The sequence below is a fragment of the Altererythrobacter sp. B11 genome (genome assembly GCF_003569745.1).
Classification (GTDB): domain Bacteria; phylum Pseudomonadota; class Alphaproteobacteria; order Sphingomonadales; family Sphingomonadaceae; genus Croceibacterium_C.
Genome location: NZ_AP018498.1, coordinates 2566980 through 2623697 on the forward strand (window position 1 = coordinate 2566980; position 56718 = coordinate 2623697).

The 56718-nt window shown below is 60.2% G+C and carries 56 protein-coding genes, 2 tRNA genes and 1 pseudogene (2 of these 59 running past the window's edge); 27 read left to right on the forward strand and 32 right to left on the reverse strand.

The features are described from left to right. The 3 genes and pseudogenes from AEB_RS12320 to AEB_RS12330 all read left to right on the forward strand — a co-directional run. Nucleotides 1-127, forward strand: the final stretch of a protein-coding gene (locus AEB_RS12320; protein WP_119083423.1) for a carbohydrate porin. It extends 1265 nt beyond the left edge of the window; the window shows 127 of its 1392 coding nt (coding positions 1266-1392); its start codon lies off the left edge, out of view; its stop codon occupies nt 125-127. Between the two features lie 52 nt (nt 128-179). Then, entirely contained in the window at nt 180-962 is a 783-nt protein-coding gene (locus AEB_RS12325) for a (S)-acetoin forming diacetyl reductase (RefSeq protein ID WP_119083424.1), read from the forward strand. Nucleotides 963-1235: 273 nt separating this feature from the next. Continuing rightward, nucleotides 1236-1385 (forward strand): annotated as a pseudogene (locus tag AEB_RS12330) (transposase); the annotation flags it as partial. Nucleotides 1386-1747: 362 nt separating this feature from the next. Here the strand turns inward: AEB_RS12330 and AEB_RS12335 are convergent. From AEB_RS12335 to AEB_RS12360, 6 genes are all read right to left on the reverse strand, one after another. Continuing rightward, on the reverse strand, nt 1748-2398 hold the full coding sequence (locus AEB_RS12335; protein ID WP_119083425.1) for a TetR/AcrR family transcriptional regulator: 651 nt from the start codon (nt 2396-2398) through the stop codon (nt 1748-1750). A gap of 185 nt (nt 2399-2583) precedes the next feature. Continuing rightward, a complete protein-coding gene (locus AEB_RS12340) occupies nt 2584-3387 on the reverse strand; it encodes an IclR family transcriptional regulator (protein ID WP_119083426.1) in 804 nt (267 codons plus the stop codon). A 26-nt stretch (nt 3388-3413) separates the two neighbouring features. Further along, nucleotides 3414-4943, reverse strand: a complete 1530-nt coding sequence (locus AEB_RS12345) for an MFS transporter (protein ID WP_145985303.1) — start codon at nt 4941-4943, stop codon at nt 3414-3416. After that, nucleotides 4936-6033, reverse strand: coding sequence for an HlyD family secretion protein (locus tag AEB_RS12350; RefSeq protein WP_119083428.1), 1098 nt, complete (start codon nt 6031-6033; stop codon nt 4936-4938). The genes AEB_RS12345 and AEB_RS12350 overlap by 8 nt, the downstream gene beginning before the upstream one ends. Before the next feature lie 17 nt (nt 6034-6050). After that, nucleotides 6051-7505 carry an efflux transporter outer membrane subunit gene (locus tag AEB_RS12355; RefSeq protein ID WP_197714423.1) on the reverse strand — a complete coding sequence of 485 codons (1455 nt, stop codon included), beginning with the start codon at nt 7503-7505 and terminating at the stop codon, nt 6051-6053. Then, nucleotides 7505-9058 carry an aldehyde dehydrogenase gene (locus AEB_RS12360; protein WP_442858036.1) on the reverse strand — a complete coding sequence of 518 codons (1554 nt, stop codon included), beginning with the start codon at nt 9056-9058 and terminating at the stop codon, nt 7505-7507. Before AEB_RS12360 ends, AEB_RS12355 begins: the two co-directional genes overlap by 1 nt. 109 nt (nt 9059-9167) lie before the next feature. On the opposite strand from AEB_RS12360, the gene AEB_RS12365 reads away from it, so the two are divergent. From AEB_RS12365 to AEB_RS12400, 8 genes are all read left to right on the forward strand, one after another. Then, on the forward strand, nt 9168-10301 hold the full coding sequence (locus AEB_RS12365) for an NAD(P)-dependent alcohol dehydrogenase (RefSeq protein WP_119083430.1): 1134 nt from the start codon (nt 9168-9170) through the stop codon (nt 10299-10301). Between the two features lie 100 nt (nt 10302-10401). Next, nucleotides 10402-10968 carry an NADPH-dependent FMN reductase gene (locus AEB_RS12370; RefSeq protein ID WP_119083431.1) on the forward strand — a complete coding sequence of 189 codons (567 nt, stop codon included), beginning with the start codon at nt 10402-10404 and terminating at the stop codon, nt 10966-10968. Nucleotides 10969-10998: 30 nt separating this feature from the next. Next, nucleotides 10999-12441 (forward strand): glycoside hydrolase family 1 protein, encoded by a 1443-nt coding sequence (locus AEB_RS12375; protein ID WP_119083432.1) that lies wholly within the window; start codon nt 10999-11001, stop codon nt 12439-12441. 532 nt (nt 12442-12973) lie between these two features. Continuing rightward, nucleotides 12974-13765 (forward strand): DODA-type extradiol aromatic ring-opening family dioxygenase, encoded by a 792-nt coding sequence (locus AEB_RS12380; RefSeq protein WP_119083433.1) that lies wholly within the window; start codon nt 12974-12976, stop codon nt 13763-13765. Then, on the forward strand, nt 13762-14358 hold the full coding sequence (locus AEB_RS12385; RefSeq protein WP_119083434.1) for a hydrolase: 597 nt from the start codon (nt 13762-13764) through the stop codon (nt 14356-14358). Before AEB_RS12380 ends, AEB_RS12385 begins: the two co-directional genes overlap by 4 nt. Nucleotides 14359-14379: 21 nt before the next feature. Further along, the gene (locus AEB_RS12390; RefSeq protein WP_119083435.1) at nt 14380-14778 is read left to right on the forward strand and encodes a DoxX family protein; all 399 of its coding nucleotides are present in this window, start codon (nt 14380-14382) and stop codon (nt 14776-14778) included. A 6-nt stretch (nt 14779-14784) separates the two neighbouring features. Then, nucleotides 14785-15675 carry a LysR family transcriptional regulator gene (locus AEB_RS12395; protein WP_119083436.1) on the forward strand — a complete coding sequence of 297 codons (891 nt, stop codon included), beginning with the start codon at nt 14785-14787 and terminating at the stop codon, nt 15673-15675. Between the two features lie 15 nt (nt 15676-15690). Further along, nucleotides 15691-16347, forward strand: a complete 657-nt coding sequence (locus AEB_RS12400) for a LysR substrate-binding domain-containing protein (RefSeq protein ID WP_145985304.1) — start codon at nt 15691-15693, stop codon at nt 16345-16347. A gap of 69 nt (nt 16348-16416) precedes the next feature. Here AEB_RS12400 and AEB_RS18610 read toward each other — a convergent pair whose 3' ends face one another. Further along, the gene (locus AEB_RS18610; protein WP_442858063.1) at nt 16417-16929 is read right to left on the reverse strand and encodes a LysR substrate-binding domain-containing protein; all 513 of its coding nucleotides are present in this window, start codon (nt 16927-16929) and stop codon (nt 16417-16419) included. 111 nt (nt 16930-17040) lie between these two features. On the opposite strand from AEB_RS18610, the gene AEB_RS18300 reads away from it, so the two are divergent. Further along, a complete protein-coding gene (locus AEB_RS18300; protein WP_197714426.1) occupies nt 17041-17223 on the forward strand; it encodes a hypothetical protein in 183 nt (60 codons plus the stop codon). Nucleotides 17224-17324: 101 nt separating this feature from the next. Here AEB_RS18300 and AEB_RS12415 read toward each other — a convergent pair whose 3' ends face one another. Next, nucleotides 17325-18233: a LysR family transcriptional regulator gene (locus tag AEB_RS12415; protein ID WP_119083438.1), complete on the reverse strand. Its 909-nt coding sequence runs from the start codon at nt 18231-18233 to the stop codon at nt 17325-17327. Between the two features lie 126 nt (nt 18234-18359). On the opposite strand from AEB_RS12415, the gene AEB_RS12420 reads away from it, so the two are divergent. The 8 genes from AEB_RS12420 (at nt 18360) to AEB_RS18435 (ending at nt 24429) form a co-directional block, all read left to right on the forward strand. Continuing rightward, entirely contained in the window at nt 18360-18563 is a 204-nt protein-coding gene (locus AEB_RS12420; RefSeq protein ID WP_119083439.1) for a tautomerase family protein, read from the forward strand. Nucleotides 18564-18565: 2 nt separating this feature from the next. After that, nucleotides 18566-19576, forward strand: a complete 1011-nt coding sequence (locus AEB_RS12425) for an alpha/beta fold hydrolase (RefSeq protein ID WP_119083440.1) — start codon at nt 18566-18568, stop codon at nt 19574-19576. A gap of 89 nt (nt 19577-19665) precedes the next feature. Continuing rightward, nucleotides 19666-20292 carry a hypothetical protein gene (locus tag AEB_RS12430; RefSeq protein WP_197714427.1) on the forward strand — a complete coding sequence of 209 codons (627 nt, stop codon included), beginning with the start codon at nt 19666-19668 and terminating at the stop codon, nt 20290-20292. Nucleotides 20293-20346: 54 nt separating this feature from the next. Next, nucleotides 20347-20700: a putative quinol monooxygenase gene (locus AEB_RS12435; RefSeq protein WP_119083442.1), complete on the forward strand. Its 354-nt coding sequence runs from the start codon at nt 20347-20349 to the stop codon at nt 20698-20700. A gap of 324 nt (nt 20701-21024) precedes the next feature. After that, nucleotides 21025-22166, forward strand: a protein-coding gene (locus AEB_RS12440) for an IS3 family transposase (RefSeq protein WP_119083443.1) whose coding sequence is annotated in 2 segments (ribosomal slippage) — nt 21025-21265 and nt 21265-22166 — 1143 coding nt in all. Because the reading frame shifts where the segments join, the coding sequence is not laid out codon by codon here. 213 nt (nt 22167-22379) lie between these two features. Beyond that, entirely contained in the window at nt 22380-22967 is a 588-nt protein-coding gene (locus tag AEB_RS12445; RefSeq protein ID WP_119083444.1) for a TetR/AcrR family transcriptional regulator, read from the forward strand. 148 nt (nt 22968-23115) lie between these two features. Continuing rightward, nucleotides 23116-23868 (forward strand): MipA/OmpV family protein, encoded by a 753-nt coding sequence (locus tag AEB_RS12450; RefSeq protein WP_093084902.1) that lies wholly within the window; start codon nt 23116-23118, stop codon nt 23866-23868. Nucleotides 23869-24282: 414 nt separating this feature from the next. After that, nucleotides 24283-24429 carry a helix-turn-helix transcriptional regulator gene (locus AEB_RS18435; RefSeq protein ID WP_231958988.1) on the forward strand — a complete coding sequence of 49 codons (147 nt, stop codon included), beginning with the start codon at nt 24283-24285 and terminating at the stop codon, nt 24427-24429. On the opposite strand, the gene AEB_RS12460 is transcribed toward AEB_RS18435, so the two are convergent. After that, a complete protein-coding gene (locus AEB_RS12460; protein WP_119083446.1) occupies nt 24389-25720 on the reverse strand; it encodes a tyrosine-type recombinase/integrase in 1332 nt (443 codons plus the stop codon). The two genes, AEB_RS18435 and AEB_RS12460, sit on opposite strands and share 41 nt — an antisense overlap. Before the next feature lie 677 nt (nt 25721-26397). Continuing rightward, nucleotides 26398-27527 (reverse strand): IS3 family transposase gene (locus AEB_RS12465; protein WP_119083447.1). Its coding sequence is split into 2 segments (ribosomal slippage): nt 26398-27275 and nt 27275-27527, totalling 1131 coding nucleotides; the frame shifts between segments, so codons are not numbered across the junction. 252 nt (nt 27528-27779) lie between these two features. Between AEB_RS12465 and AEB_RS12470 the strand changes: the two genes are divergently transcribed. Then, the gene (locus tag AEB_RS12470) at nt 27780-29570 is read left to right on the forward strand and encodes a recombinase family protein (RefSeq protein ID WP_119084620.1); all 1791 of its coding nucleotides are present in this window, start codon (nt 27780-27782) and stop codon (nt 29568-29570) included. 17 nt (nt 29571-29587) lie between these two features. Here the strand turns inward: AEB_RS12470 and AEB_RS12475 are convergent, their stop codons facing one another. Continuing rightward, on the reverse strand, nt 29588-30913 hold the full coding sequence (locus tag AEB_RS12475; RefSeq protein WP_119083448.1) for a tyrosine-type recombinase/integrase: 1326 nt from the start codon (nt 30911-30913) through the stop codon (nt 29588-29590). A gap of 181 nt (nt 30914-31094) precedes the next feature. On the opposite strand from AEB_RS12475, the gene AEB_RS12480 reads away from it, so the two are divergent. Together AEB_RS12480 and AEB_RS12485 are read left to right on the forward strand one after the other, a co-directional pair. After that, nucleotides 31095-31167, forward strand: a tRNA-Lys gene (locus AEB_RS12480). A gap of 171 nt (nt 31168-31338) precedes the next feature. Further along, nucleotides 31339-31821, forward strand: coding sequence for a hypothetical protein (locus AEB_RS12485; protein ID WP_145985305.1), 483 nt, complete (start codon nt 31339-31341; stop codon nt 31819-31821). Between the two features lie 122 nt (nt 31822-31943). On the opposite strand, the gene AEB_RS12490 is transcribed toward AEB_RS12485, so the two are convergent. From AEB_RS12490 to AEB_RS12560, 15 genes are all read right to left on the reverse strand, one after another. Next, nucleotides 31944-33005 (reverse strand): phage portal protein, encoded by a 1062-nt coding sequence (locus tag AEB_RS12490; RefSeq protein ID WP_119083450.1) that lies wholly within the window; start codon nt 33003-33005, stop codon nt 31944-31946. Nucleotides 33006-33007: 2 nt separating this feature from the next. Then, entirely contained in the window at nt 33008-33547 is a 540-nt protein-coding gene (locus tag AEB_RS12495) for a hypothetical protein (protein WP_119083451.1), read from the reverse strand. Beyond that, entirely contained in the window at nt 33544-34143 is a 600-nt protein-coding gene (locus tag AEB_RS12500; RefSeq protein WP_119083452.1) for an HK97 family phage prohead protease, read from the reverse strand. Before AEB_RS12500 ends, AEB_RS12495 begins: the two co-directional genes overlap by 4 nt. Further along, nucleotides 34143-35414: a phage major capsid protein gene (locus AEB_RS12505; protein ID WP_119083453.1), complete on the reverse strand. Its 1272-nt coding sequence runs from the start codon at nt 35412-35414 to the stop codon at nt 34143-34145. The genes AEB_RS12500 and AEB_RS12505 overlap by 1 nt, the downstream gene beginning before the upstream one ends. 1 nt (nt 35415) lies before the next feature. Then, nucleotides 35416-35757, reverse strand: coding sequence for an HNH endonuclease (locus AEB_RS12510; protein ID WP_197714428.1), 342 nt, complete (start codon nt 35755-35757; stop codon nt 35416-35418). Continuing rightward, nucleotides 35754-37214, reverse strand: coding sequence for a terminase large subunit domain-containing protein (locus AEB_RS12515; RefSeq protein ID WP_197714429.1), 1461 nt, complete (start codon nt 37212-37214; stop codon nt 35754-35756). The genes AEB_RS12510 and AEB_RS12515 overlap by 4 nt, the downstream gene beginning before the upstream one ends. 167 nt (nt 37215-37381) lie before the next feature. Then, nucleotides 37382-37747 (reverse strand): hypothetical protein, encoded by a 366-nt coding sequence (locus tag AEB_RS12520; RefSeq protein ID WP_119083456.1) that lies wholly within the window; start codon nt 37745-37747, stop codon nt 37382-37384. Nucleotides 37748-37918: 171 nt separating this feature from the next. Beyond that, the gene (locus tag AEB_RS12525) at nt 37919-38620 is read right to left on the reverse strand and encodes an AAA family ATPase (protein WP_119083457.1); all 702 of its coding nucleotides are present in this window, start codon (nt 38618-38620) and stop codon (nt 37919-37921) included. A gap of 195 nt (nt 38621-38815) precedes the next feature. Beyond that, nucleotides 38816-40165 (reverse strand): IS1380 family transposase, encoded by a 1350-nt coding sequence (locus AEB_RS12530; protein WP_172592942.1) that lies wholly within the window; start codon nt 40163-40165, stop codon nt 38816-38818. 78 nt (nt 40166-40243) lie between these two features. Beyond that, entirely contained in the window at nt 40244-40771 is a 528-nt protein-coding gene (locus AEB_RS12535) for an AAA family ATPase (protein WP_172593084.1), read from the reverse strand. Beyond that, nucleotides 40764-41369 carry a hypothetical protein gene (locus AEB_RS12540; protein ID WP_145985307.1) on the reverse strand — a complete coding sequence of 202 codons (606 nt, stop codon included), beginning with the start codon at nt 41367-41369 and terminating at the stop codon, nt 40764-40766. The genes AEB_RS12535 and AEB_RS12540 overlap by 8 nt, the downstream gene beginning before the upstream one ends. After that, nucleotides 41366-41572: a hypothetical protein gene (locus tag AEB_RS12545; RefSeq protein WP_119083460.1), complete on the reverse strand. Its 207-nt coding sequence runs from the start codon at nt 41570-41572 to the stop codon at nt 41366-41368. The genes AEB_RS12540 and AEB_RS12545 overlap by 4 nt, the downstream gene beginning before the upstream one ends. Next, on the reverse strand, nt 41569-41697 hold the full coding sequence (locus AEB_RS12550; RefSeq protein WP_197714430.1) for a helix-turn-helix transcriptional regulator: 129 nt from the start codon (nt 41695-41697) through the stop codon (nt 41569-41571). Before AEB_RS12550 ends, AEB_RS12545 begins: the two co-directional genes overlap by 4 nt. A gap of 139 nt (nt 41698-41836) precedes the next feature. Beyond that, complete coding sequence (locus AEB_RS12555; protein ID WP_119083462.1) at nt 41837-42193, reverse strand: hypothetical protein; 357 nt, start codon at nt 42191-42193, stop codon at nt 41837-41839. Beyond that, a complete protein-coding gene (locus tag AEB_RS12560; protein WP_119083463.1) occupies nt 42193-43449 on the reverse strand; it encodes a tyrosine-type recombinase/integrase in 1257 nt (418 codons plus the stop codon). Before AEB_RS12560 ends, AEB_RS12555 begins: the two co-directional genes overlap by 1 nt. 120 nt (nt 43450-43569) lie before the next feature. On the opposite strand from AEB_RS12560, the gene AEB_RS18195 reads away from it, so the two are divergent. Then, nucleotides 43570-43657 (forward strand) — tRNA-OTHER (locus AEB_RS18195). A 267-nt stretch (nt 43658-43924) separates the two neighbouring features. On the opposite strand, the gene AEB_RS12565 is transcribed toward AEB_RS18195, so the two are convergent. The 5 genes from AEB_RS12565 to AEB_RS12585 form a co-directional block, all read right to left on the reverse strand. Then, on the reverse strand, nt 43925-45217 hold the full coding sequence (locus AEB_RS12565) for a hypothetical protein (RefSeq protein ID WP_145985308.1): 1293 nt from the start codon (nt 45215-45217) through the stop codon (nt 43925-43927). A gap of 46 nt (nt 45218-45263) precedes the next feature. Beyond that, entirely contained in the window at nt 45264-46175 is a 912-nt protein-coding gene (locus AEB_RS12570) for a LysR family transcriptional regulator (protein WP_119083465.1), read from the reverse strand. 28 nt (nt 46176-46203) lie between these two features. Continuing rightward, nucleotides 46204-47274 (reverse strand): hypothetical protein, encoded by a 1071-nt coding sequence (locus AEB_RS12575; protein ID WP_119083466.1) that lies wholly within the window; start codon nt 47272-47274, stop codon nt 46204-46206. Between the two features lie 31 nt (nt 47275-47305). Further along, entirely contained in the window at nt 47306-48772 is a 1467-nt protein-coding gene (locus AEB_RS12580) for an FAD-dependent oxidoreductase (RefSeq protein ID WP_119083467.1), read from the reverse strand. Nucleotides 48773-48863: 91 nt separating this feature from the next. Next, complete coding sequence (locus AEB_RS12585) at nt 48864-51752, reverse strand: TonB-dependent receptor plug domain-containing protein (protein WP_172593085.1); 2889 nt, start codon at nt 51750-51752, stop codon at nt 48864-48866. A gap of 719 nt (nt 51753-52471) precedes the next feature. Here AEB_RS12585 and AEB_RS12590 point away from each other — a divergent pair. From AEB_RS12590 to AEB_RS12600, 3 genes are all read left to right on the forward strand, one after another. Next, entirely contained in the window at nt 52472-54112 is a 1641-nt protein-coding gene (locus AEB_RS12590; protein WP_119083469.1) for a sulfatase family protein, read from the forward strand. A 208-nt stretch (nt 54113-54320) separates the two neighbouring features. Continuing rightward, nucleotides 54321-55187: a formylglycine-generating enzyme family protein gene (locus AEB_RS12595; RefSeq protein WP_119083470.1), complete on the forward strand. Its 867-nt coding sequence runs from the start codon at nt 54321-54323 to the stop codon at nt 55185-55187. Nucleotides 55188-55337: 150 nt separating this feature from the next. Continuing rightward, nucleotides 55338-56273, forward strand: coding sequence for a LysR family transcriptional regulator (locus tag AEB_RS12600; RefSeq protein ID WP_119083471.1), 936 nt, complete (start codon nt 55338-55340; stop codon nt 56271-56273). A 132-nt stretch (nt 56274-56405) separates the two neighbouring features. Here AEB_RS12600 and AEB_RS12605 read toward each other — a convergent pair whose 3' ends face one another. After that, nucleotides 56406-56718, reverse strand: partial view of a TonB-dependent receptor plug domain-containing protein gene (locus AEB_RS12605; protein ID WP_119083472.1) — the final stretch only. It continues 2843 nt past the right edge of the window; only the last 313 of its 3156 coding nucleotides appear in the window; its start codon lies beyond the right edge, outside the window; it ends in the stop codon at nt 56406-56408.

Consider the following 56718-nt stretch of genomic DNA (forward strand, 5'->3'; position numbering starts at 1 on the left):
TTATCGCTTCGTCCCGACAGCAGGCGTGCGCATCACACCCAACATTCAATGGGGCATCAATCCGGGCGGAATTTCGCAGAATCGCGATGTCGTCGCCCTGGGCCTCAAGACATCGGTGTCGTTCTGACCAAGGCGGCCTTTCACGCAGTTTCTTTCAACCAAGCAGAAGGATTAGGATCATGACCAAGGTTTCGGGGAAAGTTGCCTTCATCACAGGCGCAGGACAGGGCATTGGCGAGGCGATCGCATTGCGCCTGTCGCAGGATGGATTTGCCGTCGCCTGCGCCGACATCAACCTGGCGTCCGCAACGGCCGTGGCCGAAAAGCTGAACGCAGCGGGCGGCACGGCCTGCGCCGTCAGTGTCAATGTCCGCGATCGGGATTCGGTGTTCGCCGCCGTCCAAGAGGCAATCGACAAGCTTGGCGGCCTGGATGTGCTGATCAACAATGCGGGCGTCGCGCCGATTACGCCGATCGAGGATATTACGCCCGAAATCTACCGCGCCTGTTTCGACGTCAATGTTGGCGGCGTGCTTTGGGGTACACAGGCGGCGGTCAAGGCGTTCAAATCACTCGGCCATGGTGGCAAGATCATCAACGCCTGTTCGCAGGCGGGTCAGGTCGGCAATCCCGATCTCGCGGTCTACAGCGGGACCAAATTTGCGGTTCGCGGGATCACGCAGACCACTGCGCGCGATCTGGCGCCCCTGGGCATCACCGTCAACGCCTATTGCCCCGGCATCGTCAACACCCCGATGATGCAGAAGGTCGCTCAGGATCTGGCCGATAACAACAACGAAACCTTCGAATGGGGCATGGAACAGTTCGCCAAGAATATCACCTTGAAGCGGGTTTCGGAACCAAGCGATGTAGCTTCTTGCGTATCGTTCCTGGCGGGGCCTGACTCTGACTATATGACGGGGCAGGCAGTCATAATCGATGGCGGTATGGTTTTCAACTAATCCGGAATATCGCTGATCCGGGCCGTGCCGCACATAACTGCGGCGCGGCCAACGCCTTGCATTCTGCGCCGGATGTGAGCTCCGGTGGCCCTCGGGTGTCTCCTCCTGTTGCGTGGCGGCGCGTCGATAAGCAGTCGGACATAGAGTTCAATGATCGTTGAATCTTTGTTTGAGGAAGCCCAGTTCGGAGTAGTAACGGCCGGCGATCTGGACTTGTAACGGTTTTGTGCCGGTCACTTGAGAGTTTGAGGCTCGTTCAAGGAGACCGACGATATGATCAAGCATAGTGAAGAGTTCAAACAGGAGGCTGTACGCATTGCGCTGACCAGCGGGCTACCGCGCGAACGGGTCGCGTCGGATTTGGGGGTCGGCAAGTCGACGCTGAACAAATGGGTTTCGCATTATCGTCCGTCTGACCTGGTGCCACCAACCTTGGTATCCGACAGGGTCAGGTCCGATCGCCCTTCCGTCTTCGTGGCATCGGGCTGATTGGATATGTATTTGACGGCGCCGCCCATCGAGACCGATCTCCGGAGGGCGTTCATGAGAATGTTGCCCCAAGCGCGTGCGTGCCGGGCTGAACATCTGGTCCGCAAAATGATACTGTCAAAAGATCGGTTCCCCACTACCCGTTCGACCACATCCCGTGTCGATGCCGCGCAGAAGGTGAATGAAGCTTCCGTCGAGCCCGAACGTGGACAGACAGGCAAGTCAACCTTCCGCTTTCCAGGTGGACGACCAGAGGCTGGTGACGCCGCCACGGCAAACGGATGTGGCAGGCCTCCTCAGCAAGGGGCACCGGGATCGCAATCGCGAGGTGGCCAAGTAGCCATGGTCAGATCGACGATCCGTAAGAGCGTACCCCTATCGACATTGCATGCCGCCTGCACGATTAATCCCTGCATGACCGCGAAGAGCCAGCTGGAAATTGACTGGGCATCGCACGCAGCCGGCAGGTCCCCTTCCTGCTTCGCCTTTTCAAGCCGTGCTGCCAGCGCCCTGCGCGCAGCGGCATTACGATCGATAACATTGGCGCGGACGGAAATGTCCTGTGGTCCGCCGGCAACGCAGCCGATGAGTTCCAGACAGCCGCGAGCGATACCATCCGGCACTCCGATGGCACCGCGAAGCATATGGGCAGCGACGTCGCGCGCGCAGATCTGCTCCAGTGCGAGACGCATGAAGGCAAAATTCTCGGCAGCGATCTCATCGACCACCTTGTCGAACAGCCCCTCCTTGCTGCCGAATGCAGCGTAGAGGCTAGGGCGGCTGATCCCCATTGCGGCGGATAGCTCCTCTATGGACGCGCCCTCATATCCCTTGATCCAGAATATCCTACGAGCGGCTGAGACGACTGCCTCCGGATCGAACTGCCTGGGACGGCCACGCCGACGCCGCGGCACCGCACCGTCGTCTTCGATTTCAACAGGTAGCATATGGTTATGGCCTCTACTTCAAGCTCTCCGGCCGGAGTATCCAACGCTGAACCTCCCCGGGCGCCGGAGGATCTCGATAGACACGGCCGTGCGTGAAGGACGGTCGCGACCGCTGCGGCCGCAGCTGGCCGCACAGTGATGGAGACGCCCGGAATGCATTAATATCGGAGCTGCGCTTGCGTGCATCAGCCCTCCCCCAGGGCCGGTCGGTGGCGTTCTTCGAGCCAGCCCAATTCCGCGCTTATCTGAGTGCACAGCACACCGAGGTGTTCGACATCCCGCGCGATCTGCTCATTCCAGCTGTCGGCGAGACCCAGCACCGTGGCCACCAGAATGGCCCGGCCTTGCAGATCGAAGATCGGGAAGGCCGTGGCGCGCAGACCCGGTATCACCGAACCAGTCTCCACCGATCGGCCGTCACGACGAATACTGGCTCGCAAGTCATCGAGCGTCGCCCGGTCCATGCCATTACCGCCTTCATTCGCTATAGCTGCGGCAGTCTCAGCAGGCGGTGCGAAGGCGAGGAAAACCCGCCCAGTGGCTGAAGCTGTGAGGGGCAACACAACACCGACCTGTAAGGTCGTCAACAGCGCAGGACGCCCTTGATAGATGCGCACGATGGTTGGTCCGGTCGGACCGAGTGCGGCAATCTGCACAGTCTGGCCGGAAGTCTCCACATATGATTCGACCACCCGGTCAACGATCCTGAATGCGTCGGTGCGGGCGAGCGCCGCAAGGCCAATACGCAGGACCCCAGGCCCCAGGTCATAGTAGCCCGTGGCAGGATCCTGCCTTGCGGTTCCAGCGGTGATGAGACTATGCAAATAGCGATGCACCTGCGGAGCCGCCATATCGGTGATCTGCGCAATGGTACTGAGCGGCAACGGCCCCTCACTGGCCGCAAGGGCATCGACGATGCGCATCCCGATTTCGATCGACTGGATACCCCGCCGACGTCCCGAGCTTTCAGCTTCATCCTTATCCGTCAAAACGCTTCTCCTTGCGCACCGCCTTATTAGGGACGAGGCAGTTTGACGAGCGGGTGTGAGGGCGTCCGCCGCAGAAACATCGCGAGCAGCATCGCGAGCGCTGCTACCCAAAAGCAGAAGGTCCACGCGTCCGCATAGGAAAGGACGGTCGCCTCCCGTCGAACGACAGATCCCATTCCACCAATATGGAAGTCGAGCGCGCTCCCCCGCACCCGCTCGACATTGCTGCCCACAAGGACCGAGGCAACAGCCTCACGCTTGCGCAGCAAAGTGGTGAGTATCGCGAGTCCCAGCTCTGGTCCCAGGACGCGGGGTATCTGAATGTAGGCAACGATGGAGATAAGCTCTTCGCGCGCTGCATTCGCGACGGTCATCGCGATCATCGTCAGCAGAACGGCGGCATTGCCTATTCCGATCAGCACGCTCATCGTGACGAAGTCGCCCGCCCGCCAGTCATGTGCGATACCGCTTCCAAGCCAGCACCCCAACATCACGAGGAATAGCCCCCCGGCGAGGGTGAGACGCGGATCTGCCCGTCGGATCGACCAGATCGCCACAGGCAATGCAACGAGCTGTACAAGATCGACGCCCCAAAGCGCTGCTCCGGACTGCTCGGGCTTGAGATGACCGACGACCGCCAGGAAGTTCGGGATCAGCACCGAGGTCGCACCACTGGTGACGCCGAACAGCGTCACGATTATCAGTGGCATGTGGATGTTGCGACGAAGGAGCGCTGCAGGATGGGCGAACGGAACGGGTGAGAAGAATTGCCACGCTATCGCAGCCAGGACGAGAAGCATTCCGCCAGTCAGGCACGCAACGACCGTTCCGGACGCGAGCCAATCGAGGCGGTTGCCTTGGTCCAGTCCTACATAAACGAGTGTGAGCCCGACACAGAACATCGCCACCTCGCCCTTGTTCGTCCGTGAAAACAAGCTCCATCCGATCTCGCGCTGTGGGAAGCTTACAAGCGCCAGGAGGAGGAAGGCGATGCCGAATAATGTCGCCTGCCAATATATCGCCTGCCAACCCAGATCCTCTACGAACCAGCCGCTGAGCGAGACGCCTGTATGCAATGCCAGCGTCAACCGCAGACTATAGAGGGCAAGCGCGAAGAGCCAGTAACGGGGGGATAGGTTCGCAAAAACGATCGCCAGCGTCGCCGGTACGAAGCAGCCCAGAAGGAACCCGATCGTGGTATGCAGGACGAATATGGCGATCATTCCCGACGCCATCGGTGCCAGCGCCGTTACCAGGATGAACGCTGATGCCGACCAGCCAAGGATTCGTCGTGGTCCAAACATGACTACGCACAAGGGCACAGCGGGCGCAGAGAGGAGTTGGGCAGCGTTGGTGACGGTGCTGAGCCATGCGCCTTCGTCGACGCTCAGTCCATATGCCCCACGGATATCAGCCAGCGAAACGCCGAAATCACGGGTGAACAGGCTGGTGGTCAATGTCCCAAGCAACACGGCAACCACAGAGCCGATACGACGTGTGAGCATTCCGTCCGGCAGCCAATGACGGCTGCGCAGAGCAGTCGCGACATCACCCACGCGTTTCGATCCTCGTCGTTACGGACATGCCGGCGCGCAGCCGCTTGATGATCGCCTGTCCCGGCGCAAGATCGATCCTGAGCGGCACCCGCTGCGTCACCTTCGTAAAATTGCCGGTCGCATTGTCCGCTGGAAGCGCCGAAAAGGTCGCACCGCTTGCGGGGGCAAGCCTAGAGACATGCCCGACGAGCCGTTCGCCGGGAAAGCTGTCGACGAGGATGTCGACGCATTGCCCCGGGGCGATACGCGCCAGTTGCGTCTCCTTGTAGTTGGCGACCACATAGGGCGGCGTGCTGGCAACGAAGTTTACGACGGCTGACCCCGGACTGAGCAGGCTGCCAAGCTGGACGAGCCGCTGACCCACGATGCCATCTGTGGGAGCCACGATCCGGGTATAGGAAAGCGTGATCCGCGCACTCTCGAGTGCAGCCTGCGCCGCCAGCACATCGGCCTCGCGCTGAGCCCTCTGCCCCCGCAGCACGTCCAGCTGCCGGTTTTGAAGATCGAGCGCAGCAACGCTGCCAGCCTGAGCGGCTTCAAGCACGGTCGCGTTCGCGCCGGCGCTGTCATTCTCCTGACCGGTTACTGCGCCGGATTCCGCCAGCGCGGAGAAGCGACGCTGATCTGCCCGAGCGAGACGCAGCTTGCTCGCATTTCCAGTCACAGCCGCTCTCGCCTGGGCAATGATCGCCTGCTGCGCATCAAGCTCGTGATCGAGATTGGCCAGAACAGCCTTTGACTTGGCCAACACAGCCTCGGCATGCAGCACAGCAGCCCGCGCCTCACGATCGTCGAGTTGGACCAGGAGGTCGCCAGCCTTCACCCGTTGGAAGTCGGTGAAGTTCACGGTCCGAACGTACCCCGAGACCTTGGCATCGACCACGGCTGAATCCGCTTGAATAGTTGCATTGTCGGTCGTTTGGACCGATCGGTTCGCCTCGAACCGGTTCCAGTTGGCCGTCGCCAGGATCACTCCCACAACTACAAGGACCAATATCATCCATGGCACGAAACGGACCCATTGGCGTTCGCTCTCCTCTGATTCAACGGTGAGGGGCGGATTTGTGGAGGATGCAGCGGCGTCGGTCATAATAGGCTCCAGACGGATCAGGCGCCTCCGCCGAGCGCGCGCACAAGCGCAACGTCGAGCGTGAACCGGCGGGTCTCGAGTTGAGACACCGCACGTTTCGAGGCGATAAGCGTGTTTTCGGCGGACAACACAGCGATGTAGTTGAGCAGCCCGCCACGGTAGCGTTCGGTCGCAGCGCGATATGCCACCTGCGCTGCGTCGCGCGCCTTCTGTGCGTGATCAAGCTGCTCAGCCAGCGCTCGCTCGCTCGTCGCGACCTGTGCCACATCCTGCAAGGCGCGCAAAAGCGTATCGTTGTAGCTCGCTACGGCCTCGTCATAGTCGGCACGCGCGCCGCGCAGGTTGGCCGACAGCGCACCACCGCGGAAGATCGGCAGGCTGATGGCCGGACCGATATTTCCCGCGATGGATCCCGCATCGAAGAACCTGCCAAGTCCGAGCACCTGGGGACCGATGAATGCGGAGAGGTTGACGCTCGGATAGAAGCCAGCCTTTGCGACGCCCACCTGCGAGGCACGGACCTCCACCCGGAAACGTGCCGCCCGAACATCGGGTCGGCGGCCGATCAGATCTGCGGGTAGATTTGACGGGAGGCCGAATGTCGGCACTTGCGGGTCGGTCGGTCGGGAAATGGCCAATGCACGGTCCGGACCGTCGCCGACCAGCGCTGCGATCCGCAGCCGAGTGAGATCCGCCGCCTCTACGGTGGCACGCGACATCTGGCGGGCCGTCTCGAGCGCGCTTTCGGCCTGCCCTTCAGACGCGAGCGTCTCCAGTCCCTGCACCCGCCTGCGACGGACCAGATCAGCGGTTCTTTCACGCACTTCGACCGTGTCTTCCGCGAGATCTGCCTCGCGCATCTGACCAAGCAGGTCGGCATAGGCGGCGGCGACGGAAGTCGTGAGCAACAGCCGTGCCTGGGCGGCCTCTGCCCGTGCGGCCTCGGCCGACGAGAGCGCTGCACCGATGGCTGCCCGGTTGCGCCCGAAGAAGTCGAGGTTCCAATCCAGGCTGGCGCGAACGGACGCAGCGTCGTTCACACCCTTTGGTACGCCTGCGTAGGGCGCGCCATTCCAGTAGCTTGCCTTCGCCTCGGCGAAACTGCCGTTGACGCTGAGTTGCGGAAGATCGCTTGCCCGACTCTGGTCGACAAGCGCTTCGGCGCGACGCACCCGCGCGGTGGCGATCTCAAGCGTCGGCGATGACGTCAGTGCCGCGTCAATGAGGGCTTCGAGTTGCGGATCGCTATAGCGACGCCACCACTCGTCCTGCGGCCAGTCGATCGCAGGCGCCTCCAAAGATCGCGCACTTCGCGGCGCGTCGGCCGCGAGCATCTGGGGACCATCAACGATATGCGGCATGGAGGCGCACCCAGCGAGGGCGAAGCCATTCAGGAGGATGAGTGAGGAGGTGCGCATCATCTTTTTGCTCTGGAAGAGGCGCAGCCCTGTGCCAGGCTGCGCCTGTCCCATCAGAACGGGTAAGCCTGGCCGGATGGTTCGACGGTGACCCACTTGAGTTCGGTGAACTCGTCGATGACGGCCCGCCCGTCAAAGCGACCGTAGCCGCTCTGCTTCATGCCCCCATAAGGCGCCTGCGCCTCGTTCTGCACCGTCGCACCATTGATGTGAACACAGCCAGCTTCGATCTGCTCGGCAACCACCAGCGCGCGGCTGACATCTCGACCAAACACCGCTGAAGACAGGCCGTAGGCCGTGTCGTTCGCGATCCGGACGGCTTCGTCGACACCCGACACGCGTACAACGGTGGTGATCGGACCGAAGGTCTCCTCATCATATATCGCCATGCCAGGCTTTACATGATCGACGATCGTCGCGGGCATCACCGCGCCTTCGGCCTTTCCGCCAGTCGCTATCACCGCCCCCTTCTCGAGGGCATCCTCGATCAGACCGTTGATGCGCGCGCCCGAGCGTGCATCAACGACTGGTCCAACCACGACCGAAGGATCCGCGACGGGATCACCTGCCGCAAGCGTCGCCACCTTCGCTACGAACTTCTCGACGAATGCGTCAGCGACCGACTCGTCCACGACGAACCGCTCCGTCGACATGCATATCTGCCCCTGGTAGAGAAATGCGCCAAACGCCGCTGCGTTTACCGCACCATCCAGATCGGCATCATCCAGCACCACGAAGGGCGCCTTTCCGCCCAGCTCCAGCAGACAGCGCTTCAGCTGCGTGGCGCACTTCTCCGCGATGATCCGACCAACGCGGGTCGATCCCGTGAAGTTAACGCGCCGCACCGCCGGATGGGCGATCAGCGCGTCGATGACCTCGGGGGCGTCATCGGGCGCATTCACGACAAAGTTGAGCACTCCTGCCGGCAGACCAGCCTCATAGAAAGCTTCGGCGATCAGGGCGTGGGTCCGCGGACTGGTCTCGGACCCGCGGAATATGACGGTGTTGCCGAAGGCGATCGGATAGGCAATCGCACGGGCGGCCAGCAGGATCGGTCCGTTCCATGGCACGATGCTGAGCACCACGCCAACGGGCTGGCGCAATGTCATCGAAAGCGTTCCGGGTTTGTCCGTCGGAATCGTCTCGCCCTGAACTTGCGTCACCAGCCCCGCCGCCTCGCGAAGAAGCGCTGCTGAACCCATCACGTTGAACGCGGACCAAAGCGCTGACGCACCTATCTCGGCCGCCATTGCGGCGATGAAATCGTCCTTTTTGGCTTCGAGACGATCCGCGGCAGCGAGAAGCAGCCCGCGTCGTTCGCTAGGGCCGGTTTTTGACCAGCTCTTGAACGCTTTGTTGGCGGACTCGGCAGCCCGAACCGAGTCGTTCTTGTCGCCTGCTGCAGCGCGGGTGACCACCTCGCCCGAGATGGGATTGCGGCGCTCGAACCAGCGGCCAGAACCAGCCTCCACCTCATCGTTATCGATCACCAGACGTACGTCCATCTTCATTCTCCACAAAATGAGCGGCGGCACCGCCGACCTAATGACTGGCGCGTCGGCTTCGGGAGTCGGCAGCGTCATTCGATGCCCGACCAGATAGGACACAATTACGCTTTGTCAAATTGATTACGCATTGAATAATTTTGATCGAGCGCTTAGGTGGCGTTTGTGAGGACGCCGCGGCGTGCGGTCGTCGATATTCAGGAGACATGACATGGCGGAGTTGGACCACGCCCATCCGATGAACGCAGCGGTGGTGCGCGAGAAGGGCGGTCAGTTCTTGCTCGAGAAGGTCAGGCTTGAAGCGCCGCGACCGACCGAGGTGCTCGTACGTGTCGTAGCGAGCGGCGTCTGTCACACCGACATGGTGGTGCGGAACCAGGACTTCACCGCTCCGCTTCCCATAATCCTGGGTCATGAAGGCTCCGGGGTCGTCGAGGCGGTCGGTTCTGATGTCACCACAATCTCGCCGGGTGACCATGTCGTTATGACCTATATGTCGTGCGGCCTCTGCGACACTTGTGAGTCGGGCCACCCGGCGCATTGCGAGCATATGGGACCGCTCAACTTCGGCGGTGGACGACTCGATGGAACAAGCTCCGCCACAGATGAACACGACCATCCCGTTCACGATCACTTTTTCGGGCAATCCGCCTTTGCAGAATACGCCCTCGCCAACGAACGCAACGTCGTATGCGTGCCGAAGGACGTGCCGCTGGAACTCCTTGGTCCACTAGGCTGCGGCATTCAGACCGGCGCCGGCTCAGTACTCAACGCCCTCAAGGTACGTGCCGGGTCGAGCTTCGTCGCTTTCGGCACAGGCGCTGTGGGACTTGCGGCGATCATGGCTGCCAAGGTTGCCGGTGCAACGACCGTAATCGCGGTTGACGTGAACCCGGCTCGTCTCGAACTGGCCAGAGAGCTTGGGGCCACACATACGGTCAACAGTCGCGAGGTTGACGCCACCCAGACGGTGCGCGAAATCACAGGCGGGGGTGCCGACTTTGCGCTGGAGGCGAGCGGTCGACCAGAAGTCCTGCGCCAGGCGATCGACTCCCTTGGTATCTTCGGTACCTGCGGCATCGTCGGCGCGACAAAGGAAGGCACGGAGGTGGCCTTCAACGTCAACGAGGTTATGATCCCAGGCCGCCGCATCATGGGCATTGTCCAGGGAGACGTGGTTGCCAAGACGTTCATTCCGGTCATGATCGACCTATTCAAGCAGGGGCGCTTCCCGTTCGACCGTCTGGTGCGATTCTACGATTTCGCGGACATCAACCAAGCGATCGAGGATTCCGAGCGCGGCGTTACCATCAAGCCGATCCTGCGGATCCAGCCAGTCGCCTGACAGGCGGTATACGCATCGGTTAACCTTGGCCGTTGCGCCGGCTCGACGAGAGATCGCGCTCGATACCGCCCGTTAGGGCATTTTTGACACGGAGACTGATATGGCAGAACTACTTAACATCGGCATTCTGGTCGGCAGCTTGCAACGTGACGGCCTCAGCAGAAGGCTTGCAAACGCCGTGATTGCACTTGGCGATGATCGCGTGAAGATGCAGATCGTCGAAATCGGCGACCTGCCGTTGTACAATCCCGAACTCGAAGATGCAGGTATGGCGGCGTGGCAGAGATTCCGCAGCGAAATCGCACCTTTAGACGGCATCCTGTTCGTGACACCGGAGTACAACCGCTCGGTCCCGGCCCCGCTCAAGAACGCCATTGATGTTGGATCCCGCCCCTATGGGCAAAGCGTATGGGCGGGCAAGCCAGCGGGCATCCTCTCGCAGTCGCCAGGCGCGCTCGGGGCGTTCGGTGCGAACCACCATCTGCGTCAGAGCCTCGTGTTCCTCGACATGCCAGCGATGCAGCAGCCGGAGGCCTATCTCGGCCATTCGGCCAACCTCTTCGCGGCAGACGGAAGCCTGGTCGACGGTTCCGCAAAGGACTTCATATCTTCGTTCATCAACGCCTTCGCCAGCTGGGTGAAGCGTCACACCGCCGGGACAGCCTAAGCCATGAGGCGACCCCTCCTGCTCGCGGCGATGACCGCATCCCTGTCCAGTGGCGTCTCGGCAAAGCCCGCGCCGGAGGCCTTCCGCTGGGGTGCCGCGTCGGCGGCCTACCAGGTGGAGGGAGCGTTCGCTGCTGATGGCAAGGGGCGATCGGTCTGGGACCATTATCTCGACGATCTGGACCTCGCAGGCCCCGGCATGTCGGGCGCCGTTGCCATCAATTTCTACGACAGGACGCAGTATCTGAAGGATATCGCGCTCATGAAGCAGATAGGCCTGACGAGCTATCGGTTCTCGATTTCCTGGCCTCGCATCATCCCCGATGGGGTTGGCCCTGCGAACCCGGCAGCGATAGCACACTACCGGCAATTCATCGCTGATCTGAAGGCCGCCGGCATCCAGCCAATGCTGACGCTGTACCACTGGGACATGCCGCTATCATTGGCACGGGCCGGCGGATGGGAAAATCGCGCTTCTATCGAGTGGTTCCGTCACTATGCGGACGTGATCTTCTACAACTTTCACGACCAGGTCGATCTATATGTTCTGGTCAACGAGCCGCTGGTGGAGCGGGCGATGAAGCAGCTAGCCGAGCAGCGGATGGCCGGCGGCAAAGCCACGTTCGCGATCGTGCCGCCGGCAAGCGAGCTGCCGGGCGCTTTGCGGACCTTCAATCACCTCCTGCTCGCATCTGCGGCTGCCAAGAAGAGTTTCGATGCGAAGGGATATCCAGGCCGGCTGGGTGTCGCCCTCCCCCTCTTCCCCACGCTAACTGCCCAGAGAGCATCCCCCGCGGACCGTAAAGCTGCGCAACTTGCAGACGGTGTAATGAACCGCTGGTTCCTGGATGCCATGTACAAGGGTAGCTATCCAGCCGACGTACTCGACGCCGTTGCATCCTTGGGAGGCGACATCGACGTGCAGCCGGGCGACGCCGCCGCCATCCATGCTGCGGATTTCGACTATCTCGGCATCAACTTCTATTCGCCTCTCTTCATTCGTCGCCCTGCGGGTGCGGCAGCGAACGGATATGCTGCGGAGATGTTCATTCCCGAGGGAGTCTATGCGGCCTATAACGGCGCGGTGCGCCCGGACCAGTTTACCGCCCTTTTGGACCGCATTCGCGTCGAATATGGAAATCCACCGGTTTTCATCACCGAGAACGGCGCAGGTTTCCCGGGTGACGACGAAATGATCGATGGCGCGGTGAACGACCGGAAACGCTGTAGATATCTTGTCGACCATATCGGCGCCATGAAGAGCGCCATGGCGAAGGGTGCTGACGTGCGCGGTTATCATGTCTGGTCCAGCCACGACAATCTCGAATGGCTGTTTGGATATGGTAGTCGCTTCGGCATGATCCATGTCGACTTCAATACGCAGAAGCGTACGCCGAAACTAAGCGCTGGGATATATTCACAGATCATCAGAGGCAAAGCCGTCTCGGCTGCCTCCTGCGAGAGGCCCTCCTGAACGCTCGCTGCACTCTTGCCCAGTTTCTAGCCTTGAAGCTCGCGCCAGTTTGCCGGTCTCGCCCATGGGCCTACCCGATCGAGTTCGCGGACGATGCGTTCCTCTCCCGCATCTACCCCAAGCGATCCGACAAGATCATCGTCCATGGGAAGCGGTCGCAGCGCGCATCAAGCCAGTGATGACGCGAAAGACCGACGCCTAATCGGTAGCCCTGCTCCACGAGCAGAATTGCGTTGCCGACATAGAATCCGGACGATTGTCGCGGGTGCTGCCGAATTTGCATACGCTAGATGGCCTCCGGCACATGATCTTCGCCATGCGTCAGGGCATGCCTGCCGCACAGCGTGCCTTCATCGATCATTATGCTTGCCAGAGCTTCTTCCCAGAAGCCGTCGGTTGATCACCAAAGAGCGCCGCTCCAGGGGACCAGAAATTTCTATATGCATAAACGGATATCGAATAACCATAAATAGTGGATTTCTCAGCAATTTCGGATGCGCCATAAGCATGGACAGTAAATCGCGAGGTAGTCATGCTTCCTTCTCTTTTCGTATCCCATGGGGCACCAACATTCCCCCTCACCGATGCCCCGGCGCGCACCTTCCTCGAAGGCTATGCCGCGCGACTTCCTGAACAGCCCAGAGCGATTCTGGTTGTATCTGCTCATTGGGAAGCAGCGAAGCCGACGATCAACGCGCCGGCGATCAATTCTACGATACTCGACTTCCACGGGTTTCCAGCCCAACTATATAGCATCCGCTACCCTGCTGCCGGTTCGGTCTGGCTTGCAGACCGGGTCACTGAACTGCTCGCGACCGATGGAAGCATTGTTGAGCGGGATGCGCAGCGTGGGCTCGATCACGGCGCCTGGGTACCTCTCAGCCTCATGTTCCCCGATGCGGACATCCCTGTGGCCCAGCTTTCGGTCGAGACATCAAAAGGTGCGGCTTATCACTACCGACTTGGCCAGCGTCTTGCTCCATTACGCGAGGAAGGCGTGCTAATCATCGGATCCGGCAGCTTCACCCACGACCTGTCAAGCTTCCGCGAATATTACCATGCTCTCCATGCGACTGCCCCCCAATGGGTCGATGACTTCGCCGACTGGATGACGATCGCCCTGGAGCAGGAGAGAGTCGAAGATGTCCTCGATTATCGCGAACGCGCTCCCTTCGCCCGTCGCAACCACCCTACCGAAGAGCATCTGCTCCCTCTGTTCGTCGCGATGGGCGCGGCGAACGGTCAATTTCCAGAGCATCTCCATGCCAGCACCACTCACGGCGTGTTGCGCATGGATGCCTTCGCCTTTGGAGAAACCGCATGACCAAGAAGCTCATCGTCGCTCTGCACGGTGTTGGATCCAACGCCCGTGACATGATGTCCGCCCTACAGCCGCTGACCTCGCAAACGGATGTCGTCGCGCTCGACGGCCCCGAACCGTTCCATGCCAATGCCCTGGGCCGACAGTGGTTCTCCGTGGCTGGGATCACAGAAGCGAACCGTCCCGGTCGTGTAAAGGCCGCAGTCCCGCAACTACTCGAGATGCTGGATCGGGTCGCACAGGACCGTGGCGTGCGTCGCGACGACCTTGTGCTCATAGGCTTCAGCCAAGGCGCCATCATGACGCTCGCCGCAATCGCTGGCGGACACTTCCATGGCCATGCAGTCGCCATCGCGGGGCGGCTCGCCGCCGAGGTCGCCTCACAAAGCCAGCCCGCTAATTTGCTGCTGGTCCACGACCGGGACGATCCTGTCATGCCGCCGACCCTTTCGGTCGAGGCCGGCGCCGCGCTCAGCCGCGCGGGACATCAGGTCCATGGCGCCAGGACCGCGGGCGTCGGGCACGGCATCGGCGAAACGACCACTAGCATCATCAATCGCTGGCTCGCAGGAGCCAAACTCGAAAACGCAGTCTGAAATTCACGAAAGGACACCACAATGACCACCACCTCCTCCATCACGACCTGGACGCCACGGATCCTCTCGATTTTCCGAGTGGCTACTGCTCTTTTGTTCCTGAGCCATGGCATCGTGAAGCTGTTTGGCTTCCCTGCCGGCGCAGCCCCGGGCCAGGTTCCGCTGTTCACTCTGTTCGGCCTTGCCGGCGTTCTGGAATTGGTGGGCGGCCTCGCGGTAATGCTGGGCATCTTCACACGCCCGATTGCTTTTGTCCTTTCGGGCCAGATGGCGGTCGCCTATTTCATGGTGCACGCACCGATGGGCTTCTATCCTGTTCTCAACATGGGTGAACTCGCCATCCTCTTCTGCTTCAACTTCCTGTATCTCGCTTTCGCGGGAGCCGGTGCATGGAGCATCGATGCAAAGCGGGGTGCATGAGGCAAGATGCTCGACTGGGATGACATCCACACCTTCCTCGCCATAGCGCGACACGGCTCTCTATCCGCTGCCGCCCGGGCGCTTAAAGTCAGCCAGTCCACGATGAGCCGCCGGCTCGACCATCTCCATGGTCGGGTCGGCGCTACTCTTTTGGAGCGCACGCCGACCGGCTTCCGCCTCACCGCAGGAGGCTCGGCCATACTCGACCAAGCCACGCAGATGGAAGATGCTGCGCTGGCGTTGGAACGCACCATCGCCGGAGACGATCAAAGGCTCGAAGGGATCGTCCGTGTGACCGCTGTTGAAACCTTTGCGGCTCATATCCTCACGATCGGAATCGCGTTACTCCACGCGACGCATCCTGGAATCTCCATCGAACTCATCACCGACAATCGGTCCCTTAGCCTGGCCCGACGCGAGGCGGACATTGCAGTGCGGCTCGGACGTTTCGACGCGCATGAGACCATCGTGCGCAAGATCGGCGACATGGCCTTCGGCGTTTATGCATCCAGTGGGTATCTCGATCGGTTCGGCGCGCCGGATCGCTCGACGGCCGGCGAAGGTCATCGGATCGTGAGGGTTCAGGATGATCTCGTCGATACGCCAGACGCGCGATGGTTCTCGGCTCGATTTCCGAAGGCCGAGGTCGCCCTGTTCGCCAACAGCCGAGAGGTTCAAATGCGGGCCGTAGCCCAAGGCGTCGGGTTAGGCTTCCTTCCATGTTACGCAGCCGACACGGTCGATGGTCTCGTGCGCGTTCCAACCTCCGAACCCGTAATGCGGGAGATATGGATGGGGGTTCATCGAGACACTCGGCACGCCCCACGGATCCAGGCTGTCCAAATGGCGATCCTTGAAGCCGTGACGCAGGAAACAGGCCGTCTACGACCACAGTAGCCCGATCGAAGGCACGTGACGCAGGTGGTTCGTATGCCATCGACGCAAAGGACGTGCACGCTCGAGTGGAACGATATGCGTCAGCGATCCACCGCAGATAAACATCCCAAGCCCAATGTGGCGATCGAGCTCAGCAACAATATCGTCGATCTCGTCGGGGACGGTTTCGACCTCGCAATCCGGACTGGTGAACTGAAGGACGGTCGCCTGCTGGGCACTCTGGTGGCGGAGCGGCGTTTCTACACATGCGCGGCGCCGGACTATCTCGCACGTCAGGGCGAACCCAGAACCGTTCAGGAGCTCGGGGAGCATCGATGCATAAAGGGAACAAGCGGCAGTTGGCATTATCTCGGTGCGGGAAAGGATGTCCATCATCGGCCCAATGGTCGCTTCTGCTGCAGTAGTGGACAAACGGTGATCAAGGCCTGCGTGGCCGGTCTAGGGATTTGCCAGCTGCCGGAATTGTATGTCCTCCCCTATCTTTGCCACGCTATGGTCAAACTCCTGCTTGAGGACGTCCGCCCGAAGGATGAGCCAATCTGGGCGGTCTATCCGCGCCGGAGACACCTGCTTCCAAAAATCCACGCAGCCATAGACGCTTTGAAACTGGAACTGGGCCCAACTATGCACACCGACCATCGGATTGGTCGGCATTTGATCCAACAAAATTAGGTCGAAGCGATGGCCTATCCTGCGGTAAACGCAGAGGCCGCGAGGAGCAGATCGGGATTTCACCTGATTTCATGAAGGGAAGCGACGCCACAGTCCACCCGCTTCCGCTCGGCCCACCATGAATTCGACAAATGCCCTGATGCGGGGAAGTGGTTGACGACTAGCTGGCCATACGACGTTCAGGTGCCGGCTGTCGTCGAGATGACCTTCAAGAACCGGAGTCAACTGGCCGGCTTCGATCGGAGCCTCGACGCAGAAATCTGGAAGACACGCAATGCCCAATCCCGCCAGAGCCATTTCCTGCAACGCATCAATCGAATTGACGGCTGCGCTTCGGGGAATGTCGCGCACAGGCAAGTGCCGCGCTGCGAATGGCCAAGGATCATCCTGCGGTTCATCGAGAAGATTTTGCCTGTCGTTGAACAACGTGGATTGCGACTCGCGCTCTATCCGCATCTGCACCACGTCACCCAGACGACGACCCAGGTCGTTCGAATCTGCGAGCGGTTTCGTCATCCCCTTCTGGGGGCATCTTTCAATGCCTACCATTGGTATGGCGCGCAGGAGGGGCAACTGGAACATCGCCTGGAGGCGATGGATCCCTGGCTCATGCAAGTCGTAACGTCGGGCAGCGCCCTTTCCCGTCTGGGCTAGGGTGGCATTGCCACGATGGAACCGCCAGATCGCGGAGAATTGGACAATTTTGCGCTCGTGGCGGCTCTCGATCGCCTGGGCTATGCTGGCAGCATTGGCGTGCTGGGATGGGATTACGGCGGCGATGTCTATCTGAAGCTGGAAAGCAGCCTGCGCGCCATGCACAATATCAGCCTTAGATTGGAACGGCATCGCGGCTGGGGGCACCTGCTTTCAAGATGATGATCAGGGCGGGCTGCTGCGGACATCCCACATGCACCGCCCTCGCCTCGTCTATCAGCCAGAATTCACACATGTCGGCGTCCGCATAAATTGCACCGGGCTCAATCCAGTCGGCCGTCCGCCGCGAAGAGTACCAACTGGTCGACGATGAAGCGCACACGCGGGCTCAACTGAGCCTGCCGAGGCCATACCGCGTGGATGTCCACGTCCACGGACGAGAACTTATCGAGCACGGTCTGCAACCGTCCAGCGTCGATATCCGCGCGGACCATGGATATCGGCACCTGAGAAAGACCGAGCCCGCCGACGGTTGCGTCCACCATCGCCTCCCCGTCGCTGATCTGGTGCGTCGCAGGAGGAACCAGCCGCCTTTCCACGCTTCCTTCACGGACATGCCATGTAAGCGGGGGCCCCCTATGCGCGCCTACGATGCAGCGGTGCGACCGAATGTCATCCAGCGCCGTTGGTATTCCCCACGTCTTCAGATAATCGGGCGACGCGCAGATTACGCGTCGCTGCGACGTCAGTCGCCGCGCGATCAGATTGCTGGTGTCGGAAAGAGTTCCGAACCGGATGGCGAGGTCGACATCGTCCCGCAGGAGGTCACTTGTAGCGTCCGTGAATGTGAGGCTGAGGCTTAGATCTGGATGTGGTCGAGTGATCGCCATCAGGATCGGTAGCAGAACCTTGCGACCGAACGCGATCGGCATGTCGATATGTACGCGGCCGCTCAATATCTGATTGCTCGAGGATAATGCCGACTGAACCGATGTGACCTCGTCGATTGCGGCCGAACATGCCACCAGATACGCCTCGCCATCAGCCGTCAGCCGCATGAGCCTGGTCGTACGATTGAACAGCCTGAAGCCAAGCCGATCCTCAAGACGCGCGATTGTCTTTCCCACCGAGGATTTGGTCAACCCCAGCCGCTCTGCGGCAAGCGTGAAGCTGCCCGCTCGCGCTGCCGTTACAAAAACCGTGACGCCCGAAAATGGATCTCGATCCGACATTGTATCGCCTAATTCTACTTAGAGACGAAATATATCATATTTAATGCCGCTTGACCTACAATTATATGGAGGGCGCAGCGGGGCCATCGGCTCCATTTGCCTTTTACAGAACGCAGGAGAAAGACCATGCCCGTCGTGCGCGTCAGTTGGTTCGAAGGTAAGGGTCACGGCCAGAAGGAAAAGGTCGCAGCGGAGATCACGGAAAGCATCGTCCGCAACACAGACACCGATCCAAAATATATCTACGTCATCTTCGATGACGTGAAGGCAAGCGACTGGGCCGGTTCCGGCAAGCTGTTCGGCGGGCCCGATAGCGGCGGAGAGGCCTGACCATGCGCGCCGGCGTTCGCCTCGCCCTTAGCCTCTTCGCTGGAGCACTGGCCGCTACGCCGGCGCACGTTCTTGCCGAACCGGCTGTCACGGTCTTGGGTCGCGACTTCACCTTTCCCAACAAGATAGATGGTCTTCCCGGCCGCCTGTCGGATTTCAAGGGGCTGAAGATCAATCGCTTCGTCACCAATGACGGCGTGACGCTCAGCTATTGGGAAGCGGGCAACGGACCGCCGCTGATCTTCATTCCCGGCTGGTCCGCGAATGGCGCCGAATATGTAAACCTTATGTATCTCCTGGCAAAGCGCCATCGAGTGATCGTGCTGGACCCTCGCAATCAGGGTCTCTCGCAACGCGTCGATTATGGCACGCGCATTTCGCGCTATTCGATGGACCTTAAACAACTGGTCGACCATCTCGGTATTACTCACGCCGATTTTTGCGGTTGGTCGATGGGCGCCTCGGTCCTGTGGGGATATATCGATCTGTTTGGTACCTCGAGCATCCGCAAACTTGCTTTGGTCGACGAACCGATTTCCATTGTATCCCACGCCGACTGGTCGGCCCGGGAGCGCAAAGAGGCCGGCTCCATAGCCCCCTCGCCCGAACCGTTGCTTGCAGCATTGGGAGCAGCACCCCCTGCCAATCCCGATCCGAAAGATCCAAGCTTGCTTGCGCGACTGATGTTGATGGATTCCCCATATTTCGCCAACTCGGAGAGCTTCGCGCGTGCTGTCATAAAGGATGATCCCAAATCGCTCGGGCTGATCATGTACGACCATGCTGGGAATGACTGGAGAGACGTCGTGCGGACCAAGATTGACCGTCCGACAGCGATCTTCACCGGGGAATGGAGCGCGAATGTGCCGAGTCAACAATGGGCGCAATCGGTCATTCCCGGTTCCCAACTGCACATCTACAGCAAAGCAGAACAAGGGGATCACTTCTTGATGTTCAAGAATCCCGTAAAGTTCGCTGCCGACCTCGAAGCCTTTCTTCAGGACGCGAAATGAAACGTCTATCGCGGCACACTCTAGGACGTTGTGCGGCGATGGGCTTATGCTTCGTCGCTCCCCCGGTTCTAGCCCACGATGGTGGCGACGTGGCTGATTACAGGCTGTCGGGCGTTTCTTTATCTAGGGTCCGCCATCTTGGCAGCACGGCGTTCGAGATGCGCATGCCGTCGAGTGCGTACCAGGATCCCGCGAAGGAACAACTGAGCGACCGCAACTTCATGGCTTGGCTTCCGCTGGATTTCCAGGACGGGACGATCGAGGTCGATGTTGCGAGCGACCTGGCCACGGATGCCCCTGGCTATGCGCGTGGTTTCATCGGCCTGGCTTTCAGGATCGATGCAACAGGCCGATTTGAAAATATTTATCTGCGGCCGACCAATAGTGTCTCGGACGATCAGGTTCGTCGCAACCATTCTGTGCAATATGCGGCCTATCCGGACCATCTATTCGATCGTCTGCGCCGAGAAAGCCCGGAAAAATACGAGACCTACGCCGATATCGCGACCGGGAGATGGATCAGGATGAAACTCGTGGTCAGCGGGCTCCAAGCGATCCTCTATCTCGACAATAAGCCCACGCCTGCGTTGGTGGTTCAAGATCTCAAACTGGGTGCCAGGCAATGTGGCGGCGTTGGAATATGGCTCGAATCCGGAACGATAGCGCATTTTCGCAATCTCAAGATCACGCACACAATGTCAGCCGCCGGCCAGTAGCACGAAAATAGATCAGCCACTGCGACAGTCACTATCCGAATAGAGGAAATTCAGATGAAGAACGAAGTTTACACGATCTACCATCTGTCGATCGAGCCGGCCGATTTTCCCGCGTTTGAGACCCTTATTTCCAAAATCGTCGACGCTACGAGTAAAGAACCAGATACGCTGACATATGAATATGTGGTCAATAAAGATCACACAGCAGTCCACATCATCGAGCGTTACCGTCCTGCCGGTATCGTACCCCATAGCGATACAACGTTCGCACTGTTCGCAGAGGAGTTTCTCTCGCTCGTCCGCATAGAGAAGTTGTACGTCTATGGAGAGGCAACGCCGGAGATCAGAACCCGGCTCGATCGGTTCGACGCGCTCTATTTCTCCTCGTTTGCAGGCTTCAGTCGATAACATATCGGTGACGCATTGGCCGGGTTTCGCAATTGTCATGGGCATGTGGCCGCGCTCGACCGCGAGTTGAGCAGGTTTGCGACCTTTCTTGCCGGGCGCGGCCGTGCGACCTTACCACATAGAACTCAATCCGGGCGTGCCCGGCTACGTTTGGAGCTCACTCCAAGTTACAGAAATCCGCTGAACTTGAACATAATCATCGTCGCCATTGACGATGTCCATGTTTAGTAATCCTGCATCGACGGTCAGCCAAAGCATTGACGACTGAGTAGCCCCTAGATTTCTGGACGCCTTCTATCCTAATTTTGAGGACAGGAGACGACGATGGGGAAGCCCAATTTCAGCGATGAGTTCAAGCGTGATGCGGTGGCCCAGATCACCGAGCGCGGGTATCCGGTAGCGGAGGTTTCCGAGCGGCTCGGCGTCAGTCAGCATTCGCTGTACGCATGGAAGCGGCAACTGGCGAAGGTGGTGTCTGGCGATGCCAGCAAGGATGCCGAGATCCGCCAGTTGAAGCGCGAACTGGCCCGGGTGACCGAGGAGCGCGATATACTAAAAAAAGCCACCGCGTATTTCGCCAGGGATGCAAAGTGAGATACGCGTTTGTTGCCGAGCATCGTGACCAGTTCAGGGTTCGGTCGATGTGTCGGTGCCTGCGCATCCAGCCAAGCGGTTTCTATGCCTGGCAGAAGAACCCGCTGAGCCAGCGGGCTCGGGACGATGCTCGTCAGACAGAGTTGCTGCGGCAGGCCTGGAGCGACAGCGGTAAGGTCTACGGCTATCGCAAGCTACACGATGACCTGCTGGATCATGGCGAGACCTGCTGCCCCAACCGCGTTGCCCGGTTGACCAGGCTGGCGGGTATCAGGGCGCAGGTCGGCTACAAGCGCCGGCCCGGCAGCTATGGCGGCAAACCGTCCCTGGCGGTCGACAATACTCTGGATCGTCAGTTCGACGTCGCAGCTCCCGATCGGGCTTGGGTGACGGACATCACCTACATCCGCACCCTGGAGGGCTTTGCCTATCTGGCTGTCGTGATCGATCTCTATTCCCGCCGTGTAGTAGGCTGGTCGATGCAGAGCAGGCAAACCACCGATGCGGTGTTGCAAGCGCTGCACATGGCGGTATGGCGGCGCAAGTCGAAGCAGCGGGTGCTGATCCATTCGGATCAGGGCTCGCAGTTCACCAGCATGGACTGGGCGGCCTTCATCCGTGCTCACAATCTTGAGCACTCGATGAGCCGGCGTGGCAACTGCCACGACAACGCGGTAGCCGAGAGTTTCTTTTCCTCGCTCAAGCGTGAGCGCATTAGGCGCCGGACCTACAAAACACGCGATGAAGCCCGGCAGGACGTGTTCGATTACATCGAGATGTTCTACAATCCGGTCCGCAAGCAGGTCAGGAACGGGATGCTGTCCCCCGCACTGTTCGAACGGCAGCAGATTTTGAAAGCAGAAGGCGTCTAGAAAACTAGGGGCTACTCAGACGTCGCGATCATCTCGATCGCCTGCCTTTCCTCCCCCTCAGCTCCTTGCCCTTGTCGTGACCTGACCAGCTATGTGCTGCGCCACGCAATATCCCGCCTTTCAGTTGGCTTTTCATCCTATTAGTCTAGAGGTCTTTTCTGGGCCACCGTCGGCATCGCGTGACCGCCATAGACCAACAGGAACAAGAACACTTTGACCAGTGACGAGGGTAATAAACCAAACCGAAGGCGTCGCGGGCTTGCACTAGAAGAAGCCATACTGGATGCGGCATGGTCAGACTTGTCTACCAACGGCTATGCTAGGTTTACCTTCGAAACCGTCGCGCGCCTGGCCGGGACGAGCCGTCCGGTCCTTTATCGACGTTGGTCAACGCGCGCGAGTCTCGCTTCGTCCGCCATCGTTCGGCACCTGAAGCGCAATCCCATAATTGTACCCGACCTTGGCAACCTGAGAGATGAACTCCAGTGCGCAATGCGCAAATTTGCTGATCGGGCACCTCCCAGTCTCATGAAGCTCGTGTTCGAAATGCACGAGGATATGGCTTTAGAAGAGGTAAATTTCACTGATGCGCGTTTCAGCGAGAACCCGATCGGTGATGTCATAGCACGTGGCGTAGCGCGCGGAGAGATAGATCCCCAGCGCCTGAACGCTCGCGTCATGCGCGTGCTACCCAGCCTTGTGATGCACGAGATCGTCGTGACCGCGCAGCCGATTTCGGATCAGACCATATCGGCAATAATCGATCAGATTTTTATGCCTTTAACCGTGCCCCTGCCCTGAGCAACGCATCGCACGAACATAATTTAAGATACAAAATGTTTCTTATTGACGTTGGAGCATGACATCGGCGATATGTGCGATGCGGGATTGAGGGCACGTACCCAAGATTGAGGCCGCTGACATTTCATTCGATGGAGCGACCGGCTCGATGAAAAAACGTGTAAAGGTAAGTGCTCCACCGCTCTGCGTTATTGGAGTGATCTGGTTCGGCGCACCCGCACAGGCACAGGATCATGTCGTACTTGGGGCAGGAGTTGCGGTGACGCCAACCTATCAAGGGTCTGACGACTACAGGGTGCTGCCGTTGCCCGCGATCGATATAAAGAAGGGGTGGTTCTTCGCGAACCTACGTAATGGCATTGGGATCGAGCCAATTGGCACCGGGGTGATATCGGCAGGTGTGAGTGCCGTCTTTGTCCAGGGGTATCGGCGTCGCGACATTCCGACAGGAATTTCGAAACTTTCGGGTGGTCTGGGTGCTCGAGCACATATCAATCTGCGCTCCAGTGGTCTGACTGGCACCTTGGGCGTAACAAAAGTCATATCGGGCGGCACAGGCGGGATCATCGCCGATGCCAGCGTCTCCTATACAATCCTCATCTCTTCGAAATTTTCCCTCACGCCGACCGTCGGAGCGACGTGGGCAGATCGGGCGCATAACGACCAGTATTTTGGCGTAGACAAAGTCGAAGCATCTGCTTCGGGGCTTTCCCCTTTCTCTACGGGGGCGGGGTTCAAGGACATTTCGGGCACGCTCACAGCGACCTATCGATTGACCGATCGGATCGCATTGAGCGCAACCAGCGGTGTGACCACCTTGCTCAACAAAGTAAGCGAAAGCCCCTTGGTTCGCCGCGCCACTCAGCCCTTTGGGACGGTCGCGCTTACTTACCGCCTCTAACAACTTAATCCCCCTGTTCGTCAGCGCTGTCCATTCTGTACGAATGAGGGTTGAAATTCTCAAGGTTGGCAGACCACGCCGCTTTTCTTTGGCGTCACTAACAATCCTCGATCGGCAATTTTGTCGACCTTTGCCTCCAAAGGAAACGCCACTGGGCAGGGCACTGCTGTGGCGGCGCACTTCCGTCCTTTTTGACCCGTCGCTCAGCCGACCAAATGTCATTGCCGTTCTACCGTGATTGGGGCATAGTCAGTCTTGGCGGGCAGACCTTCTGAACGAGGGTTGGCCATGAAGTCTGACATATCTCAATATTCGGTAGGCGCGGCGAGCGCTGTGGATGCAGATCGCATCTACCCGAAGGATCGCCGGACAGACCGGCTCTTGCGGAAACCTGATGTCACCGCAAGAACCGGGATGTCCGTCTCAGCTATCTATAGGTTAGAAACAGCCGGTCGCTTCCCTCGCCGCCGCGGTATCGGATTGCGCTCTGTCGCCTGGTACGAAAGCGATATCGACGAATTCATTGCTGATCCTTCAGCCTACCGTTCAGATACCGGCTGACCACTTCATGTGCCGGATCGAGCCCTCGGGTGATGAGGTCAGCCCAAATCTGAATGAGCGTACCCCGAGGTTTGCGGTAACGTGATCGGTTGTACGCCCATTCCGAGCGGGAAACTCCCTGCGGGACATGAGCCAGTACCATATCGATAACCATCCGATCCCCGTCTCGCTCAAGTTCGGCGGCGCGCTCATTCATGATGGTTGAGAATGATGAGCGCCATCCATGGGGTACCATCACGTTCTTGTAACGCCCTCCCCCCATCCGCTTGTACATTGTGCTCAAGGCAGCGTCAGAAATAGGTTCGCGCCAAGATTTCGTGCTCGGGAAAAGCAAGTCGAACCCACCAGTCAATGGCCGGAGCGCGCGAAGCGATTCGACTGCCTGGTGTGAAAGGGGGACGTCATGGCCAAACGCCGAATTGCCTTTGTCCTCGACGTCGAGCTTCATCCGGCTCGCGGGAACTCGCCAGATCGGTGCGTTCGGCACCGCATCCGGATTTTCCCAGTCGATACCCTCGAACTCGCTCCAGAGAGCCGTTCGAAGCACACCCACCCGGACCAGAGTGAGCGCCAAGAGCCGGGAGGCAAGCTTGACGATCAGACTGGACGTTGAGCGATCCACGACCTTCTGAAATTCGAGCAGCTCAGGCACTTCGGTCAACGCCGGCTGCTTCGATCCGCGACGCGTCGGCTTGAGCGCGTCCCTGATTTCATCGATTTCGAGCAGGATAGCAGGATCGACAAGCCGCTCCGCCTTTGCGCGCCGGAAGACGCCCCTTACATAGCCGCGGACGCGCTTGGCCGTTTCGACAGAACCTCTGCCCTCGATTTTGCGGAGCGCTCGAAGAATCGACGTGCTTTCGATCTGGCCGATCGGATGATGACCAAACAATGGATAGAGGTCGCGCTCAAACCGGTTCCGCACACGCTTGGCATTCGAGATCGACCAAATGGGCTCTTGGTCCGCCAGCCACTCCTCCGCAACTTTCCGGAAGGTCACTTTGGCAGCCTCTTGCCTCGATATCTTGGCTTTCTGCTTTTCGAGCGCCGGATCCTTGCCTTCGGCCACCAGCTTTCGCGCCTCGCGATGCGCATCGCGCGCAGCAACGAGACCCAATTCAGGATATTGTCCCAGAGTAAGGGTCTTCTCTTTGGGACCTACCCGATATCTGTAGCGCCAGATTTTTCCGCCGGCGCTGGTGACGTAAAGAAAAAGCCCCTGAGAATCAGCGAGCCGATAATCGCTCGTTCGGGGCTTGGCATTCTTAATTTCGATGATGGTAAGCGACATGAGATTATGCCCTCAAATCGGCCCGCCATGCCCGCAAATATGCCCGCAAATATGCCCGCAGATTCGCTGAACTATCCTGGTCTGCTACGACCTGTCCTGATCAGCCAAATGCCTAATAACCCCTTGTTTTCCAAGGAGTTATTAGCGCATCAGATCCGTCTTGAAAAGAATATTTGGTGGGCCCGGCAGCACACGAACTCACAATCTAACTCCCGCGTACCAAGATGAGAAGTTCATAGAAAATTCTAGAGGAATTTACTTCACGGTCCGAAAAGCTTTTCATTTAAGTTTATGGCTCCACCTTCCGTGGAATTCTGGAGCAAACCTCGAGCAGTGATACGGCAAATAATGCAAGCGCGCCCTTCAGCCGAAGTCAAAAGACAATGTTGCTCCGCCTAGAGGCGCCTGTCATCGGGAACGATACCCCTTGCTGAGTGAGTGATAAAAGGTCATGATGCCGGTTGGCGGGCAGACCCCAATAAGGGAACGCCCATGGTTCGAAGTTGCCGACGATGCATCTCGGGCATCGTAAAAACAGTATCATCCTGTGGGCTTGGCGCTCATCTGTGCATTAAAGCTCATGCGCATCTACCTGATGTTCACGATATACCCCTTGCTTCGAGCCTGAAAGATGGCGACGATGGCTGACGTTGACGTGCTCCCCAAAGCTCTACCAGTCATAACTGGAGTCCGGGGTTGGTATGGTGCCCCTCGGGGCGGTGTTGCACAACCCGCCTGGCAGCATCGGCGGGCGTCAGCCCGCCAACACCGCTGTGCGGGCGCACATGGTTGTAGTCGTCGCGCCAGAGCCGCAGCACCGAGCGGGCATGGCCGAGCGACACGAACAGCGTCTCGTTGAGGCATTCGTCACGTAGGCGGCCGTTGAAGCTCTCGACGTAGCCGTTCTGCTGCGGCTTGCCTGGCGCGATGTAGTGCCACTCGATTGGTCGCTCCTGCGTCCATCTCAGGATCGCCAGGCTGGTCAGTTCGGTGCCGTTGTCGCTCACGATCATCAGCGGCGGTACGCCTCTAGCCGCGATAATGGCATCGAGCTCACGAGCGACACGCGCGCCTGACAGCGAGGTATCGACCACCAGCGCTAGGCACTCCCGCGTGAAGTCGTCGACCACCGCCAGGATGCGGATGCGCCGACCGCTGATCAGCGTGTCGCTGACGAAGTCGAGGCTCCAGCGCTGGTTCGGACCCTGCGGCAGCGTCATCGGCGCTCGGGTGCCCATCGCTCGCTTGCGGCCACGCCGGCGCCTGACCCGCAGGTTCTCCTCGCGATAGAGCCGCAGCAGCTTCTTGTGGTTCATGACTAGCCCTTCACGGGCCAGCATGATGCCAAGCCGCCGGTAGCCGAAGCGACGACGTTCGGCCGCGATCTCACGCAGCCGCGACCGCAGGTCGCCATCATCACTACGCCGGGGCGCGTAGCGCACCGACGTCCTGTCCACGCCGAAGATGGTACATGCCCGACGCTCGCTGATGCCGAACAGCTGCCGAGCATGCTCAACAGCCTTCCGCTGAGCGGCGGGCTTCACCAGTTTTTTGCCGCGACTTCCTTCAGCACGGCATTGTCGAGCATGGCGTCCGCCAGCAGCCGTTTGAGCCGGCCGTTCTCCTCCTCGAGCACCTTCAGCTTGCGCGCCTGCGACACGTCCATACCGCCGTACTTGGCCTTCCACGCATACAGCGTCGCGCTGCTGATCCCGTGCTTGCGACACACATCGGCCGTCTTCATCCCGGCCTCCTGCTCGCGCAACACCGCGATGATCTGCTCCTCGCTGAACCTGGTCTTCTTCACGTCCGTCTCCTCACGAAGGCGGACTCTAGCTCAAACTGGCAGAGTTTCAGGGGAGCACGTCAACGTTGATCGGCCGCAAGAGCAAAAGCTGAATGCCAGCGAACATCAGTGCCAAAATGGCATGTCGCGATTAAGCAGCCATGACTCTCGCATGATCGCTATGGTTCGGTTGCTGGCGCGCCACGCAGCACGCCGGGCGTACGCCAAATTTATCGAGGAGTCAGAGGAAGGCTCCTGAGAAGGAGAATGAATGTGAGGGTCGCGCTATACGCTCGTTATTCGGGCGACAATCAACGGGAAGCGTCCATCGTTGACCAACTCAGGATTTGCCGACTTCACGCGGAAAAGCTGGGCTGGGATATCGTTGAGGAATATACAGATCCAAAGATATCCGGCGCGTCGATGTTCCTGAGACCCGGTATTCAAGCTTTGATTTCCGATGCTGGACGCAGACGATTTGATTGTGTTCTGGCCGAAGCAATGGATCGGCTGTCACGCGACCAAGAAGACATGGCAGGCATCTACAAACGGATGACCTTCTCCGACATCAAGATCGTTACGCTATCAGAAGGAGAAATCAGCCCGCTTCATGTCGGGCTTAAGGGAACCATGAACGCCCTGTTTCTGAAAGACCTGGCAGACAAGGTCAGGCGCGGTCTACGCGGACGCGTCGAGCTTGGGAAATCCGGCGGAGGCAATTCTTACGGATATGATGTCGTTCGCAAAATGAATGCCGTCGGCGAACTTGAACGTGGCGACCGTACGATCAACGATGGTCAGGCACGTATCATTTTGCGCATTTTTCGAGATTATATTGATGGCAAATCCCCCAAGACGATCGCCTTCGAGTTAAACCGGGCCGGTGTCGAGAGTCCATCAGGCGGTCATTGGGGAGCGAGCACTATCAACGGAAACTGCCAGCGTGGCACCGGGATACTCAACAATGAAATGTACGTCGGCAAGATTGTCTGGAATCGGCAGCGCTTCATCAAAGATCCAGACACCGGTAAGCGACAGGCCCGGCTTAATCCTCAATCGGAATGGGTAGTACAGGAGACGCCTGAACTCCGGATTGTGCCAGACGATGTGTGGACAGCGGCGAAAAAGAAGCAAAGCCTGCTCATGCTGCCGCGTGGCGAGCAAAGGGCGAAGAACAGCTTTCGTGATCGCCGTCGCCCAAAGCATCTTCTAACCGGACTAGTCCGATGTGGTTGCTGTGGCGGCGTCTACACCGCAGTATCAGGGACGCTGCTAGGCTGCTCCGCAGCAAAGGGGAAAGGCACCTGCGACAACAAGCATAGCATCAGACGGGACGTGCTCGATCAACTGGTGCTCGATGCCCTTAAACACGAACTGATGCAGCCGGATCTGTTCGCCGAGTTCTGCGATGAGTTCACCCGTGAGGTAAATCGCATTCGAGCTTCAGCGGGCAGCTCCATCACCATCGTGAAAGCGGAGATCAAGAAGATCGATCATGATCTCGACATGCTCCTGAACCTAATCCTGCGAGGCGGGGTTGCAGATAAGATCAATGCCAAGATGATCGCGCTGGAGGCGCGTAAAAAGGACCTGGAAGTCGAACTGGCGCAATCTGAAGCACCACCGCCGATGCTGCACCCAAACATGGCGATCCATTACCACCGTCAACTCAAAGGGCTCCATGAAGCCATCTCGGATATGGATGAGGCTTCCCGGTTGCAGGCCCGCGACATTCTGCATTCGATGCTGCAAAGTATTGCCATCTCACCGGATGGAGAGAGCCACACAAAGGTGGACATACGAGGCGATCTTGCCGGCATTATCGCGATTTGCAGACAGCAAAAAGGCCGTCCAAAGGCAGCCGTAAACGGTGCTATCGCTTATGCCGATGAAGGAACGGCAGGTTTGAACTACATGATCGCTGGTAAATGTAGTTTAAGTTGGTTGCGGGAGAGCGATGATATCCCAGCTTGGCAAAGAGATGAGACCCCCAGCTTCAAGTTGATCTTATGCGGCCTGACCCGCAAGGGAAGAAAACCACCAAATTTCAATTCTGAATTGTGAAGACGAGGAACGCCAGATCATGCTGCTCGAGCGACACCTGTCGCCAGTGCTGAAACGGTAGATTTACAATCAGAAATAACGCGCACTTCCAGCAGCGACGCCCACGCCCGAAGTGCTTCCTTGCGCGGCTCGAACAATTCCGACTTATTGTAGACGCGCATGATCTTGGATCGCGTGGCGGTCGCAACGTGATTGAGAATACGATCCGCGACATGCGGTGGAATCCCCAAAATCTCGCAGGCGTGAGTGTTGAACGTGGTCCGAAGATCGTGAACCACCCAATGCGGCATTTCTGGCGCTTTTTCATCCTTCATCCGATTGATGCGTGCATCTTGAATCGCCTTGTCCAATCTGCGTCGCCCCTTGGTGAAGCCGGACACAGGCGTCTCACCCGTCGTGGTGAACACGAATTTGGAGTCCTTGGGGCGATCCGGATGTTCGATCGCTTCGATGATGATAGACCGCGCCAAGGCGGATAGCGGCACGCGCAGTGCATTGTTCATCTTGGTGCGAGCGCCGGGCAACAGCCACACTGCCTCATCAGGTGTCTGGTCGCTGGCAAGATCGAGATGCTCAATAGGCATCGCGGTTACCTCTTCGCGTCGATTGGGCAACACGATCAGCAACCGAAAAAGCTGGTCGAACGGATAGCCCAACGTGCTAGCGGCTGCCCATATCTCTGCAAGCTCATCAATTGTGTGGAACCGCTCGCGCTCGTTTTCCTTAGACGGCTTGCGCACCTTCTCAGCCGGATTTTCCCTCAGCACTCCTTCACCGACGCACCAGTTGAAGAAGGCGGAAGCGTACGCCAGGTTTCTGTTCGCAGCGATAGGAGCCGTTTTGGCATGCTTCCTCACCAGATCAGAAATCTCGACTTGCATGATCGAACCCGGTTCGCGGTTCAGCAGCGTGCGTAGAAGTCCCCGCTTTCCATCGAGAGCGCGCTTGGTCTGCGCTCCACGGCGATGGCGCGAAAGCACAGCCGTGTTATAGTCCTCAATCACTTCGGAGAGCATTTTGCGGTTGAGAGCAGCGATAGCCGCAGTTCGTCGCGCGACCCGCTTCCGTTCATTGGGATTGCTACCCTGATCGATCTGCGTCCGCGCAACGCGGGCTGCGGCACGGGCTTCGGCGATCCCCATGCCGGGCCAAGTTCCTAGCTTGATCCGGCTGCGTTGACCGTCCTGCAGGCGCACCGCGAGCGACCAGGTCGAACTGCGCTCGCCTGCGCGGAACAGAAGGCCCGCTTCCTTGTCGTCCCGAAGTTCGATCCGCCCGTTCGGCTGCGCGCGAACTCTGACGATTGCAGACTCAATACCGTTCTTTGTCAGTGAGGTAGCCATGGATCGAACTCGAAAGGAGACAAAATGGAACTGCTATGGGTGCCGTATGGGTGTCAAAATGACCTTGACCGACAGCGTTCGAGTGTACATCAGGACGGAAGGATATGGAAGAGGCCTTCTGATATTATTCAGTATTTTCAATGAACTAAATTGGCTTCTACGGAGATGGACGGAGAATGATGGATGCAGACGGAAAGTGCTAAAAACGACTCTTAATCAGCGGGTCCTAGGTTCGAGCCCTAGTGCGTCCACCATACAAATCAGTCACTTAGACGATATTAAGCCCCGCCAGACCGGCGGGGTTTTTCGTTGGGGTAACGTTTGGGGTAACAGGCACGTCGGACAAGAAATGGGCCTGACGTTCAACCTCTTGCCTCGCCCCTCGCACTCCGCCAATAGAGCCGCGCAACTAAGGGGGGACTCAAATGAAACGCTTCGCATTCGCGGCGCTTGCTGCGCTTACGTTGTCCGCATGCGCCAACAGCGCTCTCACTGTGGAAACGCCAAACCGGTCAGACTATAGGGCCTCAACAGCCCGAGTAGAACGCGATCCCGAGATGATTGTCGCGGTGGATACCGAGAATCTGACCTACACCCAACGCCAGTTGGAAGACGCCTTGTTCAGTGGCGACGCTCCGTTGTTCCAGCGCGGCGAAGGCCTGACGGTTCGCTATCGCTATGTAGGCTTTGACGAGGGAAGCCGCGTCGGCCGCTATCTGACGGCCGGTCTTACTGGCGGTTCGCAGGTGACCCTAGAAGTCGATTTCATTGGGCCGGATGGCGACGTTCTTTCAACTGTTCGCGGCGAAGGCTCAGTTCGCGCGGGGCTATTCGGTGGATCGAATAAAAGCGGCATCGACAAGGCGGTTAAGAAGGTGGCGGAATACGCTGCCACCCAGTATCGCTAACAGCTTCCAAGCCAAAAACCGGGAGAGCCTAAGCCCTCCCGGTCCCGGCGGCCAACCATAACCGCCTTGGCGCTTCGCAGGGGAAAAGGAGAAAGCCCCGCAGGCGCGCCCGGCCTATTTCGTCAATCAGCCCAATCAATAAATGACAGCGAATCCTCAACAGCCTGCGGGTCCAACCCGGCTTCCTTGGCTTGCGTCAGGGCCTGCACCATCGCTCCGAACGCCCTTGCCCTGCCGCCAGCGTCAAACGCCTGCGCAGGCCGCACCACGTCAATCGTGACAGGGCTGGCCAGCTTGGCGCTGCATTCCTCTGCCATCAATTGAGCGATAGGCTGCAACTGCCATTGCGCCAGATGCCGCTGCGCTTCCCGCACAAGCGGTCCCTGCGCATTATGGGCAAACATGGCTGGCAGCACGCCAAAGGCTGCGAAGATTGCCCCACGGGCCTCCGCAAGCGACTGGACAGCCATCGAGCCTTGCAGATCGGGCGTCACGTCCTGCGGCCGCCAATCCTGTGTCGGGGCTGGCCCACCGGCTGCCGTGACATTGACGCTTTCCCGCAGCATCACGCGGCCACGGCGGCCCCGAAACCCATGGCCCAGCGTTTCAAGGTCCACGTCCTGGCTTTCCGGGAACGGCACAACCTGCGAGCCGAGCGGCGCATTCTCGTAAACCTCCGCCAAAGCTGCCTCCAAGGTATGCAGCAGGCCAGCGGTCAATTGCGAACGCCGCAGCGGCGCTTGCCCCGCCCATGGCGCACCGGGATCGGGCGCAAGCCGGAAATGCAGCACTTCCGCAGCCAAGGCCGTTTCCGAACGCCCGCCGCCAATTTCCGGCACGGACACACGATAGGCGCGCGGAATGCCGTCACGGGTGGACAGGTCCCAGTCCACTATCGGGATCAGCCTATCGCGGATCAGGAAAACAGCTTCGCCGCGCAATGCCATCGCACGGGCCGCAATCGCCATGTCGAAGCGAGTCAGCAGGCTTGTGCCCTGCACATCGGCCAGCGACAGCCCGCTTTCCCATAGCGTCACACAGGTTTGCACGGCGGCCGTCAGTTCGCCCAGCCCAGTGCGGCCGGCGATATATGCCTGCCGGGCGGCCATGATTTGCGAAGTGTATCCCGTGCCCGATGCCGAGCGGGTTTCACCTTTGCCGATAAGGCGTTGCCACAAGCCCATTGTCAGGCCCTCCTATATGGGCGCAGCAGATCGCCCGCGCCGCTGTTTTGCAGGGCCTTCGCTGCCTGCGCCGGGTCTGCCGAAACGCTTTCGGATAGCTGGCCCACGGTTGCCCGATAGGACCGCGCACCGGCAGGCACTGCGCTTTCCGCTTCAAGGTATGAGGCAAGGCGCTCCACCGCCTTTTCCACACTGGCAGGCAGCGTCAGCGACACAGTGCCTACCGATGCGTCAATCTGGATATGCCCCGGCGGCAACAGCAGCCCGAACGGCCCGCGCTCAAGCTCGATTGCCTGCCATTCGCCATCTGCCCACCTGAATGCGTCGGTGCTGGCGGGGAGTATCGGCCCAAGCGGCGGCTGCCATTCTCCCCCGCAGCTTGTCAGCGTCCACACGACACTGCGCACGCCCCAGCGCCGCGAAATGAAATGCTCGATCCGCTGCCAGCAGGTGGCCAGCACGTCGCCGGTTACGCCCTCGACTGGGGGATAGCTTTCCGGCTCACCCTCGAATTGCGTGATCTCGCTGATCTCGGCTTTCATGCCCGCCACCTCCGCAGGGGATGGATGATGCCGTTACGGGCCACAGGATCGAATTGCAGGCTGCGCAGGTCCGCTTCGGTTTCGTGATAGGCTGGCCGTGTTACCATCGAGAGTTCGAACAGCAGCGCCTCGAAGATCGTGCGAATAAGCGCCTCGCCCTCGCTGGGATCTTCCTCTTCGGTTTCCTCCGCTCCCGCCATATCGGGCACTCGAAAGCCCGGCGAGATTCCGCTAATCAGCCCCGCCGCATAGGCTGCCAGAAAATCCTGCGCCCAGCTCGTGCGCTGAATATCGGGCACGATGATCGCCTCGAACGTCAGCGCCTCGGCCGTGTCCTGAAACGACAGCGTGCCCGCTTTCTTGCTGGCAAGCGGCCGGTCGAACGAATGGCCGACAAGCAAGTGAATATCCCGCTCGGGATCGTTCACAGCATAGTTGAACGCCTTGGGCGCAAACTGTTCCTTGCGCGGCCGACGCCCTTTGCCCCCTGCATCGAGAACAGCGCGCTTTTTATAGGGGAACCGGCCCTTAAGGCGGCGGGAGCCATCCCCCGTCGCCCTAAGTTCAAGCCCCGCATCGAAGACGGGGCCGTTCATTATGCAGCCTCTTCCAGTTCCAGCCCGGTCACAAGCTCAAGCTGCGCACCGCGTGCAACGGTAACGTCCGCCGTGGTCAGGGCCGTCAGGCGAAGCCCGCCGGACTGCGCATCGCTGTAGGGATCGCGGATAAGGTCCACCGCGCCCCACAGGCCGACAAACACAGGGGACACGCCGCCTGCACTCGTGGTCAGCAAAACTTGCGTTTCCAGCGGATCGCCGGACGGCGCGGCCAGCGCATTCGTGGTCATGGTCGGGGCCGGGATGTTCTTTACGAACCGGTCCCATTCGGTGACGCCGGTTCCTGCGAACGCTTCAATATCGTCCATCGCGTTCCACAGTTCGGGCCGCACCAGCGCCTTGACGGCGGCAGGGCCGTTGGCGGCATTGGCAGTCATGAAGCGCACGACAGCGGCCCGCAGCGCCGCCCAGCTCGCCATACCGGCCGCATCGGTGGACGTGATGCCATAGGTCGCCACACCGGGGACGAGTCCCAGCGGCTGGCCGTTGGCACCGGTGCCAAGGAAAATCGCCTTGTCCAGTTCGGCCGCCATCGTGCCGTTCATGTCACGGCGGATGGCCTGTTCCAGCGCTTCGCCCGACTGCATCATCGCCTTGCGGCTGACGCGCATGTGAATGCCTAGCGTCTGTTCCGGCTTCAGCGCCTTGTCGGTGGTGGCATAGGTGGTCGGCCCCGGCACATTGGCAAGCTCGCCATCGGCCCAGCCTGCGGTAACGCTGGAGGTGGTAACAGGCCACTCAACCGCGCCGCTGCCAATCTGGATAAGCTGCCCGCCCATCTGCGCGGCAACGCTGCCCGGAAACAGGCGGTCGATAATCGGCCGGGTCTGCACCGGGTCGGGCGTGCCGCTGGCAATGGTTTCGCCCGCGCGCACTTCCAGCGCCATCAGGGGAACGGGAACGCCGCGATAACCGCCTGCGCTGCGCAGTTCCTGCACAACTTCGGCCGTCCGGCCCGACAGTGCCCGGCCTTCATCGAGCGCCAGCACAGCCTGCCGCACCTCAAAGCCCTGCACCAGATCGGACCATTCGCGTTCGGAGCGGTTTTCCAGTTCGGCCCCGGCTTCGCGGCGCTCGCCATCCTCGGCAATCAATGCCGCGCGATAGCGGGTTTCGTTCGAGCGATATTCGCCATCGAGCGTTTCGATATTGCGAAGCTCATCTTCGCTGGCGTCGGTCTTGCCGACAAGCGCGGACAGTTCGGAGCGAATTTCGGACTGCCGCCGCTGAATTTTCACAGATTCAAGCATGTTAATTTTCCTGTTCAATGAGAGGTCGGAGGGGATTGGAGGTCAGGTCGCGCGTAAAAATCCGCCATGCGAGCCGGTCCGGCCCGGTTTCCGCGCGGCGCGTTTTCTCGCGCGAAGTCTTTTGCGAATGGCAGCCGATGCAGAGCGTTTGCAGGTTCGCCAGATCGAACGCCAAATGGGGGTGCGTGCGGATTGGCTTGATATGATCCGCGTCCAGCCGCGCCCCACGCGCGCCACACTGGACACACGCCCAGCCGTCCCGGCGCTTCGCCAGCGCGCGCAGCGTCTTCCAGCGCATTGTCCGGTAGACATGGGCACCAGCCCGCCCTGCTTCGCGATTCATGCCCATATCGGCGCCCTCGCAATCTTGACGGGCTTGGACACGAAGCGCTGGCCCTCGGCCACGGCAAGAATGCTGGCCGCAATGGCATCAATCCGCCCGGTGGAACGCGCCTTCGTCAGCTTGGCGTTCATGGCGTCATCCATGACGACAAGCGCATCTGCCGCAGCAGAGCGCAGCAAGAGCGACGGAACCGTTTTCACGGCATCATCGAAGACAGCCTTGCGGAACGCCTCCACGTCCTGCCCGCCATCGCGAAAGCCCTGCCCCCGAAACACCACCGGCACTCGGATGCCAGCCGCCGCAAGCGCATCCTGCAATTCAGCCTGCCGGAAGCGGTCGCAGACCAGCGCGCGCACCTCGGCATCGCCCACAAGCGTCTCCCAGACCTGCCGCAGCCACGGCCCCACCTGCACCGTGCTCTCGCCCGACAGGCTCAATTCGCCCCGGCGGTGCATATCCTCGTATCGGGTTTTCACGCCGTCGCTTTCGCCGCGTTCGGCAAGGCCGGGCTTGTTCGGGAAAGTGCCCAGCACTGACAGCAAGCCGGTTTCCGGGAAGTAAATCGCCGCCGCAGACATCGATCTGCTTCCGCCCATATCAACACCCAGGAACGCCGGACCTTCACGCTCCGGCAATTCATCCGGGCCGACTTCGCAGGCGGCATATTCGTCCACCGTCAGCAACTGGGCCTTGCCCGCATCCGAAACGCGCTGATTAAGCGAATATAACCGAAACCCGGTCAGAGCCTGACCCCCGCGCGCGATCGCCACGCGGGCCTGTTCCTGCAACCATTTGAGCGAGGGACCGATACCGTATTCGCTGCCGGGATTGGCGGCCCGGATACCGTCCAGATCGTCCGCAGGCTGCCCAAGCGGCGCGCGATGCTCGATAATGAATGAATGCGGCGGCGGGTTGTCCAGCATCTGCGAGAATGGATGTTCATCCCCGCTGGCACTGGTCGATATAATGACCATCTTGGCCGAGCGCTTCCCGGCCGAGGTTTCCAGCGCCGAATGAAGCTGCATCCCCTTGTCAGGATGCCAGTGCCCAAACTCGTCTTCCACTATGAAGGTGGGGCTGAGTCCGAGCAGATTCTTGGCGTCCGCAGCAACCGCGCGGATCATCCCGCCGCCATTGCCCGAATAGCTGATTTCAAGCCGGGGAGCCTGCCGGAACGTAAACAGCGCCTGTTCTTCCGGCGGCATCAGCCCGACAATGGCCTGCACATACTCCCAAGAAATGCGGGACTGTTCTTTCGTTCGAGCGGCGATCACGGTGGAACGGCGCGGCTGCGGATCAGATATGCCCATGGTATGCGCCAGAGCGAGCGCGGCCGAGATCATCGATTTACCTTGACCACGCCCCACCGACAGCAGCGCGGTCATGGTTTCCGGCGCGAGAACGCCCCGGATGAAGTTTTCCTGAAAAGGTGCGAGGACGAAAAATTCGCCGTGCAAGGGACCCTCTGGCACACGCAAAGAGCGGATGAATGCAAGGGTTTTTTCGGCCGGTTCATCAGAGCGCGCGCGAAGAGAAGGCCCCTCCTCGTGGCGTTGTCGGGGGTTCCCCACCGGGGGGCATTGGGACCGTTTTCCCTTTGTTATCAGCGTATTGGCAGCCCCACTCATGAGCGCCGCGCCTGTATCTGGTAGTGGATCGCCCCGCCGGGCCGCGAATGCACCGGCGCAACCGTCAGGATGGTCAACACCTCGCCACCAACCGTCACAGTATCGGTAGGCTCGGGCGGGTTAAGCTCTGCCGTCTCGGGCGCGGCCAGCACGCCAACAAGGTCATCAGCCTGCATCATCGCTGCCGCGACCAGTTCCGTCGCCGCACCGGTTGCGATGAACCGCAGCGTCTCGCTAACCTCTATTGGCTCGGAGGGCGGGTCCCATTCATTTTCGGGAGGCGGTCCCGGCACAAACCGCGACAACACAACATCGCCGCCATACTTGGCAAGTAGTCGATCATTGGCGGCATTGAATGACATGCCCGCATCATAGCACTAATGCCAATACTGTGTAAGTATCACAAACAATAACAATCAGTAACGATCAGGTATAACGTTATCTATATTACCATAAGGCGGGACACCGGGACAGCGGGACACCCCTTAAGGGGTGTGTCCCGTCCCGTCCCGCTTGAATGTCCGGGACAAGAACTAATTTTGTCCCGTCCCGTCCCGGTTGTCCCGCCCTTCACGTTGCATAACGATTGCCATCCGCACCACGGGTTCGGTGGTCAGGTAAACGTCATTGGTGACAGTCATTAAGCCCTTATCGACCAATGCCTTACGGCCATTCTGGAAAGCCTTTTTCTTCGCGTCCGTATTGTCGCCCGTATGCTTGGCATAGAAGGCAGTGCGCCAATCCTCCGCATGCACCCCTTGCAGGCCCTCTTCCGGATCAAAGACGCCATGAGCCGCAGCCGCAGGGACATAGGTTTCACGGGCAAGCTTGGCATTCCTGCTCAATTTAGCCGGGGCATCGTCGCTATCGTCGCCCTCGGCAGGAATTAGCACCGCAGACCCCATAGGTTTGCCTTCAGGATCAAAGCCAAGGTCTATATCTTCAAGGCTGAACGTCGCGGGTGCCCGCTCGGGAGCATCCTTCATTTTCGTGCAGATTGCTTTTACCGTGTCCCCGCTCTTGTTGACGCGATACTCAAAATCACAAGCCGCCTTGAGGGCAATTGATCCTCTGGCCCTGTCCGCGCCTTCATGGCCTGAATGATGCGCAACAGCGACGGTGCTGCCGGGAAACGCCGCGCGCAGGTCGTCTAACTTGGCCACAAAGGCGCTCATGTCCTTGGTAGCATTCTCGTCACCGGGGCCATAATTGCGGGCCAGCGTGTCGATACCGATTGCGGCGGGTGGACCTTGAACCGCTGCTAGCCTGTCTTATTCATGAGGCCGCCGCTCCGGGCTCGTTCGGCGGTGATCTGACATTGGCGGCGTGGCCTGGACGTGCGCCATCGTCGGCATTTTTCACCGCGGCAGGATCAATGGGCTTTTCGAGGTTGATGGACGGGGCGGGGGTCAGCGGCACTGCCGCGCTGGCTATGTTGGTGCAGGCCGGAGACCGATGGCGATGGCTCTGAACACGCTGGCATCGGGGCAGGCTGACGCTAGCCGCAAGCGGATGCGCGAGGCGTTCTCGATGACGCGGGCAGCGACCTTGAGCAGCCGGATGCGCAGGGTTGCGAACTCGGCTGCAGCCAGTGCCGCTGCTTTGGGGATTTCCTGCTGGATACGCCACATCAGCCAGTAGGAGGCGGTGTGCAGGATGAGGCGCATCTGGTTGGCATTGGCCGAGCGGCACGAGGTTCGGTCGCTGGCGAGCTGGGACTTGTGGCGCTTGATCAGGTTCTCGGCCTGACCACGCGCGCAGTAGAGCGTGTCGTAGATGTGCTCGGCCGATCCTGTTGCCAACGAGGTGACGACATAGCGGATGTCCATGCCCAGCGTGCTGGCCTCGATCCGGGCGACGACGCGGCGCTGGCACTGCCAGGTCTTTGCGCCGTAGCGGGTCTCGGCATAGTTACGCAGGACCGGGCATTGGCGCTGAGCCCGCCTGACCGCGCAGGCATCGGCGACCGCGACAATGACCGGATCGGTGCGCAGCGCGGCGTTGGTTGGCAGGCCGAGCACGTAGTCGATGCCGTGGGCCTCGCAGAAGGCCATGACCTCGGGCCGGCCATAGTGCCCGTCGCCGCGGATGGTGATGTGGGTATTGGGCCAGTGCCGGCGGATGTGGCGCACGAGGCGTCGGATGTGACCCGCCGCTTCGGCACCCGACGGTGTCTTGCCGGTGCGCAGCAGCATGGCGACCGGGCGGCCAGTAGCGGTGTCATAGACGTGGACCGGGAGGAAGCAGCGCTCGCCATGGTGGCCATTCCAGAACGAGAGTTGCTGATAGCCGTGGACGACATCGCAGGTGTCGTCGATATCGAGCGTCACCGCCTTGGGCGGCACGGGATAGCTGGCGCAGTATATGCCGATCATCTCGGCCATCATCCTGGCCAACTCGCGTGTGGTCGGCGCATTCTCCCAGCGGCTCATCGTCGGTTGGCTGGCGAGACCCGCGCCCGATCCCGGCAACTTGCCCAGCGCCAGGCGGAAGCCTGGATCGTCACGCAGGGCGTCAAGGTCATCGGCATCCTCGTAGCCGCACGCGATCGCGAACACGCGGGCGCGCAGGATGTCGTCGAGGCGATGGATCACCCGCGCAGGAGAGCGCCGGTCGGCAATGCAGCCCGCAAGCCGCCGGCAAATCCCCATCGCGCGTTCGGCCTGTGCCAGCAGCAAAACCCCGCCATCCGAAGTGAGGCGGCCACCGTCGAAGGCTGCGGCGACTTTCTTGCGATGCACCGCTGGGAATCGGAATGGGCTTGCGATATCATCGTTCATGGCGGGTGTGGCCTGTGACATTTTCTGCCCTGCGACAGGGCCGGCGTAGACACCCAGTTCCTAAAACAGATCAGAGGCTTATGCCACTCCCGCCAACCCTTCAGGCCGCACCCGGTGAATAAGACGGGCTAGCTCCCGAACGGCCTGCATCACATCATCGGCGTGATCTTCATTAAGGAATTGTGCCGCTCGAACGGATACAAAGAACGGCAGGCCATCGAGCGAAACGCCATGACGCGTCGCCCAGGCATGAATGCGGCGCGTAAGCCCATTATGCCCTTCGCCGGCGATATAGAATACCGGGCCTTGCTTAACCTCACTCCCATGGAAGGGGATACCCGCCGCAACACACAGCAGCATGTCGAGCATGAGAAATGTCTTGCCGCCGCCCGGCTGGCCGAACATCACCCCGAAGGAATCCCGCTCAATCCAATCTTCGATCAGAAAATCAGGCGAGCTTAATTTCAAGTCGCCCGCTGCGACAAAGCGGAATGCCCTCCCGCCACCTTCCCGGTCTGCCTTGCCGTGGTTGGCTTCGGCTTTCGCAGCCGGTTCCGGCTCGTCCATCGCCTCCCAATCGGCAGGATCAAACTCCTCCTCAAGCATGGTCGCCGCTCTCCCGAACATCAGCAGTGCGGGCGAGGATGCAGGCGGGAATATTTTCAACCGGAAGGCCGTGGATTTCCTCGCTAGTCGTGGTCCGCAATTCCAGCAGAAGGCCGCAGACCTGCCCCATCAGGCCCCATAGGCGGGCCTTGACGTAGCTTGCTGCGGGATCGCCCGACAGGTGCGCCACGTCGAGCAACTGGGCAACATATTGCGGCAAATCCTCCGCAGTGCGGCGCAGGCCATCATTGCTGACGCTCAGAACCCGCGAAGCAAGTTCCAGCGCGCCTTCATGTTCAACAATGTTCGATTGCTCGAAGATACCCGCAAGCATTTCGGCGGCCGGATGGTCCACAAATGCCTTTCGCGGAATAAACTTGTCGCCATGCTTGTTGCGCCAAGCCTCAACGCGGGCGTTCCACTTGGCCACATCATCGCGGGCGCTCTTGCCACGTTCGCGGATATAGGCGTGAAGACCCGCTACTCCATCCGTATCTTCTTGCGTTTCGCCGGTGTTTTCGCTACTGTCTTGTCCGTCAAAGTAACGCATTGACCCGCCCCCGGCTTCATCGCCGGGGGTTTTTCTTTTCGTAGTCATCCGGCGGCCTCCGATGTGCCATCAGAGAAGGGGCACTCGGCAGCCTCTGCACGCTGTTCCGCCCATGCGCTCGCCTCAGCGTAGTCCAAAAACCAAGCGATGGTGTAAGCGCCATCGTGAGCATTTGCCAAGACAGCCCAGCCATCCACGCGCAGCTTCATCGGTGAAATGGAAATAGCGGAAATGAGTATGGGATAGCTCATGCCGCCACCTCGCGCGAATTGATCCACTCGAGGATTTCCGCCTCGCGCCAGTAACGCCGCCGGGAAATGTAGATCGGCTTCGGGAAATTTAGGGCGTCGTCGTGCAGCCAACGCCAAATCGACATGTCAGAAACGTCACCGCATAGTTCTCGGACGGCGGCTGATCCTATAAGTTTATAATTCATCTAACGGGTCCTCTGTGGTTAGAACCCGTGCTATTATTCACACAACTAGCCGGACGGCAAAAGAATGCGTCCCCAGTTATCAATCCAATAATTGGGGAAAATAATCTCGGTATTTTTTCTCAAGCGCTTCCAAACTCGAACGGCCAATGCCGTATTTTTCTGCGATCTCGACTTTCTCGGCCTCCTTCTGTCCGCTTGCGGCACTAAGCGATTGTAATTCCTTAATTACGACCACCTCCCAAATGCTCGGTTGATCGTTAGGTAGTATCTTTCGCGGTTGGCCAACGTCCTTCCGATCCTGTTCTCGCAGCAGAGCGGCAAGAGCCTTTCGGGCGAAAATGTCGGTAATCGCGGTATCGCCGTCCAGCCGCTCCAGATTACGAGCAGCTTCGCCCCACCGGCCTTCACTCAATGCGTATTCCAATTCGTTTTGCATCACCCTGCCTCCGCCAGCCGCACAACATTATCCGGCTTGCCCTCGACAAGCTCCGTCACGAACCGGCCCCATGCTTCCAGCGCCTGCCGCTTCTCGTCCGCGTAGTCGTGACGCTGATAGACCGACACAATACCGGCAGCCGTGCCGCTGACATGGTTTAGCACCGCCTCCGTTACCCGCACCGGAATAGCTAACCGTGCCAGACCAGTAGCAGCCGTTCTTCGTAAATCGTGGAAGGTCCAACGCGGAATCTCGACCGGCTCCTTGCGTTCTTTCGTGGCGATCTCGGCCATCTTCTCGACAAGCCGGGCATGGCCCTTGGCAAAGCCGGACACGGGGGTGTCGCCCGTGGTGGTGAATACAAAGCCGCTGCCAGCGATACGCGGGACATTGGCCAGCACGTCCAGTGCGGCTTTCGATAAAGGCACATCATGCGCCCGCCCATTCTTCACCCTATCGGCTGGCAGGCTCCACAGATCGCCCTCAATCTCGGCATAGGGCATTGCGGCAACCTCCTGCCGCCGCTGGCCGGTTAGCAATGACAGCTTGCCAAACGGTCCCCATGGATAGCCCACTTTGTCGCAGGCTTGCCAGAACCAGCGGATTTCATCGTCTGTCAGCACCCTATCGCGCGCAACTTCCTTCGCCACCGGCTTCACGCTGGCGGCCGGATTCATGGCCAGAATATCGCGCTCCACACACCAATTGAAAAACTTGCCCGTATAGGCCCGCACGCGGTTGGCCGTGGTGACGCGCCCACTATCCGCGATCTTGTCCAGCAGGTCGATAACGTCCCGTTTCGTGATTTCGTGAATGTCGCGCTCGCCCCATGCCTTCACAACATGAGCGTCCAGCGTCCGCCGCACCCCTGCCCCGCTGCGCAGCTTTGAGAGATGCCGCTTGTCGAATTGCTCAACCAGCGTTTTCACCTTGTCGCGTTCGGTAAGCTGCGCCTCGCGCCGGTCAGCCTTGGCAGCCTTCTTTGCTACCGCCGGATTGCGGCCATGCTCTACCTCTTGCAGCGCATCGCCAGCAGCCGTCCGGGCTTCGCTAGTTCCCATGATCGGCCACTTGCCCAGCGTCAGCTTGGCAGGCTTTCCGGCGAACCGATAGCGTAACGCCCACGACTTCGCGCCGCTCGGCTGGACCACCAGATATAGTCCTGGCGTTGCCGGATGCGCGATTTCCACCCGCTTGGCCGGGTCCGGTTTCAGGGCTTCAATTCCCTTCACCGTAAAGCTGATTGCCTTAGTCATATGGTCCTCTGGGGTAACGCTGGGGTAACAGATTTGGCCGTTTTGGCCCGTTACCCCGCGTTAGTATCAGAGCATAACAAAGCGCGCAAGACCACCTATTTCAATAGGATAAGGCACCTAGGACGTTTTGATTTGTTAGGGTGCGTTTGGGGGCTGATTTTGTCTCTTAATCAGCGGGTCCTTGGTTCGAGCCCAAGTGCGTCCACCATTTTCCCTCGTTCATAATCAAGAAGTTTACCTCGAGGCCGGCGACAAGCTTGCTCCGCGGACGGCTCTCACTGTGATCATTTTTGGTCTGTGCCCGGCGAAATCAGCTGGTCGGCATCGGGCTAGAGATGCTTCACCGACATGTGCGCATAACGCCGCCCTCACCCTACCTTTGCCAACGAGAGGTCCGTGCTGGGCGAGCGCCCGCCGCATCTCTTATCGGATGGAATGCTCGACGCGGATCCCGCCAGGGGTTCGTGGGCGAGGCTTAGGCCATCCTGCCGACGACAGCTTCGATCACCGCGCGGTGGCCCTCGACCACCGGCAGGAGCAAGCCGCCGTCCACCTTGTCGATGGTGTCGTCAGCGACATGGCACCAGCGGTGAATGCCGAGGCCCGCAAAGGCGTTGGTATATCCACGATCGATAATCGAAGAGAGTTCGCCGGCGCCTCCCACCACTTCGATCGGCTGTTCATACCCGGCCTGCCCCTGGAACGCACGCAGCACATCTTGCAGAAGAGAGGGTGAGCACATCATTGCCCGCTGGGGATCGGCGGAGGACAGCAGTTCGTTGCGTCTGCCAAGGACCTCGAAGGCGTCGCGGGTGGCCAGCCCCGCCCCCAGATGGGTCCAAAGCAGCGTGTCGGTCGCGGGCGGCCCCTCTGATAGGGCATGATGGGTGCCGACGAAGTCGAGTTCGTGCCCGCCGGTACAAATGGCGAAAAGCGAATGGCTGGGAAAACGGACTGCCGCCCAATGGCAAAATTCTAGGAACGCGGCGATACCGGGACCGCGCTCGCCTGCACAAATGCCCCAGCCCGACCTTGGAGTGGAAAAGGCCAGCCATTTCGATCCGGCCTTTCGGGAAGCCACAATGTTGCTGCTTTGCCCGACGGAAGATGTGCCGGTAACCGTTAGCCTCGCCGGTCTGCCGGCAGCCGCGGCCTTGATCACCGGAGGCAGATCGTCTGGTGCCAGCAGTGCGATGGGCACTCTTGCCGCCGGCTCCAGCTTGGCATTGAGGGCGATTATCTTTCCGGTCGGCCCGGTGGTGACAATGATGATCGCAGCTGGCGCGTGCGGCACGACCGCCTTGAGAAAGGTGGCAGCGCTGCCGCGGAACAGCGCAGCATGTCGGTCATAGGGAAGGATCAAGACGGCGATCTTGTCGCGAACCGAGGGCGCCTCTACCGGATCGCGAACAAGGCACAGCGCCGCCTCAATCCCTGCGCGCGGAGTCGTGATCACGATCGGTTGCGGCATCACCGGAAGGCGCGCTTCACCGACGCTCAGCTCGGCGACGCCAGGTGCGAAGGTGGGGACGTCGAACTCCGTCAGCCGGACGTCGAAGCCGGCGGCGCTTAATCGCTTTCCAACCCAACGGGCACTGTCCCGGTCGCCCTTCGAACCCGACAGCTTGCTTCCGAACGCCGCGTAGGCTTCCATGTCCGCCTGCAACCGCTCGCGCAGCGGATGAGACGGCCCGGCGCCCATCGCAGGCACCGCTGGCAGGGATGCCAGCGCGGTTGCGCCAAAAGCACCTGCCGCACCGGTCAGCAATCCTCTTCGGTCGACCATTTCCCTCGTCCTTCTTGCTCGGTTCCGTTCACAGGCCGGGTTCCATCTGGTCCCACGGCGCAACCGGCTTGCAGTGCGCCAGCAAGTCTTCGATGATCGCTTCGATGGTCGGCTGATGGAGCTTTACTGTCGGGACGAGGGCCTTGAGCCACAGGGATCGTGGGGGAAACTGCGGCATGAGCGGAATGAGCGCACCCGCCCTCACCGCCTCGCGTGCGACGAAGGCAGTCAGCAAGGCGACGCCCCCGCCATCCATCGCGGCCTGGCGCATGATCAAAGGATCGTTGACCGAAAACTGCGACTGGATCTGGATAGCGATGGGCCCTGCATCGCTCTCGAACGACCACAAGTGTCCCAGAGCGGGCGAGGTCAGGCAGCGGTGACCGCTGAGCTCGCTGGGATGTTCGGGCAGGCCCCGCTTCGCGATATACGAGGGCGCCGCGCACAGCATCAGCGGGTATTCGCACAGGGGAATATCGGTGACGTCGGGGTAAGACGGCGGGAGGGCGCCGATGGCTAGGTCAAAGCCTTGTTCAACTGGATTGACCGTTTTGTCGATCAGCACCACTTCCATATTGATACCGGGATGGCGCCGGGTGAAATCAAAGAAGAGCTTGCCGAAATAGGTGCTTGCCACCGACGTGGGGCATTTGATGCGCAGGTGACCATCAAGCGCCTTTCGCGTTCTCTGCGCAGCGGCGACCAATTCGTCGGTCTGTCTTACAAGAGCGGCGATCTTCGCGTGCTGTCGTTCGCCGAAGGGTGTCATCTCGGTATTGCGCGTGGTGCGCAGAAGCAGCGGTGCGCCAAGCTCGTCCTCCAGCCGCGCGATCCGCTTCGAGATGACCGATGTCGTCACGTTCAACTTGCGACCTGCTGCCGAAAGGCTGCCGGATTCCGTCACGGCCAGGAAAGCACGCATGTTGAGAAGCGTGTCCATCAGACCCCCGACACGGTCACCCTGGCGCTCACTTGAAGGAAACCTTGGCTACCGCGATCCCTTTTTCACCCGCCACGGTGTAGTAGAGATAGATCTGTCCATCGTCATCAAGCACCGCCGGATCACGCAACGCCCTCTCACGGTCGGTCACCATCCCGCCGCGCGACGCGGTCAACGGCAGATCTTCGCCCTCCGCTGTGCCCGTGGGGCGCAGGACTTCGATAGGGGACGAGGCGGTCCACTCCGACCAGTCCGGACGAAGGTCCACTTTCGAATAGAATATACGCTCGGGCATGTCGCCGACCATGGTGTAGAATACGTGAAGATCGTCGCCGATCTGGACGAGACCGGAATGGCGCATCTCGTCGAGAATGCGGGGCCCGCTTTCGAACGGCGGCAGCCCATCTACTGAGCGGGAAAACTGTCCGCTGCGTAGCCAAAGCGGATAGGCCGTCACCTTGTCCGCCATGCCCAGGCCATAGACTGCACCGCGATAGCGGAACATGCGGATATAGGGCGTCGTCGCTGCGCCGGAGACCGCAGTAAACGCCAGCCCGTCTTTCGACGATGCTACGAAAGTCCTCTGCTGATAGGGCCGACCGCCATAGTCGCCGCCGGGCTGCTCGGTTGGCCCATGGAAATACATCATGATCTGCTTGTTCGCCTCATCGACGATCACGTCGGGCGAGGCGATGTGATGAATCGCGCTCGTCTGCTCAAGGCGCAGCGTGCCTGGCTCATAGATTGTCCACGGACCACGCGGATCGTCGGCATAGGCCAAACGGATGTAGGTGCCCCGGTGGTGCGCGAAATACATGTAATATTTGCCGAGCGGGTTCTCCACCCAACTCGGCACCTTGATGACAGCGGGCCCATTGATGTTATTGCCCAGTTCGCCTTCCAGGCCAGGCATGCCCGGATAGATCAACGGTCCGTCGCCGATCCGCTCGACAACGACCTTGGTGGCGACAGTATCGCTCGGCCGCTCACTCGGCGCCTTGGGCGTTTCTGTCCCTGCAGCAGGTGCGGGCAGGCCCAGCGAGAGTCCTGCGGCAACGCCCGCGGCAACCAATCCTGCGAAGAACCCTTGGGGCGCCATGGTAATGTATCCTCCTTGGTCCGTCGCTCTATCAGACTGAAGCGGCGGGCGCTTGCGTGGCATCCGTCGCTGCGTCGTCCTGCAGGAAGACGCCTTGGCGCGCCAGTTCGCTGCGCAGCGAGCGGATGTCGACCGCGCGTGGCTCAACTCGCGCAGACACAGCTAGCGCGGCCGCGGCCCCGGCAGCCTGCCCGGTGAGCCAGCACTGCGGGATCTCACGCATGAAGCCATGCGAATTCGCGTCACAACTGATATGTCGCCCTCCGACCAGCAGGCCATCTAGCTGGCGTGGCACGAGGGCACCATAGGGTACTGAGATCACGGGATATTTGAGCGAGACGGAAGGACTCACGCCGATCTCGTCCGGCAGTGCAACGCCATCAGCCCACTGCCCGCGCAGCACCTTGCCCGTGCCGGCGAGGCGGCGTGTGTGCCGGACCCCAAGCTGCGGCGCACTTTGCAGCATATAGGCGTTCTCGAAGCCGGGCGCGTTTTCGACGAAGAAATCGCAATGCGACTTCATAAAGCGATGAGAGCGAATTTCCAGCTCGGTCTGATCGTCCACGTCCAGCGCGGAAAGTCCCGACTGCCGCGGCCCGAGGAACAGCGCGATGTCGTTTCGCCACGAAACGTAAGGCGGCTGGAAAAAGCCGAGGCGCTCCCGGCCGAGGCTCGCAAATTCCGCATATTGTGCTGGATCATTTCCGCGGAAGGCCAGCCAACGATCCATGTCCACGCCGCCCAGCATAAAGGCCGTGTTGGCGCTGTGGTGCACATCGCCCTGCTCGATGTCGGTTTCGAACTGGGCCCCCGCGCGAGAAAATACGTCGCCATCTCCCGTCGCATCGACCACGACCTTCGCCCGCAGGGCCTGACGCCCCGCCTTGGATTCGAAGACCACCCCGCGCACCGCGCCATCGGATACGATCGGCATGGCGGCCCAGCTGTGGAAGACGATGCGGACGCCCGCCTCTATCAGCATTTCCTGGCTGATCAGCTTAAGCCGTTCCGGATCGAGCGTGGGAGACCAGCAGACCGTGCCGTGGAAGGCGGCAGTGCGCTGCCCCCAATAACTGGCCTTCTGCGGATCGCGCGATCCCCAATCCTCTGGCCGCGGGCCGGAAAGGCCAGCCTCCGGCATCCGGTCGAGTACGTCGGACGCGAAACCGCGGATCACCTGACGACCGTTCCAGTCCGTCATCCGGTCGATCCAGATAACCAGCCCGCCGGTCGATAGTCCGCCGAGATGATTGTATCGCTCCAGCAGCACGACGTCCGCACCAGCCTTCGCCGCGGCCCAGGCGGCAGCGGTGCCGGCCGGACCGCCGCCGACCACGAGCACATCGCACGAGTGATAGACGGGGATCTCCCGGCCCGGCTCGTAATGCGTGCCGGTACCGTTCGCTCGGCTGAACTGCCGCCGTTGCGCCTCGAACACGTCGGAACCGAGGAACCGGTCTTCGGACCGCCGCACTTCCTGAACTTTGACCTTATCCATGCGGCTTTCTATCCCGTCTTGAGAGCCTCCCGTCCCCCCCAGTTGTGTTGGAGGGAGAGGGAACGGGAGGTGCGTTTTGGAAGAACTGCGGTCAGATGCTGAAGCGCACCCCCAAGCGATAGGCGCGACCGATTTGGTCGAACATGGGTGACTGCTGGTCGGGGAACGGCGGCGCGACATCAAACAGGTTGTTCACGCGGAGAAAGACCTCGCGACTGCCATCGGCATCGGGTGAGATGTCGTAAGTCAGGTTCACGCTGGTGTAGAACGTGTTCTTCGTGTCGTTGATGTTGATCGTGTTGAGCGCGCCCGCCCCAACCACGAAGCTGTTGTCGATCTTGCCGCCTTCGAGCCACCGCAGGTCGAGCGTGGTCGCGATCCGCCCGATCTCGTGAGTGATCAGACCTGTCGCGCGCCAGTGAGGCGTCACATACTCGCCAGCGCTTTCCTCCGTGGTGGCGGTGTTGGCAGCCGTGATCGCCAGGCTCTTCAGATAGGTCCCCATCAGGCGCACCGACAGATTGCCAGAGCCATCGCCGAACACGCGATCGAGTGGCGTACGATAGGCGGCTTCGAAATCGATGCCCTCGGTTTTCAGGCTGTCGAGGTTCTCGAACCTTACAGTGACATTGCTGATGTCGCCCGTCGGCGAATTGCCGGCGGTCGTGACCAGCGAGCAGAACTGCGGGAGGTTGTCGATGTAGCAGCGTTCGAGCACCTCGTTGGCCGAGATCGTGCCGATGAGACCGCGGATCTTGATGCGGTAGTAGTCGACCGATAGCCGCAACCCGCCAGCCCAATCCGGCTGATACACCGCGCCAGCGGTGATCGTGTCGGCCTTTTCGGGGTCGAGTTCGGGGTTGCCGAGCGAGAGAACCTGGGTTGTGTAGGTTGTCGACCGGCGCGGGTCGCGCACATTCTGCCGGCTCACCGTCTCGGGAGCGAAGAGCTCCGAGAAATTACCGGCGCGAATGTCGCGCGATCGGGTGGCGCGCAAGCGCAGCGAATCCGTCAACTCCCATGAAGCACCGACCTTCCATGTCACCACTCCGCCGGACGTGCTGTAGTCGGTATAGCGCGCCGCCAGGTTGAGGTCGAAAGATCGGGCGATCACGGCATCCTTCAGCAGCGGCACGTTCACCTCGCCGAAGACTTCCTTCACGTCGTAGCTGCCGGCGACGGGCTGGCGGGAACCGCTCTGCCACTGATTGGCCTGCGAGAGCGGGTCCGATGTCGCGTCGATCGATTCCCTGCGGTACTCGGCACCGAACGCTGCGCTGATCGTGCCGGCCCAGTTGTCGAACACATCGCCATTCGCGCTGATCGCTGCGACGCGCTGCTTGGTCACCAGGTCAAACCGCGAGGTGCCGGTGATGTAGGCGATCGCCTCCGGCGAGGGTGAGCCAAAGCCAAAGAGGTTGAACGGCACACACGCCGCATCGTCGTTGGCGGTGCTGCCATCGGCGTTTACGCGGCAGACGATCTGGTCGCCCGACTGCACGGCATCAATCGCCTTGCGATAATTGGGCATGTTGATCTGCCCTTCGTACTCCTGGACGAAGCGGTTGCGGCCGTATTGGAAATAGGCGTTCACATTCCAGTTACCGAGATCCAGATCGGCGCCAACCACTCCGCGATAGACCGAGGGCGATCCGATCCTGCTGCGGACTGCTCCGAGGCCGTTCTCACGCAATGAACGGCCGAAGTTGAAGCAGGTAACGCCGGCAGCGGCGGCCTGCTCGCGGAAGGCATCGCTCAGGAAGGGGTTGCTGATCGGCACGAGCACGTTGCCGGTCTGTCCGCCCGGGATGATCGTGGCCGAGCACGTCGGATTGCCCGTCACCGAGCCCTGCTGGCGCGGCTCGGCCGCCCGTCCTTCGGAGATCGCACGGGCATAAGTGCCTTCGGCGAAGAGGTTGAGCCGGTCGGTGATGTCGTAGGAGAGACGCGCCATGACTGAGCGGCGGTCGAAGGGCTGCACGAGATTGCCGCCGGGATTGATGATCTCGGTGTAGTTATCAGTCCCCCCGATCATCCGATTGGTGAAGGTCTGGCCATAGCCGAACTGGCCAGTCTGACCGTTCGGCAGGAATGTCGTCCCGCGCAGCGGGCCACTGGTGACGAGGCCGCCCTCCCACAGGTCGGTACGCCGCACATCATCGGCATAGATATTCGCCGGAAGGCCGTTGGTCGCATAGGAGGGGTTGCCGGCAACGCCCCGGCCGACCCACGGTCGCGGGCGATAAGGCGTCATCCCCACGCCCGAGCTGCGGGAATACTCGCCACCCACCAGAATATGCCCGCGGCCCTGGGCGAAGCGAGTGCCGTACGCGAGCCCGACCATCTGGTTGTCGGCATCGCTGTACTTCGAGATGCCTGCCTGGGCGACGCCCTGAAGACCCTCCAGATCGTTCTTCAGAATCAGGTTGATGACGCCCGAAACCGCATCGGAGCCCCACGACGCCGAAGCGCCTCCCGTGACGACCTCCGTACGGGAAATAAGGATCGAGGGAATAACGCTCAGGTCGACGGTCCCGTCGGGCGACGTCGGCACATGCCGGCGCCCGTTCACCAGCAACAAAGTCCGCTGCGGACCGATGTTGCGCAAGTCAGCAGTGACGGTGGAGGAGGAGATGGCGCGCGCTACGCCGTTGCCCGTCGTCGAAAAGGCCGGAACCAGTCGCAGCGCGTCGTCGATCCGCGTAGGCGCGACCGTATCGATCTGCTCGCTTCCGATGACTGACGTTGGCGTCGCTGCGGTGAAGCCGCCGGTGGTGATCCGCGAACCGGTGACGACGATGGGATCGCCTGATGTCGCACCTGCTTCTGCCGGAGCGTCAGCACTCGGAACGGGGTCAGCGGTCTGAGTTTCGCCCTCCGATTCCTGAGCCGAAACAATCGTCGCCGGGGCAGTAAGCGCGATGGCAAAAAGGCAGGCACCCACGCGAAAAAAGCACTGCGATTTCCTGGCGAAGCTCATGATACTCTCCCATCGTTCGCGTGAGGTCGCGAACTTTTCTGTTATTTTGTATCGCGACAGGCTGCGACGCGTCGGTCGCAACATTTATGGTGATCGATCTGTCGTGATCGCGGCCATGCTGAGCAGGCGCGCGCAAGAAGGGGAAGTCAGTAATGATTGACCACAGCTTTCGCGAATCGCGAAAGATGTCACGGGGACTCGCTCGACCCGCCGAGATCAGCGAAGCGAGGGCGGTAACGGTGCTGCGTTGGGAAACGGGCGCTGCGCCAGTGGGTTAAGAGCCGGTGATCCCACTGATTGCTCATGCCAAAACGATGAAAGCAGATCCATGAAGCGCAATGCGTCTTCGTTAGGGCGTGCATCTCAGCCTGATTCTTCACCGACCAGTCGAATGCACGAACACGACACGGAGTTTCTCCAATGTTGCGATCGAAAGCTTCCTCGCGGTATCCACCAGCCGACAAGCTCTCATCGACCTCGCGAGGGAGTCGCCTGGGGCTAGGGAGCCCTATAAGGATGTCCTTTTGGACTTTATAAGCCCCACATAGGTTGCTTTGGCGAACCCCCTCTGTTCTCTGCTTTTCTCCGACAAGTTGCGCAACATTTCTGTCACTGCTGCGAAGGAAAGGCTTGCAGCCGGTCCGGAAGGTCGATGGAATGCGGCGGGCCCGGTTAATCCGGGAGGGCTTGGCGGCAAAGACAGACAGGAGAGGAAAACAATGCCGAGCCGCCCGATGAAACGCATGAGAAGGTTCGCCACCGCCAGCCTGGGAGCCATGATATTCTGCGCGATGGCGCCAGCTGCCACCCACGCCGAGGAAAAGACGCCCAGCCATCCAAATATCATGCTTATCATTCTCGACGATATCGGGATGGATACGACATCCAACGTATATCCCGGCCTTATCGATGGGCTGGTCGAGACATATGGTCCGTCGGGCCTGAACCACCCGGATTACGCAAAGATCAAAGGCGTACCAGCTTCGACCCCCGTCCTAGACGCCTTTGCCGCAGAAGGCATGACATTCAGTGAGGCCTGGGCGCAGCCATTCTGCTCGCCCACGCGCGCTTCGATGCTTACAGGCCTCTATGCCTCCAAGACGGGCGTGCGCGACTATACCAACTGGCTGACCCAGAATAGCCATTCGGTGGCAGAAGACCTGAAGGGCGCCGGCTACAATACGGCAATATTCGGCAAGTGGCATATGGCTGGCCTCAACCAGTATCCCGGCATGAAGCCTAAGGAAGCCGGTTTCGATCTATTTCGCGGCAATATGAACGGCGCGATCGAGGACTATTGGAACTACACCTACCAAGTGCAGGACGCGAATTCCGCGCCCGGTGACGTGCGCAGCGAAAAGGCGCCGGTCAATTCTCTGCCCGGTATCGCGCCGACCTCCTATGCGCCCGTTACCAAGATCGCGGATGCGATCGGCTGGATCGAGGATCAAGAGAAGGCAAGCCCGGACAAGCCCTGGTTCGTTTGGATGGCCTATAACCTCTCGCATATCACCCCTCAGCGCGAAGCGCCAACCGTCGTCCCCAATGCCGACGCGCTGGACGATGCTTCACGAGAAGAAATGGCAGCCTGCGGCGGCGAGTTTGGCAGCAAGAATGTCGGCGATTGTTCCGCTGAAGCGCTCAACCGGGCCATGACGAATTCGATGGATACGACGATCGGTAAACTGCTGGATTATATCGACCGGACCGCCCCAGATACTTACGTCATCATCCTGGGAGATAATGGCACGCCCATGTATGGCCGGCCCAGCACCAATTTCATCGACAATATGTACATCACGCGGGTCGGGCGAGGGAAAGGCACCGGCTATGAAAGCGGCATGCGGATCCCGCTGATAATTCGGGGGCCGGGTATCAAGGCCGGCACGACAAGCGATGCCGTGGTCCATGTCGCCGACCTGTTCTCAACCATCCTCGATTTCGCCAAGGTAGCGATCCCGCAGATGGTGCCGAACCGCGAAGGGACCGCGATGGTGCCGCTCGACTCTCGATCGCTCGCACCGGTGCTGTTCGAGGGGAAGGCGGAGGTGCGCGACCCCGTCCACAACTATATCGCTGCGGAAACTTCGATTCCCGTACTTGGCGCCGGCACGCCCACCGGGGAGAAATCTGAATATCAGGTTGCCGTCCGCAACGGCACTTACAAAGTACTCTGCATCGAGAAATCAGGCAGTACCGATTGTCAGTTCTACAACTTAGTTAAAGACCCGATTGAGGAATATCCGCTTCAAATCCCAGCTAATTGTCCGGCGAAAGTGAGCATGTCCTTCTCCGCGACCGATGAGGCGGGGAATTACTGCTTCCTCCGTAATGCAATACGGGAGCAATCGGACCTCTGATCACCGGAAGAATTGGAGATGATCGGGCCCATCCCCAGCGGTATGGGCCCGACAACTCAGGCAAAGCCGCATATTTGCCAGGAGGTCGGGCGCAATTGTTTCGACCGAGCGTTTCCGCAACGTCTGAGGTGGAGCGGGAAGCGGCAATTAAGCGCCGGAGAGAAGAGGGATTGCCATCATAGCGGCTGACAGTACCCACAACAGGGCGATGATACGTCTCGATGGCGGCACGTTTCGCATGGGTTCGAACGACCACTATCCTGAAGAAGCGCCCGCGCGGGAAGTGACAGTAGATCCCTTCGCGATCGATGAAATCCCGGTCACCAATGCGGCCTTCGCGGCATTCGTGCGGGACACGGGCTATGTCACTCTCGCGGAAACGGCACCGGACCCGAAAGATTACCCGGGAGCCGATCCCGCCTTGCTGCATCCCGGTTCGTCCGTCTTCACGCCGCCGACGCAGTATCCGATCAAGCCGGATCCGATGTTGTGGTGGAGCTATGTGGCAGGGGCCGACTGGCGGCATCCGCAGGGCCCCGTATCAACCATCGACGATATCATGGACCATCCGATCGTGCATGTCGCTTATGAAGACGCGCAGGCTTATGCCGCCTGGGCGGGCAAGCGCCTGCCAACCGAAGCCGAATGGGAATTCGCCGCGCGCGGCGGGCTGCAAGGTGCAGCCTATGCCTGGGGCGACGAACTCGCACCGGAAGGTAAGATGCTGGCCAATTACTGGCAGGGGCCCTTCCCCCGCAGCAATCTCTGCCTCGACGGCTATGAGCGGACGTCGCCAGTCCGTTCCTTCCCGGCTAATGGCTATGCCCTGTTCGACATGATCGGCAATGTTTGGGAATGGACTAGCGACCTTTACGACGTTTTCGCCCCGCAGGCCAAACCCTGCTGCACGCCCGAGGGGAACGCCGGCAACGGCGAGTTTCCCCGCATGGTCATCAAGGGCGGATCGCATCTTTGCGCAGAGAATTACTGCCAGCGCTACCGCCCAGCAGCGCGCTATCCGCAGACAGTCGATACTTCCACTTCGCATATGGGTTTCCGCTGTGCTAGCGATTAACCTTCACCGCCCAGATTTCTCTTCGCGGGTCCGCCCGTTCGCGCTGCCGGGCGACCAGAAATAAAAGGCAAAGCGACCCGTTGCCGAAATCTGATCGCGGCAAGAAGGAATTCTGAGTTCAGAAACATGTAAGGCCGGCGGGAGGGACTGATGGCGCGAACCGGTGACGACCTGACGCTTGGGCAGTTGCGGACCTTCGTGTGCGTCGCGCGAGCCGGAAGTTTTATAAAGGCGGCGGACAGCCTTGGAATTTCGCAGCCGGCAGTCAGCGAGCAGATCAATCTCTTGGAGGAGCGCCTGGGGCATATGCTGTTCTACCGGCGAAGGGGAACAACTCCCGAACTCACTCCCTATGGCCGGGAAGCGCTGGAAAAGGCCGATTACATCATCGAAGCCGTCAACAGCCTGATGAAGAACCCGGAGACGTCGGTCTCCAAACCTGTCGTCGTCAATATCAGCATCGGCCCGCGGCTGCATGACAGCTACCTCAAGCCGCTGCTGCCACGGCTCTATCGCGAACATCCTCAGATCCAGATCAATTCCCAGCCTCTCATCCCTTTTTGCGATGTCGGCAAGGCTTTGCAAACGGGGGCTGTCGATCTTGCAGCCTACTCGATTTCGACGACACCGCGCGGCTGGGTGAAGGAGCTGGTTCCGGTCTGCAGCGCCCCGGCCGTCCTCGTGGCACCGCCCGGAATGGGTCGTGAATTGGCTCCCGGCACGAAGGCGCTGGCTGAGTGCCAGTTCCTGTTCCCTGGCGACAGGAACGTCATTTCATCCTGGGTCGAGCAGGTCTTTGCCGAACTTGGGATAGTCCCGAAACTTGCCCCCATCTTCTTTCAGCATGCGGATGTGGTTCTGCAACTCGTGGCGGATGGCCAAGGTGTGAGCGTCCTGTTGCACGAAACCTGCATTGACAGCATCAAGGCGGGAAAGGTCGAAATCGTCGAGTGCCAATTGTCGCCTCTTCAGCGGATCATCGGCCGTTCGCCCCATGCTCCAAGCGAAGCGCGCATAGTTGAAGAATATCTGAGCCAGGCGCTCAGTGCAGGCTGCGAGGAACCGACCCGAAACATGGTGCGATAGGCGCGCCGGTGGCGTGGGCCGCAGCTCCGCTCATTTACCGCGGACAAAGAAATGGGGCGGCGTCGCTTGAACGACCCCGCCCCACTGCTTTCGGCCAGCGCCAAGGGAGGTGGCGATGGCCTTGGTGAGGTGTTAGAATTTCACGCGCGCACCGAGGTAGAACCGGCGGCCATTCACATCGTAATTCTGCACGTCAAAGCTGCCGCCGGGAAGCGACGGCAGGGCGGCATCCGGATTACGCCCGGATAGCGGCGGTGCCTTATTGAACAGGTTGTCGACGCCGAAACGAAGATTGATGGTGTCGCTCAGGGCATAGCTGCCTTGCAGGTTGAACAGATCGTAGCTGCTGGTGACACCCTGCACACTGGTGGTTGGCACCGTGACTGACGTCTGCGAACGGATGCTCGGCAGGTGACGCCATTGGAGGCCGAGATACGCGCCGCCA

What these genes read in the sequence shown, in the direction of transcription:
- AEB_RS12415 (WP_119083438.1), bottom strand. Translation starts at nt 18,233, where the DNA reads ATGTCGGATCGAGATCCATTTTCGGGCGTCACGGTTTTTGTAACGGCA.
- AEB_RS12425 (WP_119083440.1), top strand. Translation starts at nt 18,566, where the DNA reads ATGCGCGCCGGCGTTCGCCTCGCCCTTAGCCTCTTCGCTGGAGCACTG.
- AEB_RS12385 (WP_119083434.1), top strand. Translation starts at nt 13,762, where the DNA reads ATGACCAAGAAGCTCATCGTCGCTCTGCACGGTGTTGGATCCAACGCC.
- AEB_RS12530 (WP_172592942.1), bottom strand. Translation starts at nt 40,165, where the DNA reads ATGAACGATGATATCGCAAGCCCATTCCGATTCCCAGCGGTGCATCGC.
- AEB_RS12460 (WP_119083446.1), bottom strand. Translation starts at nt 25,720, where the DNA reads ATGTCGCTTACCATCATCGAAATTAAGAATGCCAAGCCCCGAACGAGC.
- AEB_RS12500 (WP_119083452.1), bottom strand. Translation starts at nt 34,143, where the DNA reads ATGAACGGCCCCGTCTTCGATGCGGGGCTTGAACTTAGGGCGACGGGG.
- AEB_RS12590 (WP_119083469.1), top strand. Translation starts at nt 52,472, where the DNA reads ATGCCGAGCCGCCCGATGAAACGCATGAGAAGGTTCGCCACCGCCAGC.
- AEB_RS12325 (WP_119083424.1), top strand. Translation starts at nt 180, where the DNA reads ATGACCAAGGTTTCGGGGAAAGTTGCCTTCATCACAGGCGCAGGACAG.
- AEB_RS12350 (WP_119083428.1), bottom strand. Translation starts at nt 6,033, where the DNA reads ATGACCGACGCCGCTGCATCCTCCACAAATCCGCCCCTCACCGTTGAA.
- AEB_RS12395 (WP_119083436.1), top strand. Translation starts at nt 14,785, where the DNA reads ATGCTCGACTGGGATGACATCCACACCTTCCTCGCCATAGCGCGACAC.
- AEB_RS12355 (WP_197714423.1), bottom strand. Translation starts at nt 7,505, where the DNA reads ATGGGACAGGCGCAGCCTGGCACAGGGCTGCGCCTCTTCCAGAGCAAA.
- AEB_RS12585 (WP_172593085.1), bottom strand. Translation starts at nt 51,752, where the DNA reads ATGAGCTTCGCCAGGAAATCGCAGTGCTTTTTTCGCGTGGGTGCCTGC.
- AEB_RS12555 (WP_119083462.1), bottom strand. Translation starts at nt 42,193, where the DNA reads ATGCAAAACGAATTGGAATACGCATTGAGTGAAGGCCGGTGGGGCGAA.
- AEB_RS12595 (WP_119083470.1), top strand. Translation starts at nt 54,321, where the DNA reads ATGATACGTCTCGATGGCGGCACGTTTCGCATGGGTTCGAACGACCAC.
- AEB_RS12560 (WP_119083463.1), bottom strand. Translation starts at nt 43,449, where the DNA reads ATGACTAAGGCAATCAGCTTTACGGTGAAGGGAATTGAAGCCCTGAAA.
- AEB_RS12510 (WP_197714428.1), bottom strand. Translation starts at nt 35,757, where the DNA reads ATGAATCGCGAAGCAGGGCGGGCTGGTGCCCATGTCTACCGGACAATG.
- AEB_RS12375 (WP_119083432.1), top strand. Translation starts at nt 10,999, where the DNA reads ATGACCGCATCCCTGTCCAGTGGCGTCTCGGCAAAGCCCGCGCCGGAG.
- AEB_RS12475 (WP_119083448.1), bottom strand. Translation starts at nt 30,913, where the DNA reads ATGGCTACCTCACTGACAAAGAACGGTATTGAGTCTGCAATCGTCAGA.
- AEB_RS12450 (WP_093084902.1), top strand. Translation starts at nt 23,116, where the DNA reads ATGAAAAAACGTGTAAAGGTAAGTGCTCCACCGCTCTGCGTTATTGGA.
- AEB_RS12380 (WP_119083433.1), top strand. Translation starts at nt 12,974, where the DNA reads ATGCTTCCTTCTCTTTTCGTATCCCATGGGGCACCAACATTCCCCCTC.
- AEB_RS12495 (WP_119083451.1), bottom strand. Translation starts at nt 33,547, where the DNA reads ATGAAAGCCGAGATCAGCGAGATCACGCAATTCGAGGGTGAGCCGGAA.
- AEB_RS12600 (WP_119083471.1), top strand. Translation starts at nt 55,338, where the DNA reads ATGGCGCGAACCGGTGACGACCTGACGCTTGGGCAGTTGCGGACCTTC.
- AEB_RS12435 (WP_119083442.1), top strand. Translation starts at nt 20,347, where the DNA reads ATGAAGAACGAAGTTTACACGATCTACCATCTGTCGATCGAGCCGGCC.
- AEB_RS12580 (WP_119083467.1), bottom strand. Translation starts at nt 48,772, where the DNA reads ATGGATAAGGTCAAAGTTCAGGAAGTGCGGCGGTCCGAAGACCGGTTC.
- AEB_RS18610 (WP_442858063.1), bottom strand. Translation starts at nt 16,929, where the DNA reads ATGTTCCAGTTGCCCCTCCTGCGCGCCATACCAATGGTAGGCATTGAA.
- AEB_RS12505 (WP_119083453.1), bottom strand. Translation starts at nt 35,414, where the DNA reads ATGCTTGAATCTGTGAAAATTCAGCGGCGGCAGTCCGAAATTCGCTCC.
- AEB_RS12540 (WP_145985307.1), bottom strand. Translation starts at nt 41,369, where the DNA reads ATGACTACGAAAAGAAAAACCCCCGGCGATGAAGCCGGGGGCGGGTCA.
- AEB_RS12520 (WP_119083456.1), bottom strand. Translation starts at nt 37,747, where the DNA reads ATGTCATTCAATGCCGCCAATGATCGACTACTTGCCAAGTATGGCGGC.
- AEB_RS12570 (WP_119083465.1), bottom strand. Translation starts at nt 46,175, where the DNA reads ATGGACACGCTTCTCAACATGCGTGCTTTCCTGGCCGTGACGGAATCC.
- AEB_RS12365 (WP_119083430.1), top strand. Translation starts at nt 9,168, where the DNA reads ATGGCGGAGTTGGACCACGCCCATCCGATGAACGCAGCGGTGGTGCGC.
- AEB_RS12575 (WP_119083466.1), bottom strand. Translation starts at nt 47,274, where the DNA reads ATGGCGCCCCAAGGGTTCTTCGCAGGATTGGTTGCCGCGGGCGTTGCC.
- AEB_RS12335 (WP_119083425.1), bottom strand. Translation starts at nt 2,398, where the DNA reads ATGCTACCTGTTGAAATCGAAGACGACGGTGCGGTGCCGCGGCGTCGG.
- AEB_RS12420 (WP_119083439.1), top strand. Translation starts at nt 18,360, where the DNA reads ATGCCCGTCGTGCGCGTCAGTTGGTTCGAAGGTAAGGGTCACGGCCAG.
- AEB_RS12535 (WP_172593084.1), bottom strand. Translation starts at nt 40,771, where the DNA reads ATGCTTGAGGAGGAGTTTGATCCTGCCGATTGGGAGGCGATGGACGAG.
- AEB_RS12390 (WP_119083435.1), top strand. Translation starts at nt 14,380, where the DNA reads ATGACCACCACCTCCTCCATCACGACCTGGACGCCACGGATCCTCTCG.
- AEB_RS12490 (WP_119083450.1), bottom strand. Translation starts at nt 33,005, where the DNA reads ATGGGCTTGTGGCAACGCCTTATCGGCAAAGGTGAAACCCGCTCGGCA.
- AEB_RS12550 (WP_197714430.1), bottom strand. Translation starts at nt 41,697, where the DNA reads ATGTCGATTTGGCGTTGGCTGCACGACGACGCCCTAAATTTCCCGAAG.
- AEB_RS12545 (WP_119083460.1), bottom strand. Translation starts at nt 41,572, where the DNA reads ATGAGCTATCCCATACTCATTTCCGCTATTTCCATTTCACCGATGAAG.
- AEB_RS12370 (WP_119083431.1), top strand. Translation starts at nt 10,402, where the DNA reads ATGGCAGAACTACTTAACATCGGCATTCTGGTCGGCAGCTTGCAACGT.
- AEB_RS18435 (WP_231958988.1), top strand. Translation starts at nt 24,283, where the DNA reads ATGTCCGTCTCAGCTATCTATAGGTTAGAAACAGCCGGTCGCTTCCCT.
- AEB_RS12485 (WP_145985305.1), top strand. Translation starts at nt 31,339, where the DNA reads ATGAAACGCTTCGCATTCGCGGCGCTTGCTGCGCTTACGTTGTCCGCA.